This window comes from Mesorhizobium sp. P3_B5 (genome assembly GCF_056402815.1).
The window spans coordinates 506666-562146 of the sequence record NZ_JBFUGR010000001.1 but is presented as its reverse complement, the minus strand read 5'-3'; the positions used below and the strand labels follow the sequence as shown (position 1 = coordinate 562146).

Annotated in this window: 56 protein-coding genes and 1 riboswitch (2 of these 57 running past the window's edge); of the genes, 25 read left to right on the top strand and 31 right to left on the bottom strand. The window is 63.1% G+C overall.

From position 1 onward, the window contains the following. The 8 genes from AC1DVW_RS02735 to AC1DVW_RS02700 form a co-directional block, all read left to right on the top strand. Nucleotides 1-14: the end of an ABC transporter ATP-binding protein gene (locus tag AC1DVW_RS02735; RefSeq protein WP_477320977.1), read on the top strand. Its footprint begins 706 nt before the window's first position; 14 of the gene's 720 nt are visible here — the last part of the coding sequence; its start codon lies beyond the left edge, outside the window; it ends in the stop codon at nt 12-14. Further along, on the top strand, nt 14-721 hold the full coding sequence (locus AC1DVW_RS02730; RefSeq protein WP_477320976.1) for an ABC transporter ATP-binding protein: 708 nt from the start codon (nt 14-16) through the stop codon (nt 719-721). Before AC1DVW_RS02735 ends, AC1DVW_RS02730 begins: the two co-directional genes overlap by 1 nt. After that, nucleotides 718-1581, top strand: a complete 864-nt coding sequence (locus tag AC1DVW_RS02725) for a branched-chain amino acid ABC transporter permease (protein WP_477320975.1) — start codon at nt 718-720, stop codon at nt 1579-1581. Before AC1DVW_RS02730 ends, AC1DVW_RS02725 begins: the two co-directional genes overlap by 4 nt. Nucleotides 1582-1586: 5 nt before the next feature. Then, nucleotides 1587-2675 (top strand): branched-chain amino acid ABC transporter permease, encoded by a 1089-nt coding sequence (locus AC1DVW_RS02720; RefSeq protein ID WP_477320974.1) that lies wholly within the window; start codon nt 1587-1589, stop codon nt 2673-2675. Then, a complete protein-coding gene (locus tag AC1DVW_RS02715) occupies nt 2668-4422 on the top strand; it encodes an FAD-dependent oxidoreductase (RefSeq protein ID WP_477320973.1) in 1755 nt (584 codons plus the stop codon). The genes AC1DVW_RS02720 and AC1DVW_RS02715 overlap by 8 nt, the downstream gene beginning before the upstream one ends. Before the next feature lie 3 nt (nt 4423-4425). After that, entirely contained in the window at nt 4426-5307 is an 882-nt protein-coding gene (locus AC1DVW_RS02710; protein WP_477320972.1) for an intradiol ring-cleavage dioxygenase, read from the top strand. A 302-nt stretch (nt 5308-5609) separates the two neighbouring features. Beyond that, nucleotides 5610-5855: a hypothetical protein gene (locus tag AC1DVW_RS02705; protein WP_477320971.1), complete on the top strand. Its 246-nt coding sequence runs from the start codon at nt 5610-5612 to the stop codon at nt 5853-5855. A 308-nt stretch (nt 5856-6163) separates the two neighbouring features. Then, the gene (locus tag AC1DVW_RS02700; RefSeq protein ID WP_477320970.1) at nt 6164-6397 is read left to right on the top strand and encodes a hypothetical protein; all 234 of its coding nucleotides are present in this window, start codon (nt 6164-6166) and stop codon (nt 6395-6397) included. Between the two features lie 1011 nt (nt 6398-7408). Here AC1DVW_RS02700 and AC1DVW_RS02695 read toward each other — a convergent pair. Then, complete coding sequence (locus AC1DVW_RS02695; RefSeq protein ID WP_477320969.1) at nt 7409-9388, bottom strand: AI-2E family transporter; 1980 nt, start codon at nt 9386-9388, stop codon at nt 7409-7411. Between the two features lie 266 nt (nt 9389-9654). On the opposite strand from AC1DVW_RS02695, the gene AC1DVW_RS02690 reads away from it, so the two are divergent. Both AC1DVW_RS02690 and AC1DVW_RS02685 read left to right on the top strand, forming a co-directional pair. Then, nucleotides 9655-9876, top strand: coding sequence for an alkylphosphonate utilization protein (locus tag AC1DVW_RS02690; protein WP_477320968.1), 222 nt, complete (start codon nt 9655-9657; stop codon nt 9874-9876). A gap of 238 nt (nt 9877-10114) precedes the next feature. Further along, nucleotides 10115-12055: an acyltransferase family protein gene (locus AC1DVW_RS02685; RefSeq protein ID WP_477320967.1), complete on the top strand. Its 1941-nt coding sequence runs from the start codon at nt 10115-10117 to the stop codon at nt 12053-12055. Nucleotides 12056-12245: 190 nt separating this feature from the next. On the opposite strand, the gene AC1DVW_RS02680 is transcribed toward AC1DVW_RS02685, so the two are convergent. Both AC1DVW_RS02680 and AC1DVW_RS02675 read right to left on the bottom strand, forming a co-directional pair. Continuing rightward, nucleotides 12246-13127, bottom strand: a complete 882-nt coding sequence (locus AC1DVW_RS02680; protein WP_477320966.1) for a transglutaminase family protein — start codon at nt 13125-13127, stop codon at nt 12246-12248. A gap of 164 nt (nt 13128-13291) precedes the next feature. Continuing rightward, a complete protein-coding gene (locus AC1DVW_RS02675; protein ID WP_477320965.1) occupies nt 13292-14650 on the bottom strand; it encodes a glycosyl hydrolase in 1359 nt (452 codons plus the stop codon). A gap of 572 nt (nt 14651-15222) precedes the next feature. Here AC1DVW_RS02675 and AC1DVW_RS02670 point away from each other — a divergent pair. After that, complete coding sequence (locus tag AC1DVW_RS02670; protein ID WP_477320964.1) at nt 15223-16134, top strand: YihY/virulence factor BrkB family protein; 912 nt, start codon at nt 15223-15225, stop codon at nt 16132-16134. A gap of 531 nt (nt 16135-16665) precedes the next feature. Here AC1DVW_RS02670 and AC1DVW_RS02665 read toward each other — a convergent pair. Further along, nucleotides 16666-17517 carry an ATP-grasp domain-containing protein gene (locus AC1DVW_RS02665; protein WP_477320963.1) on the bottom strand — a complete coding sequence of 284 codons (852 nt, stop codon included), beginning with the start codon at nt 17515-17517 and terminating at the stop codon, nt 16666-16668. 170 nt (nt 17518-17687) lie between these two features. Here AC1DVW_RS02665 and AC1DVW_RS02660 point away from each other — a divergent pair, with 170 nt between their 5' ends. Together AC1DVW_RS02660 and AC1DVW_RS02655 are read left to right on the top strand one after the other, a co-directional pair. Beyond that, complete coding sequence (locus tag AC1DVW_RS02660; protein ID WP_477320962.1) at nt 17688-19715, top strand: ABC transporter ATP-binding protein/permease; 2028 nt, start codon at nt 17688-17690, stop codon at nt 19713-19715. Between the two features lie 154 nt (nt 19716-19869). Next, entirely contained in the window at nt 19870-20190 is a 321-nt protein-coding gene (locus AC1DVW_RS02655; RefSeq protein ID WP_477242097.1) for a hypothetical protein, read from the top strand. A 60-nt stretch (nt 20191-20250) separates the two neighbouring features. Here the strand turns inward: AC1DVW_RS02655 and AC1DVW_RS02650 are convergent, their stop codons facing one another. After that, nucleotides 20251-20856: a DUF6456 domain-containing protein gene (locus AC1DVW_RS02650; protein WP_477320961.1), complete on the bottom strand. Its 606-nt coding sequence runs from the start codon at nt 20854-20856 to the stop codon at nt 20251-20253. A 147-nt stretch (nt 20857-21003) separates the two neighbouring features. Between AC1DVW_RS02650 and AC1DVW_RS02645 the strand changes: the two genes are divergently transcribed. Beyond that, nucleotides 21004-21291: a DUF982 domain-containing protein gene (locus AC1DVW_RS02645; RefSeq protein WP_477321575.1), complete on the top strand. Its 288-nt coding sequence runs from the start codon at nt 21004-21006 to the stop codon at nt 21289-21291. A 22-nt stretch (nt 21292-21313) separates the two neighbouring features. Here the strand turns inward: AC1DVW_RS02645 and AC1DVW_RS02640 are convergent, their stop codons facing one another. Further along, nucleotides 21314-21979, bottom strand: a complete 666-nt coding sequence (locus tag AC1DVW_RS02640; RefSeq protein WP_477320960.1) for a GcrA cell cycle regulator — start codon at nt 21977-21979, stop codon at nt 21314-21316. A gap of 106 nt (nt 21980-22085) precedes the next feature. Further along, nucleotides 22086-22430, bottom strand: a complete 345-nt coding sequence (locus tag AC1DVW_RS02635) for a hypothetical protein (protein ID WP_477320959.1) — start codon at nt 22428-22430, stop codon at nt 22086-22088. Between the two features lie 81 nt (nt 22431-22511). Between AC1DVW_RS02635 and AC1DVW_RS02630 the strand changes: the two genes are divergently transcribed. After that, nucleotides 22512-23171: a LexA family transcriptional regulator gene (locus tag AC1DVW_RS02630; protein WP_477320958.1), complete on the top strand. Its 660-nt coding sequence runs from the start codon at nt 22512-22514 to the stop codon at nt 23169-23171. 154 nt (nt 23172-23325) lie between these two features. Then, the gene (locus tag AC1DVW_RS02625; protein ID WP_477320957.1) at nt 23326-27768 is read left to right on the top strand and encodes a tetratricopeptide repeat protein; all 4443 of its coding nucleotides are present in this window, start codon (nt 23326-23328) and stop codon (nt 27766-27768) included. Between the two features lie 68 nt (nt 27769-27836). Here the strand turns inward: AC1DVW_RS02625 and AC1DVW_RS02620 are convergent, their stop codons facing one another. From AC1DVW_RS02620 to AC1DVW_RS02605, 4 genes are all read right to left on the bottom strand, one after another. Continuing rightward, entirely contained in the window at nt 27837-28835 is a 999-nt protein-coding gene (locus tag AC1DVW_RS02620) for an ABC transporter substrate-binding protein (protein WP_477320956.1), read from the bottom strand. A 2-nt stretch (nt 28836-28837) separates the two neighbouring features. Next, nucleotides 28838-29569, bottom strand: coding sequence for an ABC transporter ATP-binding protein (locus AC1DVW_RS02615; protein WP_477242083.1), 732 nt, complete (start codon nt 29567-29569; stop codon nt 28838-28840). Further along, nucleotides 29566-30381 carry an ABC transporter permease gene (locus tag AC1DVW_RS02610; protein ID WP_477320955.1) on the bottom strand — a complete coding sequence of 272 codons (816 nt, stop codon included), beginning with the start codon at nt 30379-30381 and terminating at the stop codon, nt 29566-29568. Before AC1DVW_RS02610 ends, AC1DVW_RS02615 begins: the two co-directional genes overlap by 4 nt. Before the next feature lie 46 nt (nt 30382-30427). Next, on the bottom strand, nt 30428-31036 hold the full coding sequence (locus AC1DVW_RS02605) for a YkoF family thiamine/hydroxymethylpyrimidine-binding protein (RefSeq protein WP_477320954.1): 609 nt from the start codon (nt 31034-31036) through the stop codon (nt 30428-30430). Further along, nucleotides 31027-31140, bottom strand: a riboswitch (TPP riboswitch). (Overlaps the previous gene by 10 nt.) A 167-nt stretch (nt 31141-31307) precedes the next feature. Between AC1DVW_RS02605 and AC1DVW_RS02600 the strand changes: the two genes are divergently transcribed. Further along, the gene (locus tag AC1DVW_RS02600; protein WP_477320953.1) at nt 31308-31658 is read left to right on the top strand and encodes a hypothetical protein; all 351 of its coding nucleotides are present in this window, start codon (nt 31308-31310) and stop codon (nt 31656-31658) included. Nucleotides 31659-31805: 147 nt separating this feature from the next. Here AC1DVW_RS02600 and AC1DVW_RS02595 read toward each other — a convergent pair whose 3' ends face one another. The 3 genes from AC1DVW_RS02595 to AC1DVW_RS02585 all read right to left on the bottom strand — a co-directional run bounded on the left by AC1DVW_RS02595 (nt 31806) and on the right by AC1DVW_RS02585 (nt 32754). Beyond that, nucleotides 31806-32054, bottom strand: coding sequence for a DUF2934 domain-containing protein (locus tag AC1DVW_RS02595; RefSeq protein ID WP_477242076.1), 249 nt, complete (start codon nt 32052-32054; stop codon nt 31806-31808). Between the two features lie 107 nt (nt 32055-32161). Then, nucleotides 32162-32368 (bottom strand): hypothetical protein, encoded by a 207-nt coding sequence (locus AC1DVW_RS02590; RefSeq protein WP_477242074.1) that lies wholly within the window; start codon nt 32366-32368, stop codon nt 32162-32164. Between the two features lie 77 nt (nt 32369-32445). After that, on the bottom strand, nt 32446-32754 hold the full coding sequence (locus AC1DVW_RS02585; protein ID WP_477242072.1) for a DUF1236 domain-containing protein: 309 nt from the start codon (nt 32752-32754) through the stop codon (nt 32446-32448). A gap of 213 nt (nt 32755-32967) precedes the next feature. Here AC1DVW_RS02585 and AC1DVW_RS02580 point away from each other — a divergent pair, with 213 nt between their 5' ends. After that, on the top strand, nt 32968-33291 hold the full coding sequence (locus AC1DVW_RS02580; protein ID WP_477242070.1) for a DUF982 domain-containing protein: 324 nt from the start codon (nt 32968-32970) through the stop codon (nt 33289-33291). A 25-nt stretch (nt 33292-33316) separates the two neighbouring features. On the opposite strand, the gene AC1DVW_RS02575 is transcribed toward AC1DVW_RS02580, so the two are convergent. Further along, nucleotides 33317-33619 carry a hypothetical protein gene (locus tag AC1DVW_RS02575; protein WP_477242068.1) on the bottom strand — a complete coding sequence of 101 codons (303 nt, stop codon included), beginning with the start codon at nt 33617-33619 and terminating at the stop codon, nt 33317-33319. Nucleotides 33620-33810: 191 nt separating this feature from the next. On the opposite strand from AC1DVW_RS02575, the gene AC1DVW_RS02570 reads away from it, so the two are divergent. Both AC1DVW_RS02570 and AC1DVW_RS02565 read left to right on the top strand, forming a co-directional pair. After that, nucleotides 33811-34035, top strand: a complete 225-nt coding sequence (locus AC1DVW_RS02570) for a hypothetical protein (RefSeq protein ID WP_477320952.1) — start codon at nt 33811-33813, stop codon at nt 34033-34035. Nucleotides 34036-34130: 95 nt separating this feature from the next. Next, nucleotides 34131-35120, top strand: a complete 990-nt coding sequence (locus AC1DVW_RS02565) for a glycosyltransferase (RefSeq protein ID WP_477320951.1) — start codon at nt 34131-34133, stop codon at nt 35118-35120. Nucleotides 35121-35479: 359 nt separating this feature from the next. Here the strand turns inward: AC1DVW_RS02565 and AC1DVW_RS02560 are convergent, their stop codons facing one another. The 6 genes from AC1DVW_RS02560 to AC1DVW_RS02535 form a co-directional block, all read right to left on the bottom strand. Continuing rightward, nucleotides 35480-35569, bottom strand: a complete 90-nt coding sequence (locus AC1DVW_RS02560; RefSeq protein WP_477242062.1) for a putative RiPP precursor — start codon at nt 35567-35569, stop codon at nt 35480-35482. Between the two features lie 195 nt (nt 35570-35764). Then, nucleotides 35765-35986, bottom strand: a complete 222-nt coding sequence (locus AC1DVW_RS02555; protein WP_477278284.1) for a hypothetical protein — start codon at nt 35984-35986, stop codon at nt 35765-35767. Nucleotides 35987-36728: 742 nt separating this feature from the next. Then, a complete protein-coding gene (locus AC1DVW_RS02550) occupies nt 36729-37136 on the bottom strand; it encodes a hypothetical protein (RefSeq protein ID WP_477320950.1) in 408 nt (135 codons plus the stop codon). Between the two features lie 255 nt (nt 37137-37391). Next, complete coding sequence (locus tag AC1DVW_RS02545) at nt 37392-38204, bottom strand: hypothetical protein (protein WP_477320949.1); 813 nt, start codon at nt 38202-38204, stop codon at nt 37392-37394. Between the two features lie 226 nt (nt 38205-38430). Next, nucleotides 38431-38682: a hypothetical protein gene (locus tag AC1DVW_RS02540; protein WP_477320948.1), complete on the bottom strand. Its 252-nt coding sequence runs from the start codon at nt 38680-38682 to the stop codon at nt 38431-38433. A gap of 116 nt (nt 38683-38798) precedes the next feature. Continuing rightward, nucleotides 38799-38966, bottom strand: a complete 168-nt coding sequence (locus tag AC1DVW_RS02535) for a hypothetical protein (protein ID WP_477320947.1) — start codon at nt 38964-38966, stop codon at nt 38799-38801. Nucleotides 38967-39067: 101 nt separating this feature from the next. Here AC1DVW_RS02535 and dinB point away from each other — a divergent pair, with 101 nt between their 5' ends. Beyond that, a complete protein-coding gene (gene dinB / locus AC1DVW_RS02530) occupies nt 39068-40309 on the top strand; it encodes a DNA polymerase IV (protein ID WP_477320946.1) in 1242 nt (413 codons plus the stop codon). Between the two features lie 378 nt (nt 40310-40687). On the opposite strand, the gene AC1DVW_RS02525 is transcribed toward dinB, so the two are convergent. Further along, nucleotides 40688-41878 (bottom strand): hypothetical protein, encoded by a 1191-nt coding sequence (locus AC1DVW_RS02525; RefSeq protein WP_477320945.1) that lies wholly within the window; start codon nt 41876-41878, stop codon nt 40688-40690. 233 nt (nt 41879-42111) lie between these two features. Between AC1DVW_RS02525 and AC1DVW_RS02520 the strand changes: the two genes are divergently transcribed. After that, nucleotides 42112-43470: a sensor histidine kinase gene (locus AC1DVW_RS02520; protein ID WP_477321573.1), complete on the top strand. Its 1359-nt coding sequence runs from the start codon at nt 42112-42114 to the stop codon at nt 43468-43470. Continuing rightward, complete coding sequence (locus tag AC1DVW_RS02515) at nt 43467-44114, top strand: LuxR C-terminal-related transcriptional regulator (protein ID WP_477242043.1); 648 nt, start codon at nt 43467-43469, stop codon at nt 44112-44114. The genes AC1DVW_RS02520 and AC1DVW_RS02515 overlap by 4 nt, the downstream gene beginning before the upstream one ends. A 92-nt stretch (nt 44115-44206) precedes the next feature. On the opposite strand, the gene AC1DVW_RS02510 is transcribed toward AC1DVW_RS02515, so the two are convergent. The 9 genes from AC1DVW_RS02510 to AC1DVW_RS02470 form a co-directional block, all read right to left on the bottom strand. After that, on the bottom strand, nt 44207-44665 hold the full coding sequence (locus AC1DVW_RS02510) for a hypothetical protein (protein WP_477320944.1): 459 nt from the start codon (nt 44663-44665) through the stop codon (nt 44207-44209). 242 nt (nt 44666-44907) lie between these two features. After that, a complete protein-coding gene (locus tag AC1DVW_RS02505; RefSeq protein ID WP_477320943.1) occupies nt 44908-45837 on the bottom strand; it encodes a sugar-transfer associated ATP-grasp domain-containing protein in 930 nt (309 codons plus the stop codon). Between the two features lie 293 nt (nt 45838-46130). Continuing rightward, on the bottom strand, nt 46131-47765 hold the full coding sequence (locus AC1DVW_RS02500; protein WP_477320942.1) for an outer membrane protein: 1635 nt from the start codon (nt 47763-47765) through the stop codon (nt 46131-46133). Nucleotides 47766-48212: 447 nt separating this feature from the next. Continuing rightward, nucleotides 48213-49094, bottom strand: a complete 882-nt coding sequence (locus AC1DVW_RS02495; RefSeq protein WP_477320941.1) for an EamA family transporter — start codon at nt 49092-49094, stop codon at nt 48213-48215. A 144-nt stretch (nt 49095-49238) separates the two neighbouring features. Continuing rightward, nucleotides 49239-50360, bottom strand: coding sequence for an ABC transporter permease (locus AC1DVW_RS02490; RefSeq protein WP_477320940.1), 1122 nt, complete (start codon nt 50358-50360; stop codon nt 49239-49241). Further along, nucleotides 50357-51106, bottom strand: a complete 750-nt coding sequence (locus tag AC1DVW_RS02485) for an ABC transporter ATP-binding protein (protein WP_477242029.1) — start codon at nt 51104-51106, stop codon at nt 50357-50359. Before AC1DVW_RS02485 ends, AC1DVW_RS02490 begins: the two co-directional genes overlap by 4 nt. Further along, nucleotides 51075-51692 carry a Tgt2/MlaC family protein gene (locus AC1DVW_RS02480; RefSeq protein WP_477320939.1) on the bottom strand — a complete coding sequence of 206 codons (618 nt, stop codon included), beginning with the start codon at nt 51690-51692 and terminating at the stop codon, nt 51075-51077. The genes AC1DVW_RS02485 and AC1DVW_RS02480 overlap by 32 nt, the downstream gene beginning before the upstream one ends. A gap of 6 nt (nt 51693-51698) precedes the next feature. Beyond that, nucleotides 51699-52916: a sulfotransferase family protein gene (locus AC1DVW_RS02475; RefSeq protein ID WP_477320938.1), complete on the bottom strand. Its 1218-nt coding sequence runs from the start codon at nt 52914-52916 to the stop codon at nt 51699-51701. Continuing rightward, nucleotides 52916-53857, bottom strand: coding sequence for a type III polyketide synthase (locus AC1DVW_RS02470; RefSeq protein WP_477320937.1), 942 nt, complete (start codon nt 53855-53857; stop codon nt 52916-52918). Before AC1DVW_RS02470 ends, AC1DVW_RS02475 begins: the two co-directional genes overlap by 1 nt. A gap of 417 nt (nt 53858-54274) precedes the next feature. On the opposite strand from AC1DVW_RS02470, the gene AC1DVW_RS02465 reads away from it, so the two are divergent. Continuing rightward, the gene (locus AC1DVW_RS02465; protein WP_477320936.1) at nt 54275-54979 is read left to right on the top strand and encodes a class I SAM-dependent methyltransferase; all 705 of its coding nucleotides are present in this window, start codon (nt 54275-54277) and stop codon (nt 54977-54979) included. Then, nucleotides 54979-55481: the beginning of an NAD(P)/FAD-dependent oxidoreductase gene (locus tag AC1DVW_RS02460; RefSeq protein WP_477320935.1), read on the top strand. It continues 667 nt past the right edge of the window; the window shows 503 of its 1170 coding nt (coding positions 1-503); it begins with the start codon at nt 54979-54981; its stop codon lies beyond the right edge, outside the window. Before AC1DVW_RS02465 ends, AC1DVW_RS02460 begins: the two co-directional genes overlap by 1 nt.

The window sequence follows — 55481 nt, the reverse complement described above, 5'->3', positions numbered from 1 at the left end:
GGATCGAAATCTGATGGCTTTGCTCGAAACCAAGGCCCTCACCGCACATTACGGCGACTTCCAGGCGCTGTTCGGCGTCGACATCGTGCTGGATCCGGGCGAGACCATCGCCATCATCGGCGCCAACGGCGCCGGCAAGACGACGCTGATGCGTTCGATCGCGGGTATCCTCGCCAACCAACCTGACGCGGTGCGGTTCGACAGCGAGGCGATCGGCGCACTGCCCGCCCCCGACATCGTCGCGCGCGGCATTGCCATGGTGCCGGAGGGGCGAAAACTGTTTCCGTCGCTCAGCGTCGAGGAGAATCTTCTGATCGGCCGCTATGGCCGTGCCGTTGCCGGCCACTGGAGCCTTCAGAGCGTCTACGAATTGTTCCCGGTCCTGAAGGAGCGGCGCAGCAATCCCGGCACCGCGCTGTCTGGCGGCCAACAGCAGATGGTGGCGATCGGCCGGGCGCTGATGTCCAACCCGCGCGTGCTTTTGTGCGACGAGATCAGCCTCGGCCTGGCGCCGGTGGTGATCAAAGATATCTACGCCGCCTTTCCCGGTATCCGCGCGGCCGGCGCCTCGATCATCATGGTCGAGCAGGATATCGGCCAGGCGCTGAAAGTGAGCGACCGCGTCTATTGCATGATGGAAGGCCGCATCACGCTGGCGGGTGCACCCTCGGCGCTGACGCGCGAAGCCATCCACGCAGCGTATTTCGGAGCCGGCGCATGATGTGGCTCGACACAATCATCCAGGGCGTCCTGCTCGGTGGGCTCTATGCGCTGTTCGCGGCGGGCCTCAGCCTCGTCTTCGGCATCATGCGGCTGGTCAATCTGGCGCATGGCGACCTTATCGTGCTTGCCGCCTTCCTGATCCTGGTGCTCGTATCGGCCCTTGGCCTCAATCCGTTCGTCGCCGCCCTCGTGGCGATGCCGTTGATGTTCGTCATCGGCTGGGCGCTGCAGTTCCATCTGCTCAACCGCACGCTCGGCGCCGACATCTTGCCGCCGCTGCTGGTCACCTTCGGCCTGTCGATCGTCATCCAGAACGGCCTGCTCGAAGGCTTTTCCGCCGACAGCCGGCGCATCCCTGTCGGCGGTCTCGACTCCGCCTCGGTGGCGTTCGGGCCGATCAATGTCGGCGTCATGCCACTGCTAACCCTCGCCTCCGCCATCGCGGTGATTGTCGGTCTCAACCAGCTATTCTACCGCACGTCGCTCGGCCGCGCCTTCCGCGCCACTTCGGACGATCCTGTCACCGCCGGGCTGATGGGCATCCAGCCGAAGCGGATCTTCGCCACCGCCACCGGCATCGCCATGGTGGTGGTGACGATTGCCGCGCTCTATCTCGGCACGCGCGCCAATTTCGATCCGACCATCGGCCCGGCGCGGCTGATCTATGCCTTCGAGGCGGTGATCATCGGCGGCCTCGGCTCGCTGTGGGGAACGCTGTTCGGCGGCATCGTCATCGGCATCGCGCAGACCTTTGGCGCGGCGATCAACCCGGAATGGCAGATTCTGGCCGGGCACCTGGCGTTTCTGGTGGTGCTGCTGGTCAGGCCGCGCGGGCTGTTTCCGCGCGCGGTGGATTGAGCGCCATGACCGACACCTCTCTCACAAGCTGGAAAGTCGAAACGCGAACCAAGGCGTCCTCCGCGTTCGCCATCGTCGCCGCGCTCATCATCCTGTTTGCCTTCGCCGCGCCGCTCTTTGCCTCGCGCAGCGTGCTGCAGGACCTGTTCTTCATCCTCACCATGCTGGTGCTGGCGCAGAACTGGAACCTGCTCGCCGGCTATGCCGGGTTGGTCTCCGTCGGACAGCAGGCCTTTGTCGGTTTCGGCGCCTACGCCATGTTCGCCCTCGCCATCCTCGGCGGTATGGACCCGCTGATCGCGATCCTGCTCGCCGGTGTCGCCAGCGCCTTGCTTGCCATTCCCACCGCCTTCTTCCTGTTTCGCCTGCAAGGCGCCTATTTCGCCATCGGCAGCTGGGTCATCGCTGAAGTGGTGCGGTTGGCGCTGGCGCAATGGAAGATGCTGGGCGGCGGCACCGGCACTTCGCTGCCGCGTGAAGCGACCCGCGACATGCCGGCGCTGCAGCTGATCGGCGATCTGTTCGGCGTCAAATCATCCGGCGCCGGCGATATCCTGACCTACTGGCTGGCGCTGCTGCTTGCCATCGCCACGATCGGCCTCGTCTACCGTCTGCTGCGCTCGAAGCAGGGGCTGGGACTCGCCGCCGTGCGCGACAACCAGGAGGCGGCGCGCTCGGTCGGCGTCGACGCACGCCGGATGAAGACGCTGGTCTATCTGGCGGCGGCCTTCGGCACCGGGCTCGCCGGGGCGCTGATCTATGTGCAGAAGGCCCGGATCTCGCCGGACGCCGCCTTCTCCGTCGTCGACTGGACGGCCTATGTCATTTTCATCGTCGTCATCGGCGGCATCGGCACCATCGAAGGGCCGATCGTCGGCGTCATCGTCTTCTACATCCTGCAAAACCTGCTTGCCGATTACGGCTCCTGGTATCTGCTGATCCTCGGGCTGATCGGCATCGCCATCATGCTGTTTGCGCCGCGCGGCCTGTGGGGCCTGTTTGCCGAGCGCACGGGCATCCAGCTTTTTCCTGTCCGCCGCCGGCTGACCGGCGGACCAGTACCATCAAGCAAAAAGGGAGGACCGCATGGCTGACATTTCTACCGACGTGCTGACCATCGGCACCGGGCCCGCGGGCTCGGCAACCGCGGCGCTGCTTTCGACCTATGGCGTCGAGAACATGGTGATCAACCGCTATCGTTGGCTGGCCGCGACGCCGCGCGCGCACATCACCAACCAGCGCACCATGGAGGTGTTGCGCGACCTCGGCACGGAGGTCGAGGCGGAAGCCTATATGCATGCCACCGAACAGGATCTGATGGGCGAGAACGTGTTCTGCACCTCGCTCGCCGGCGAGGAGATCGGCCGCATGCGCAGCTGGGGCAAGCACCCGCTCAGCCGCGCCGAGCATCTGCTCTCGTCGCCCGCGCACATGAACGATTTGCCGCAGACCTTCATGGAGCCGCTGCTGTTCAAGACCGCCTGTTCGCGCGGCACGCAATCGCGGATGTCGATGGAGTATCTCTCGCATGTGCAGGATGCCGACGGCGTCACCACCACCTGTCGGGATCGATTGACGGGGAAGGATATCACCATCCGCTCAAAGTATCTGGTCGGCGCCGATGGCGGCAATTCGCTGGTCGCCGAACATGCCGGCCTGCCGTTCGAAGGCAAGATGGGTGTCGGCGGTTCGATGAACATCCTGTTCAAGGCCGACCTCTCCAGATACGTCGCCCACCGCCCGTCGGTGCTCTACTGGGTGGTGCAGCCGGGCGCCGATGTCGGCGGCATCGGCATGGGCCTGGTGCGCATGATCCGGCCGTGGAACGAGTGGCTGATCGTCTGGGGCTACGACATCAACCAGCCGGCCCCCAAGGTCGACGACGCCTTCGCCAGGAAGGTCGCGCGCGACCTCGTCGGTGATCCCGAACTCGAGATCGACATCCAGTCGGTGTCGACCTGGACCGTCAACAACATGTACGCCACGCAGACCTCCAAGGGTCGCGTCTTCTGCATGGGCGATGCCATCCATCGCCACCCGCCATCCAACGGGCTTGGCTCCAACACCTCGATCCAGGACGGTTTCAATCTCGCCTGGAAGCTCGCCCATGTCATCAAGGGCATAGCCGGCCCGAAACTCCTCGACAGCTATTCGCAGGAGCGTGCGCCGGTGGCCAAGCAGATCGTCACCCGCGCCAACAAGTCGATCGAGGAGTTTGGCCCGATCTTCAAGGCGCTCGGTCTGCTCGATTCCATCGATCCGGTGAAGATGCAGTCAAACATGGATGCCCGCTGCGACGACACGCCGGCGGCCGAAGCGCAGCGCGCCAAGATCCGCGAGACCATCGCCTCCAAGGTCTACGAATTTGACGCCCACGGCGTCGAAATGAACCAGCGCTATATCTCGAACGCCATCGTCACCGACGGCCAGAAGGAACCGGCGTTCACCAAGGATGCAGAGTTGCACCATCAGCCGACGTCATGGCCCGGCGCCCGGTTGCCGCATGTCTGGGTTCACTCCGACAGGGGCGACAAGGTCTCGACGCTCGACCTGACCGGTCATGGCAAGTTCACGGTGCTGACCGGCATTGGCGGCCAAGGCTGGCTCGACGCGGCAAAGGTGGTGGGCAAGGAACTCGGCACCGACATCACTGGCCATCTGATCGGTCCGCGCCAGAACTGGCAGGATTTTTCCGGCGACTGGGCACGCGCCCGCGAGGTGCGCGACAGCGGCGTGCTGCTGGTGCGCCCCGACCAGCATGTCGGCTGGCGCAAGGATGCAATCAGCAGCGACCCGACCGCCGACTTGCGCAAAGCCCTGACGTCAATTCTGGACAGGTGAGACATGGAAGCGCACGAAAAAGGCTTCTTCACCGAAGAGAATTCGGTCGAGGTCGTCACCGGCCGCAACAAGAACGCCAAGGACGCGCGGCTGAAGGCGGTGATGGAGGTCATCACGCGAAAGCTGCACGAGGCGGTCAAGGAGATCGAGCCGACGCAGGACGAATGGTTCGAAGCGATCCAATTCCTGACCCGGACCGGCCAGCTGTGCACCGACTGGCGGCAGGAGTTCATTCTTCTGTCGGATGTGCTCGGCGTTTCGATGCTGGTCGATGCCATCAACAACCGCAAGCCGTCGGGCGCTTCGGAATCGACGGTGCTTGGGCCGTTCCATCTCGCCGACGCGCCGGAACTGCCGATGGGCGCCAATATCTGCCTCGACAGCAAGGGCGAGGAGATGTTCATCCACGGCCGCATCCTCGACACCGAGGGCAGACCGATCGCCAACGCGGTGCTCGATGTCTGGCAGGCCAATGACGAGGGTTTTTACGACGTGCAGCAGAAGGGCATCCAGCCCGATTTCAACCTGCGCGGCGTGTTCCGCACCAGCGCCGACGGCCGCTACTGGTTCCGCGCGGTGAAGCCGAAATTCTACCCGATTCCCGACGACGGCACGGTCGGCAAATTGCTGCATGCGCTCGGACGGCACCCCTACCGCCCTGCGCATCTGCACTACATCCTCAAGGCCGACGGTTTCGAGACGTTGACGACCCACATTTTCGACCCTGACGACCCCTACATCAATTCGGACGCCGTGTTCGGGGTGAAAGAGAGCCTGTTGGCGGAGTTCAAGCGCATCGACGATCCGGCGCGCGCAAGAAAGCTCGAATTCGCCGGCCCGTTCTGGGAGGTCGAGCATGATTTCGTGCTGGCGAGGGCTAGCTGACACTGCAAGACATGCGGGCGGGAGGCAACCCACTGCATGCACCCTCAGGATCCCAAAACATTCCTGCAGCGGCAGGAAACTCTTGTCGCGGCGAAGTCGTTCTTGTCAGCAACGGGCGAGCGCATCGATCCTATCTGCGCAATCATCCCATGGGGATGGATCCACAAAACAAATATATAATTTAAACAAAACTCCTGACTTATTGGTTTTGTATTCCCTACATTGAAACTTTTGCTTTAAATATCCGTTTCTCCTTTCGATCGCAAACTGGACGATCCCAAAGCAAACGAGAGGAACTGACGATGAATATCAAGATGATCTGCCTGGGCGCCGTGGCGCTTTCGATGGTGAGCGGTGCGGCTCTGGCCGGCGCGCTCGACAATCCCTCCACGTTCTCCACCGAGACCAGCATGAAGAGCATGTCGTGGCAAGCGAGCATGACCACCGTGGCGAAGCCCGGAACGTGGAAGGAATGCAGCGACCAGACGATCGACAAGCAGCACAATGATTTCTGCAAGTTGACCATGCAGCTGGGCGGCGCGAATTAAACGCAGCTTGCCTCACGGATTGCGGCACAGAAATGGCGGGCTTGGCTCGCCATTTTCTCGCCGGCAACAACGGCCGCAGACCCAATCTTGTCGGCGTGCTGCCGTTGGCTCGACGACGCAGCCCGCCCTTTTCATGCCAAGCGCCGACCATGGCGATCTCCGGCGCCCATCTATTAACCGGCGCTCATGTGATTTCGTTTTGTCAACACCTTTGATCTCTGCCGACCCTGTACTTATAGGCAACTGAATCTGTTGCGATCATTCGGCTAAAGGTCAGGCTGCGGATAGTCAGCGAGATGGCTAGGGCGATGAAAACCTATCGCGTCGAAGAAATCGAAAACGACATCGTTCTGGCGACGCACCTGATTGAAGCACCGATCCCTTTCGAAGCCGCCGAACGGGCGACAAGAAGAGAAGTCACCTTGAGACGAGGTGAAACGAGCTGGATCAGAGTGACGGAAACCTGGATCAGGGCGGGTCAAACGACATCCAGGGAAAGAGTTTTCGAGTATGTGGCGATCGGCAGGGAACGACCTTCGTGAGGCTCACGCCCAGCGTCGGCTCTCTCGATGCCTCACAAAAAGCCCGCCGGCGCTGACCAGCGGGCGAATGGAGGTTAGAGCCACCAGGATTTAACCTGGCATCAAAGCCACGAGCCGGGACAGGTTTAGTTTCAAGCTGAACACAAAAAGCCGTCCGACCAGCGTGAGCAAGGACGCCCGTCGCGGCGATGACCTCGAACCGCCTGATTGTCATCGTCGGACGACAGCGCTTGATGACCATCGCCCCCGCCTATCACCGCCGCGTGAGGGTGGCCGATTGCGACGGCCATCCCCAAAACTGCTGCCGAAAAAATACACCCAAAAAAAGTCAAGTTGAAAACGCTCTGGCAAAACGCACCAGCCGGCGAAAAACCAGTCGATTCAAGCGCCTAGATGGCGGCTCAAGCGCTGCCGTTGACCCCGACCAGAGGCCATCAAAAACCGCAGAAAACCGCCTTTTCCCAAGCTTTTCATGGTCGCGAGAGTGCCGGCGCGGACCTTAAGCGCGGCCCCCAAAGTGGTTCGAAACAGCTGGTCAAGCGACCCGGCAGGCGGCGTTGACAGCGCCCACCGCCAATGGATATTCGCTCACCCATGGGTCACGCCATAACCGTGGGCTGTTGATAACGGGGCTGAGGGGTTTCGGGAACAACGGCATTGGCGGGGGCGCCGGACGGGCGGGCACTTACAAGTGTACCGCCCGCTCCTGGCAGCCAGCCCGTTCCCCACAGGGGGCGACTCCAAATGCGACTATTTGCGCTGATTATTCCGTTGACGCAGGTATTGCTGCTGTCACCATGGACAGCTTTTGGCGCTTGTCGAGCGTCGGCTTCTTGTAGATTTTCTTCATCATTGTCCCCACGCCCAAATTGATCCTTCGGCAGAAGTCTCCAGGATGGCAGCGTTGTCAAGTTATCGCTAAAATATGAGCTCCGGGTGCGCTGCTGCTCGGCCTGCTGGCCTTGCTGACACGCGGCCCGTGAAGAGACAGAAATCGAACTGGCCGCCAGCTCAGCTGGCGACCGCGAGCGGCACTTTCCTGGCAGCAGGCTGGCGGCGGCGCAAGCGACGCTTGGTGGCGAGCTTGAGCGCCACCGGCGGCTCGTTGGACAAGGCGCCAAGCGCGGCGTCGACCATGTCGTGGGCGACGAAATCGGCATTCAGGTCGCCGGCCAGTTTGGCGGCAGCCTCCTTGTCGTCGTTGCCGGTCTCCGACCAGAACACGATGCCGACCCTGAGTGCCGGCCGGGCGCGCTTCAACCGGCGCACCAGAAAGCGGGCGTGCTTGACGGAGTCGCGGTTGAGGAAGCCGACCACGACGGTGTCGACCGCACCGAGTTCAAGGCCGCGAATGCTTGCCGCTTCAATGTCGGCAAAGCTCGCCTTCGAGGCCGTCGCCCCTTGCACTTCCAGCACCTGCGCCAGCATGGCGGCGGCGGCATCGTCGAGTTCGCCGCGGCCGCCGGCACACAGCACCGAGATGCCGGCGCCGTCAGGCAGTTCGGTGTCGTCCTCGCTTTCTTCCGCTGCCTCTTTTCCCGCGTCGACCTTGGCGCCATCGGCCGGCTCCTCGTCCTCGTCCGCTTCCTCCTGTGCACTGTCGTCGAGGTTCGCCACCAGCGTCAGCGCACTCGCCGCCACCTGCCGCCTTTGCTGGTCGCCCATGACGCCACGCACGCGGTCCTGCTCGCCGAGCAGCAAGGCTGGAATGGCGACCTTGTCGTAGAACTCGACCAGATATTTTTCCTCCAGCATCTCCTCGGCATGGTCGGTGGCCTCGTCGGGATCGCCGGCCAGCAGCCGCTGGTAGAGCCTAGCATGCGGTTCCAGCACCGGCTCGTTGCCGAACAGCACGTCGAGAAATTCGAACTGCGGCACGTGCCGGCCGAGCACGACCAGACAGACGGTGAGCGGGGTCGACAGGACCAGGCCGAGCGGTCCCCACAGCCAGGTCCAGAAGATCGCCGCGACAATGATGGCCAGCGGAGACAGCCCGGTGCGCGAGCCGTAGAGCCAGGGTTCGATGACGTTGCCGGTGACCAGCTCCATGACCACGAACAGCCCGGCGGTCCACAGCACCAGCGACCAGCCGGGCGCCACGGCCAGTGCCAGGAACAGCGGCAGCAGCGCGCCAATGACCGGGCCGATATAGGGAACGAAGCGCAGCGCCAGCGCCAGCAACCCCCATAGCAGCGCATTGGGTATGCCCAGGATCCACAGCCCGATGGCAATGGGGATGGCGTAGACGGTGTTCACGATCAGCTGCATGATCAGATACTGCCCGACCCGCTTGCCGGCATCCTGCAGCGCCTGGGTGGTGCGGTGAAGATCGCCATAGCCGACGAGACGTATGAAGCGATCGCGCAGATCCTCCCGCTCCAAAAGCATGAAGATGACGACGATGACGATCAACCCGGCCGAGGCCAGCGGGCTGATCAGCGGACCGACCAGGTTCTGCAGAACCTGCAGCGGCCGTTCGCGGGCGACGATCTCGACCGGCACCGGCTCGCGCTTCGGCTTGTCGGCGACAGGCGGCGACGGATCCTGCTGGTCGATCTCCTGGCCGACGCGCTCGATCACCCGGCTCAATCTGGCAATGATCCCGCCCTCGACGCCGGTTTGCTTGAGCGAATGGATCTTGGTCAGGATGTTGGTCTGGTAGACCGGAATGTTCTGCGCCAGTTCGCTGACCTGCGTGGCGACAATGAAGGAGAAAAAGGCGAGCGCGGCAAAGGCGCCGAGCACGCTGACGATGACTGCGGGAAGGCGGGGAATGCCGACACGCTTCAGCGCCGACACCACGGGGGCAAGCGCGAAGGTCAACAGCAGCGCGATGGCGATCGGCAAGAACACCTCGCGCCCGAAATAAAGTGCTGCCACCGCCGTCACGATCGTGGCGACGGTAGGCAATGAGGTGCGCGGATGGATGTTGGCGGCGGACAGAATGCCGGCCAGTCCGGGCTGCGTGCCGTTTCGACGATTTGCCGCCACTGAATGTCTCCCCTGCCAACCGCCATGATCGGGTATATTTAGCTGGCGTGCAACTAAGTATGGCTGGCGAATTGAGAGCGCACCTCTGGCTTCGACCCTGTGGGGCGAGGTTCGGATTGCCCCGATTTGTCCTTCACAAATCGAATGGCAATCCGGGTCAGGGGTGAGCCTCCACCAAGCTGCAAGGCTGCTCGGCGCGCTTGACCGTGTCGGCATCGGCGGGATAAGCCCGGCGCTGTTAATGACTGCCCAATGAAAGATCCGACATGACAGACGCGATCGTGAAAGACAGCAATGGCGCGCAGTTGCACGGGGGCGATTCCGTGACCCTGATCAAGGATTTGAAGGTCAAGGGCACGTCGGAGACGATCAAGCGAGGCACGCTGGTGAAAAACATCCGCCTCACCGACAACCCCGGCGAAATCGAGTGCAGCACAAAGCAGGTCAAGGGCCTGGTGCTGAAAACCGAGTTCCTGAAGAAGGCGTGAGTGCGCGAGCGCAAGCTGCCAATCTCCCCTTATGTTGCACCGCGATAAATTTGTTGCATTGCGATATCGGCCTGTAGGGTCGAGTCTTTGCATCGGGCGGGCTGTCAACGGCTACGGCCCCACGCGTCCATTCCGGCGCGCAGGGACGCTGTAGCACGTGTGATCCCGGCGAGATTGTTACGGCGTCTCGCCAGCCGGACCTTCGGTTCGGGATCATGCGACAGAACGAGGTTTCACTGTGCCAGCATCGTTCCGGCCCGATATCGAAGGATTGCGCGCGCTGGCGGTGGCCGGCGTGATCGCCTTCCATTTCGGCCTGACCGGCCTGCCCGGCGGCTTTGTCGGCGTCGACATCTTCTTCGTCATCTCCGGCTATCTGATCACCAAACACCTGCTGGCCGAGATCGGCGAGACCGGGCGGCTGAACCTGTGGCGCTTCTACGCAAGACGGGCCAGGCGGCTGTTGCCGGCGGCGCTGTTCGTCATCCTGGCCACGCTGGTGGCGGGTGCCTTGATCCTGTCGCCGGAGGAACAGGCGCTCTATTCTAAAGGCGCCATGTACGCCTCGGCCTATGCGATCAATCTGTGGCTGATCCGCTGGTCGTTCGACTATTTCGCCGCCGACGCCACCAGCAACCCGTTCATCCATTTCTGGTCGCTGTCGGTCGAGGAACAGTTTTATCTCGCCTGGCCGGCGCTGCTGCTGCTGGCGGCATGGCTCAAGCCCGGCAAACGCGGCGCTATCCTGGCGATCGGCATCACCGGCGCGGTGTCGTTCGCCGTCTGCGCCTGGCTGACCACAGTGGCGCAGCCCTGGGCGTTCTATTTCTCGCCGCTGCGCGCTTGGGAGTTCGCCGCCGGCGGGCTGACGACGCTTGCGCCGCCAAAACTCTGGCAGGAGCGGCCAAAGCTCGGCTCCGCCCTGGCATGGCTCGGCCTGGCGATGATTGCCGGCGCCTATCTCAGTTTTTCCGAAGACGGCCCCTTCCCCGGCTTCCTGGCGCTGCTGCCGGTTGCCGGCACGGTGCTGTTGCTGTTGGCGGGAGCGGCCGGCGTCAGGAATGGCCCCAGTGCCATCCTGGCGCTGCCGCCCTTGCAGTGGGTCGGCAAGCTCTCCTACTCGCTCTATCTCTGGCACTGGCCGGTGATCGTCTATGCCGCGATGCTGGTGCCCGACCTTTCGCCGCTGCAGCGCCTCGGCTGTCTGGCGCTGACGCTGGTGCTGTCGCTGTTCACCTATCATGTCATCGAGAACCCGATCCGCCGCAACCGCTGGCTGATGGCCAATGCGGCGCGGGCGCTGGTGCCGGCCGCAGCGCTGACCGTTGCCGGCGTGGTGGCGGCCTATGCCAATGCGCGGCTCGTCATGCATGATCTCGACCCGCAGCAGCGCAGCATCGCCGCCAGTGCGGCGCGCCCCTCCACCGCCCGCAAGGCCGGCTGCGTTCTCAGCTATGAGACGGTGACGCCAAAACCCTGCATGTTCGGCGAAAAAGCCGCCGGGCACACGATTGCGCTGTTTGGCGACTCGCACGCCGATCACTGGTCGACGCCGCTGATCGAGGCGGCTGAGAAGAACAACACCAAGGTCGTCACCTGGCTCAAATCCTCCTGCCGGGCCTCGCGGATGACGGTCTGGGTGAGCAAGCTGAAACGCGACTACACCGAGTGCGATCAATGGCGCGAGCGATCGATCAAGCAGATCATCGCCGCGCGGCCGAGCCTGGTGGTGATTTCGGAGATCGCGCAGACGAGTTTGCGCAAGATGTCGGCCGGCATGCAGGCGCCCGACAGCCAGGATGCGGACTCGCGCGCCGCGCTGCGCTCGACGCTGCAAGCGTTCAGCCATGCCGGGCTGAAGGTCGCCTTCATCCGCGACGTGCCGTTCAACGATGAGCATGTCGATACCTGCGTGGCGCGTGCGCTGTGGCGGGGGCAAATGCCGTCGCTATGCGACCAGAAGCGGACCGACGCCGCCAATGACGCAGCCGCCGCTGTCGAGCGCGACATCGTGCGCACCATTCCGGGCGCCAGCTACATCGACATGACCAACCAGTTCTGCGACGCCAAGACCTGCCACGTATTCATCGGCGGCCAGCTCGCCTACCGCGACCGCCATCATCTGGCGACGCCGTTCGCGGAATCGCTGGAGCCGGCGGTGGAACGGGCGCTGTTTTAGGGGAGTGAGATGAGAACAGCGGGGGCGCTGGCGGCCTGACCTTTCTCCTCGAGGGAGAGGTCACATTGCTCCGATCCGTCCCCTCCCGGATCGGGCAAATGCGGGTGAGAGGTGATCTCCAGGCTGGAACACCTCTCACCCGGCTCCAGCGTGTCGTCGCCAGGCTCGAAGAAACCCACGCCGAGGGCGCCTATGGTGCGGTTTCCTTCGTCACCTTCACCTCGACGGTCATGCCCAGAAAACTCGAGGCACTGCCGGAGTAGCTTCCAGAAAGCGGTATGGCCTGTTGCGGATGCCTGGCGACCGCCACCCTGATCAAATCGCGGTTGCCGACAATGCCATTTGTGGGATCGAACTCGACCCAGCCGGCGCCGGGCAGGTAGACCTGGCACCAGGCATGCGTCGAGCCGCCGCCACGCACATCCGCACTGTCGCGGCTCGGCACATAGACGTAGCCGGTCACGAAGCGGGCAGCAAAGCCCAGCGAGCGAACCGCTTCCATCATGAAAAGCGCAAAGTCCCGGCAAGTGCCTTTGCGCAGATGCAAGGTCATCAGCGGCGGCTGCGTCCCGGTTTCGAACCGACGGGAATAGACGAAGCTCTCGTGGATGGCGTAGCAGAGCGTCATCAGCAATTTGCCGGTCTCGGTGTGTCCCGCGGCACTGACGAACTGTCGCGCCCATTTGCCGATCTCGTCGCCGTCGTCGGGATGATGGCGCTCTATGGTCTGCGCGAGGTCGGCCGCCTCGTCGGGATCGTAAGAGAATGGATAATTCAGCGCGGCCTCATCGATGCGGAAATCCGGCGCATGCTGCGGCGTGTGATCGAGCCGGATGTCGGTCGCGAAACGGAGTTCACTGGCCGAACCCTCGAAATCGATCACCGCAACGCAATTGCCAAAAACGTCATGGATCCAGCCAACCGCCTTTGGCTCGGGGTCCACGGACAAAGCATGGTCCAGCAACCGCTGATCGAAACTGTCGCGCGGCCTGAACATCACCCGGTGCTCGCCAAAGCTCACGGGCTGGCGATAGCGATAGACGGTCGTGTGCTTGACTGAGAAGATGGGCATCGGCATCCGTCGGCGAATTCACCTGCGGCGCAATCATATAATGTTTTCCTCATACTTCCGATGGGTCCTGGTCGGAGCCGGTCCGACCTGTTTCCGCTGCGGCGACCCCTTCCGGCAGGGTCGCGAAAGGGCGACGCCGGCGCCTTGCCGTAGAGACGGCTCCATCATTGCATGCTGGGTGAAAGCGCGATGACAATCGGATGGTCGCTGAGCGTAATTTCGAGCGAACGCAAATTGCTCAGCGTTTGGACAGGCTCAACGCCAATTGTTGGATCGTAGGTTCTTACCGACGCGTGCGTGTCGCCAAAATGGACCGTCACACGGTCTTGACCGCTCAATCGTTCGTCCCACACGACAAGTTGGAACGTGCCGTCGCTGCGCTGCAGGAGCAGATCATGAACGGTCTCGGGTTGGTCTGCGATCGTGAAGTCGAGCTGGCCGGGTTTGGCTAGGATACCTTTGTCCGCCAAAATCGTCGTAAGGTTGTGAAGGTAGATCGCCGCCTTGCGCGGTGAATAATCCGCCTTGTAGAAGCCGAAAGATTGGTTGCCGCCTTCGTCGGTACGGTCCCGCAATAGATAGACCGATGTATGGGCGTAGCCGCGCTTGAACTGCGCGAGGTACAAGCTCATCAAATACAAGCCGTGCATTTGTTCCGTGACCGCACCTCCGATCGTGGTCCCGGTCTCGGTCGTGACACGCGGCAGCGTATCGAGTTGCTCCTGGGTGTAACCCCGAAACCCTCTCGCCCAGGTGACGCCGAAATTGCCGAATAGCCCGTCCACCCTGGATGCGGCGGTTGGATCGGCAGCGCGCCACGTCTTGTTGTCGGCCGGATACGGCGAATGTGAGTGATAGATGTAGTTGTGCACATTAGCGTAGTCGGCATACTTCGTGCCGTCTGGCATCAGGGTTCCGGCGCCGGGCGGGATCGTAAGGAACTGAAGGCCGACATTGTCTTTCTGCGCGCCGGGTTCCGAGATCGACCAGACAGGATACTTGGCAAGCACCGGATCGCTTTTGACAGCCTGGTAGAGATCGCGCTGAAGCTTTGCGACGGCCATCCACGAGCGCTCGCTACCGCCGCCCTTCTCGCCCTGATAGGTGACACCCCAGTTGTTCGGCTCGTTGTTGCCCTCGAACGCGAGCAGCGCGCCGGCTTCAGCAAGCGCCTTACCTGTTTCGACCAGCTTCTTCACATCAGTCCCACCACTGACCAATCCCCAATTCAGGCGCACGCCGGTTTCGCGATGCAGATCGAGAAAGGTTTGGATGGTTGTAGGACCGTTGTCGCTCAGGCCTTCTATTCCCGCCCTTACCCATCGAAAGCCGCAATAGCGGACCATTTCGATCGTCCTGGCCAACGGCTGGCCTCGATCGGGGAATGTGGAAACGACGCCGATGCTGTTGAGAAAGTCGTTCGTCGCAATGGCGGTTTGGGGCGCCGCAAGCGAATGGCCAAGGGGCACCACAGCCAGCGCCAACCACGCGAGGGAGCAAAACATTTTGGAAGGGGTGATCATCGCCTGGGAGCCTCACTAAACCACACCTCACCATGGCGCATGAGCCAGTGCTCGCGAAAGCTCACCTTCTGGCTGAGCGATACACGGTGGTGTGTGCTTGACTGAAAAGATGGTGGCTTCCGCGGCGCCCGCTTGCGCAGGTCTCACCGCTTACCGACCATTAGCGGGGGACAACCGTCCGAACGGGGTTATGTTACAGAGTTGCTAATATTAGGGTCAGCCTTGGCCGGCTTGCCCCCGAAAGAGACCCCCAAGCCGGTCAGGCCCGATGGCCCGTCGAACATACCCCAACAGGCTGTCGGGCCGCTGCCGTCCAGCGACCTCCTGTTGTCTTGCCTTCGCCAAGATGAGGTCGCGCCATGACGCCGCATCTCAGTTTTGAGAGGGGCTGCGAAACTCTTGCCGCTCTCGCCAACGGAACATCAGAAGTGCTGGCGCATTGCTAGTGAACGCCAATGTGGCGCACTGCCCACGGTCCCAAGATGCGACGCGCGATCACAGATGTATGGGAGTTGGTGCGAGAAAGCGTAGTTGGCTTTGTCAACGACAATGCTCTTAGTCATGGCGCAGCAATGGCTTTTTACGCCACCACCTCGTTGGCGCCAATTCTGCTCATCGTGGTCGCAATCGCGGGTCTCGCTTTCGGTCATGAAGCTGCGCAACTGGCTTTGTCTGCCCAGATTTCAGGTCTGATGGGTCCAGAAAGCGCAGGTCTTCTTCAGACCGCGCTAGAGAGCGCATCCGGCAAATCATCCGGCACCTGGGCGGCGGTCATTGGCTTCGTCACCCTGTTGGTGACCGCATCTGGTGTCTTTGGCGAAATTCAGCAGTCGTTGAACGCGATATGGAAGGTCCAACCGCAGGGCAGTTCGTTGTCACGTCTGGTGCGCGCTCGTGCGGCAAGTCTGGGACTGGTCGGGGCACTTGGTTTCATGTTGCTCGTCTCTCTCGTCGCCAGCGCGGCGATCTCGGCACTGGGCAACATCATCAACGCTCAGTTGCCGTTCGGCACAATCGTCCTCAGCGTGATCAATGCGGTGGTTTCGTTTGTCCTGATCTCGGCGATGTTCGCCTCCATCTATAAGATCTTGCCTGATCGAACCCTGGAATGGCGCGATGTCGGGATAGGGGCCGTTGTGACCGCTGCGCTGTTCACGTTCGGGAAATCGCTTGTCGGTTGGTATATCGGCTCCAGCGCGATCGCGTCTTCATACGGGGCTGCCGGTGGGCTGCTCGTCATACTGCTCTGGGTCTACTACTCGTCGGAGATTTTTCTTCTCGGTGCGGAATTCACCCGCGCCTATGCCGTTCGACACGGCAGCAGGTCCGATCTTGACGCGCTGGTTCACAGTGCCTCGCCTGCACAACTCGTCGTGCCATATCGCGCTGAGCAGTCGAGTTCGGCTGGCGTTGTCGCGCTGTTAGCGGTGGCATGCGCGAGCGCAACGCTGACCAACCTGTTGCTCGGTCTTCGCCGCCCGTGATGGAGGCGGGAGGGAAACTCGATCCTGAAATCGACAGCGCTTTCCGGCAAGGTTGCGGCTAGACCACGATAAACCGCTTCCCTGAAGAGAGAAGCCCGCCGCACTCACGAACGACGGGCTTCGGCCTGCGCCACTGGAAAGCGCGGCCCGCAGCGCTCCCACTCACTGCTCACAGCGTAAACGAATAACCTCGGCGCGGGTTTCAAGAAAAAGCCGGCAGCACGAGCCAGTCGGTTCTGTGGAAGTTGCTAGTTCTTTGAAGGCGGCGAAGCGATGAATGCGACGACTTTTCCAAGCAGCTCGCGCTTCACCAGCGTCGGTCGTTTATATGTCTTCTTCATAAGGATTCCCCAATTGCCCGATTGTTTGGACATGCCTTTGCTCAACAGCGGCTGTCAAGCCAGCGCTCATGCAAAAAGCCGGTTTGCCAGCGGCTTAGGACGCGCGTTTCGTTTCAATTCAAGCTGCCGGGAGATGACGTATGGGGTGCGTGGGAAGGGGTAGCGTCGGAAGCCGGAGACTGGGATCCCCTCACTCCCCCCTCCCCATCATCCCTTCAAACCCATCCGCCAGATTCGCCGCCGCCGCCACCAGCATCGAGCGCACGCTTTTCGGGCGGCCGGGGGTCGGGTTGGCGTCGAGCAGCACCGGCTGGCCCTGGTGGAGGACGAAATCGAATTTGCCGTAGTCGAAGCCGAGTTTTTGGCGCAGAAGGCGCAATTCGTCGGGCACTGGCACCGGCTCGCGCCTGATCGTCTCGGAGGCTTTCACCACGGCGTTGGGCGAGACATAGCGGGCGCAGCGTTCGCGCGTCCCGCAGAATACCCAGATGCGGGTGCCGAAACCATCGGCGACGATTTCCGGCATGAATTTATCCACGACCAGATCGGGCCGCTCGAGCAGCCCTAAGGGCAAGTCGCCGCGTGTGGCGAAAACCTCGTAGCGGGGCATTTCGCGCGCGCCGGGAAAGGGCAGTTCGCCGCCGTGACGCGCGGCGCGTAGATTGAAGCGCGCCTCGGGCAGGCCGTGGTGGTTGAGGTTGCTCTTGACGATCACCGGCCCACTCCAGCCATCGCCGTCGCGCAACAGCGCCTGGCTGATGCGGCGCTTGGAAATGTCTGAGACCGCAAGGTTCAGGCAGAACGGAAAGCGGCCGGCATAGTCGACATAGGCTTGCGGCACGATGGTGGCGTCGACATGCAGGATCGCGAGGTCGGCAGTGGGCGGTTGCGTCAGGCCGCTGAGCAGGCTGACCCGGTGGCCGCGCCGCTTGAGCTCGGCCATGATGTCGAACAGCATATAGGGACTGTCGCGCCGGCGCAGCGGGCGCCACGGCGTCTGGAATCGGTCATATTCATGCGTGACCACAGCGATGTGCGCCACGTGTGCTCCCCCAAGCGGCGGCGCGCATATTCAAACGGTTCTTGTGAGATCGCAAGGATGGGTGCTGAGGGAGACATAGCGCACGCAGTGATCGCGGTTGCCGCGAAACGCCCAGATGTTCTCGAGCGGACATCATGAAACCTTTTGATTTTTAAGCCGTTATGGGCCTTATGTCGGGGGCTAAAACCAAGCCGAAATCGGTCGACGGCGCCAAACCAGGGGGCGCCGAAAAGTCGCGGCAGGAAAAGGCATCGGCTGTAGAAGCCGCGCCTGAGGTGGACGGCCAGCCCGCGCCGCCGCCGGAGGCCGTCGAGCCCGATCCGGATTTGACGCCCGAGCAGGCCGAGCAGGCGCGCAAGAAATACCTGCTGCGGCGTTTCTGGATCAGCGCGCGTGGTTACTGGAGCCGGCGCGGCGACCAGCTCGCCTGGCCATTCACGATCGGGGTGCTGCTGCTGATCTGCATCAACATCGGCTTCCAGTATGGCATCAATGTCTGGCACCGCTCGATGTTCGATGCCCTCGAGCAGCGCAACGCCCGCAGCGTCTATTTCCTCAGTGCCGTATTCGTGCCGCTCGTGCTCAGCAGCGGCAGCCTCGTCGTCGCGCAGGTCTACCTGCGCATGACGATCCAGCGCCGCTGGCGTTCCTGGCTGACCACCGCGGTCATAGCGCGCTGGCTGGCAAACGGCCGCTACTACCAGCTGAACCTCGTCAGCGGCGACCACCAGAACCCCGAGGCCCGCATGACCGAGGATCTGCGCATCGCCACCGAGTCGCCAGTCGATTTCATCGCCGGCGTGCTCAACGCGTTCCTGTCGGCCTCGACCTTCATCGTCGTGCTGTGGACTATCGGCGGCGCGCTCACCCTGCCGATCGGCGGCGAGAGCATCACCATTCCCGGCTTCCTGGTCATCACCGCGATGATCTATGCCGCCATCACCTCGACCTCGATGGTGGTCATCGGCCGCAATTTCGTCCAGCTCTCCGAACGAAAGAACCAGGCGGAGGCCGAACTGCGCTACACGCTGACGCGCGTGCGCGAAAACGGCGAGAGCATCGCCTTGCTGGGCGGCGAGGAAGAGGAGCGCAGCGGCATCGACCGGAATTTCGGCCATGTGCTGAGGCAATGGGCGCTGCTGACCGGCCAGCACATGCGCACGGCGGCGGTGTCGCAGGGATCGAGCCTGTTTGCGCCGGTCGTGCCGATCCTGCTTTGCGCGCCCAAATTCCTCGAAGGCTCGATGACGCTTGGCGAGGTGATGCAGGCAGCGTCTGCCTTTGGCATCGTGCAAGGCGCGTTCGGATGGCTGGTCGACAACTATCCCCGTCTCGCCGACTGGAACGCGTCGGCGCGACGCATCGCTTCGCTGATGATGTCGCTCGACGGGCTGGAGCGCGCGGAACAGAGCGATGCGCTCGGACGCATCAACCGAGGCGAAACCGACGACGGCGCCATCCTCAGCCTCGATAATCTCTCGGTCACGCTCGACGACGGCACCTCCGTGGTCAAGGAAACCGAGGTCGCGATCGAGCCGGGCGAGCGGGTGCTGGTGGCCGGCGAATCCGGCTCGGGGAAGTCGACGCTGGTGCGGGCCGTCGCGGGTCTGTGGCCGTGGGGCGGCGGCAGCGTCAATTTCCACGCCGACAGGCGGCTGTTCATGCTGCCGCAGCGCCCATACATTCCCTCAGGCACGCTTCGCCGCGCCGTCGCCTATCCCGCAGCCGCCGACAACTGGACGCCGAATGAGATCAATGCCGCCCTCGACAAGGTGGGCCTCGCCTATCTGAAAGCCAGGCTCGAAGAAGACGCGCCATGGGACCAGACCTTGTCGGGCGGGGAGAAGCAGAGGCTCGCCTTCGCGCGTCTGCTGCTGCACACCCCCGATATCGTCGTGCTGGATGAAGCAACCTCGGCACTCGACGAGAAGAGCCAGGACAAGATGATGGAGACTGTCATCCACGAATTGCCTGATGTCACCATCATCAGCGTGGCGCATCGCGCCGAGCTGGAAGCCTTCCATAGCCGCAAGATCACGCTGGAGCGGCGAAAGGGCGGCGCTAAGCTGGTCAGCGATATCGAGCTTGTCCCGCGCAAGGGCAAACGGAACCTGCTCACGCGCGCCTTGTGGGGCTCCGGCGCGCCGAAAGGCAGCATGACCTCAAGCAAAGCGACGCTGCCCCACACAAAAGATTGAAGTATGCCCGGTCGTTCGCCGCCGTCTCACGGCCCGCTGGAGCAGGCAGCCCCCAGTACGGCTCTCACCCTAAGGTCCATCACATCTCACAAATCTGTGGAACGCGTCCGCGCCTCAGGGGTTATGTTAGGTCAACCTTGAAAAGGAGGTAGCGATGAGAAAGCTCCTGCTTGCCTCGGTTATCGCCATTGCTTCGGCGGCGGCGATGATCGCCCCCGCCAATGCACGCGACCGTGTCGTGATCGGATTCGGCATCGGCGGCTTCGGGGACAACTACTACCGCAATGACTGTTACGCCTATGGCGACTGCTACGGCGATCGCTATGTCTATCGCCCCTATTACCAGTATGATGCCTACGACAATGGCTACAGGCCGCGCTATCATCACCGGCACCACCGTTGCCACATCAAGTACATCAAGCACTGGCGCCATCACCACAAGGTCGTGGAGGTGGTCCGCGTGTGCAGGTATTGACGAACTGATCCGGCCGGCTTCGGCCGGCCGGATCGGGTTGGTCGGTCATTTTGGGCCCGGTCACCGCGGCTTGCGCATCAGCATCATGCCGTAGTGCACGGCCAATATGTCGAGGCCGATCTTGAGCAGCTTGGTCACCACGTCGCGCGGCTCGCCGGTCTGTTCGGCCAGGCTTTTCACCGAGTCTCCGGCGAAGCAGATTTTCTGCACCACGCCCTCCACCTCCCAATGGCCGAGCGCACGGGTGGCATCGGCATAGGAGCGGCCGGCGGAAAGAATGCGGTCGGCAACGCCGCCACCGAAGCGGCCGCCGTCGACCCGCTCAGTCCAGGTCATCGGCTTGACGCCATCCTGCTGACTGCTGCGAAAATCCTCGCGGTAGCGTATGCCCGCCTCGCGCTGCTGGCGCGACAGCGAGGTGATGCCGGTCAGCGGGTCGACATTGCGCACGCGCACGATGCCGCCGGTCGAGGTGTAGCCGTCATTCGACACCTCATACACGCGCCGCGCCTCCTCAGTGCCCGCCGCGAGCCGCTTGCGGCCGAAGGCGTCGTCCTTCAGCGCGAAATCATGGCCGATCTCCTTGCGGATGCGCACCTGCTCGGCCTCGCCCTTGGGCAGTTTCGCCAGCTTGGGCTTGGCTTTCTGCGCGGTTTTGCGGCTCATTGCGTGGTCCTTGTGGGTTGGTTGCCTTGAGAAGCTTGGGTTCTGTGAGGCGGCGCTCGCGCGGCTCGATGCAACCGCCCGGCCTTGCCGCGCGTTGTGGGGCGACAGCAAATGAAATCGACAGCGAGGTGTAACCCCGTGGGTACGATGCGAACCGGACGTCCGATCACAGTGAGCTTTGACGGCGAGACCTGGGTGATCGACAGCGTCAACGATGCCGCCGACTTTCTGCAGCGCTGGCCGGTCGACCGGCGCGGCCATGTCTACCGCAGCGCGCTCAACGCCTGCAGTGCGGCGATCACGGCGCAAATCTCCACAGTCGACGCGCTGAAGGCGTTCACCGGCTTTGCCCGGGTGACCGGCATTCTCGTCGCCAATGACGACCCGGCTATGGTGTTCGAGCCCAGGAGCGTTCAAAGCCGGGTGCCGAAATAGCGTCGACAGCGCTGGCGCCCCCTCATACCGCCTCCGCGACGGGTCGGCAAAAGCGTGCCTGGTGATAGGCGCAGTAACTCTTCAGTGCTCGGGTGCGCAGGCCGCAGCACAGCATGTCCGATCCCGGCCGGCTGCCGGGCGCGTCGTTTTCCGGGTCTTCCTCCAGCGTCAAATCGAGCGGCGCGCGGCAGCGGCCGAACAGGCAGTCGATGAAGCGCATCGCAGCAACATGCGGCTGGCGCCTGACGACGAGCAGACGCGGCGCCGGTCGCTTGAGAGCCTCGGGCACCGCGCCTGGCTCGCCCAGAAACAGGCGCGGCGGCAGCCAGGCCGGCGGTAGCAACTTGGCTTGCCCCGTCGGCTTTGTCTGCAGACGGGCCAGCCTTGCCGACGCCTCTGGTGATTCATGCCTCGGAGTCTGTTTCGACGGCCCGATCTGCTTTCTGGATTTTCCCGCCTGGGCAGGCCTTGCGTTTTTCCTGGGACGACCGCCGGACCTACCGCCCTTGGGGTTGGCAAAGCCGATCGTCTTCAGTGCCGGGTTGCGGTGGACGATACCGATGATGGCGTTGCGCGAAACCGGGTTGCCGCGCAACGCGGAAAGCCGAGTGGCGATCTTCGAGGCCGACAGGCCGTCCTTCAGCCAGATGGCGATCTCGTGCAGTTCGGTGTCGGTGTAGCTGCTCATGGTCGATACCCATTGGCTGCGCGGCCGCCGGCGGCGCTGGAAACAGTGTCGGGTTCAGTGGAAGCCATGGTCAGCCTCCGATGGGTACCGGTCGGAGGCGCGGCTTCTATCCGCCAAGGCGCAGCATGGCTGCTTCGGCGGCTTGCCGGGTGACGCCGGAAACCGCCCTGCCCGTCAGCCGGTCGAACAGGATGACGGTGCCGTCCTCGGTGCGGATGCAGGAGGTGCCCTGCCTGCTTGCTGCCGCGCCCTCTGGCAGGCCGGTCTCGTCAGGAAGCGTGGCCGGAGCCGCGGGGGAAACGGCTCCGGCCGTTCCGGTCGCCTGGGCAGGATCGACCGGATCCGGGACAAGTGCCCCGGGTCTCGTCCAGGCCGGGGAGGAGGACAGCCCGGACGAATGGGTTGAAACGAAGCGCGCGTTCATGCCGGAAGTGATTTTTGGTTCGTTCATGGTTTGTTCGTACAATACGTACGAAAATTACGCAAGAAAAATCGTACACCTTGGACGATAAATTTCAGGCAAAATGTACGAATGCAGGAACCGAAGCACAGATTGCAGCAGGCGCGGGCCGAGGCGGGCTATGCCTCGCCGAGCGATGCCGCGCGGGTGCTGCGCGACATCAACAAGAACACGCTGATCAGCCACGAGAACGGCAACCGACCGCTGTCGCGCAAGGCGGCGGAGAAATACGGCCGCCTGTTCGGCGTCGATCCCGGCTGGCTGCTGTTCAATGGCGATCATGCGGACCGCGGCCACCCTTTCGGCTTCGACGAGGCAGGCACGCCGATCGTCATGCCGATGCCCGCCACCGTCGACGTGCCGATCGTCTCGTGGATCAGCGCCGGCGAGCTCGGCAGCCAGGACACGGTGGTCAACCTCAGCGACTATCCGACCATCCCCACTGCCGACCTCGAGCAAGGCGAATGGATCGCGCTGCGCGTCGACGGCCCGTCGATGAACAAGATCTCGCCGCCGGATTCGATCATCTTCGTCAATTTGCGGGACAAGCGGCTGGTGACCAATGGCTGTTATGTGATCGCCGACGAAAGCGGCCAGGCCACCTACAAGCGCTACCGTCCCAACGAGAACCCGCCGTTCCAGCCGGCTTCCTATATGAAGATCCCGCCGCCGGAACTGGAAGGCGCCATCACCATCATCGGCCGGGTGAAGCGCTCGATGATCGATATGTAGGGGTGGCTCGCCGCGGGCGGAAATGATCCGCCTGGCTCGAGCCCTGACCTGGTCCTGGTCCAACCAGTGCAATTTCTGCTTGCATTCCGGAACAAAAACAGAACTATAGAGTAGCTGCGGTCGCAGCCGCAGTTACTTCGGGGGGAGAACAGCAATGTCACGCCGGACAGGCGCAGGTGCGCGCCCATTTGTTGTATGGCTGCTGCGCGGGCCGTTGCGGCTGGCGTTGGTCGGGCTGGCGGTGCTTGGCGGTTCGGCGCTCGCGGCAGATAAGGACTATGCCACCTGCTTTAACGAGGGCAAGGTCGATGCCAACCAGCAGATTGCCGCCTGCACCCCGATCGCCGAGGACGCAACCGAGATTCCCGATCTGCGCGTGCCGGCCTATTTTGTGCGTGGTCTCGCCTACGCCCAAAAGAATGATCTCGACCATGTCATCGCCGATATGAGCGAGGTGATCGCGCTCGATCCGACCTATATGCCCGCCTTTACCAATCGTGCCATAGACTGGGAGAGCAAAGGGGATTTCGATCGAGCCGTCGCCGACTACACCAGCGCAATCGCGCTCACGCCGGACGACGCCAGCCTCTATGTCAATCGCGCAAGGGCGCTCGGCAAGAAAGGCGAGCACGATCGTGCCATTGTCGACTGCGATAAGGCGATCGACATCGACCCCGCCAACGAGATGGCTTACGGCGTGCGGGGCATTGCCTGGAGCGACAAGGGCGACAACGCCAAGGCTGAGGCCGACTTCGACAAGGCCGCCAGTGTGCGCAAAGATCCCGCCACTCCCTACTACGACCGCGCTCTGTCTTGGGCGAGCAAGGGCAAGCGCAAGCACGCGGAGGCCGATTGCAATCATATTGCGAGTATCGATGCGGAAAAGGGGAATGCGTGTACGCGCCAGATCACCGAGGCACTCGGCGAGCCTGGCTCGGATGCTGCCCAAACCCACAATTTCCGCGGGGTGGCGTGGCAGGGCAAAGATGATCATGATCGCGCCATTGCCGAGTTCGACGAGGCGATCAGACTGGATCCGGCAAATTCCACCTTCTACTTCAACCGCGCCAAGAGCTGGGGCTTGAAGAAAGACTATGCCCGCGCTCTTGCCGATCTGGATGAAGCAGTCCGCCGCGACCCAGCCAACGCCCAGGCTTACCGAGTACGCGGCATAACCATGGCCCGGATTGGCAATTCAAAGGAGGCGTTCGCCGACCTCGACAAGGCGATTGCGATCAGCCCCGATGATCCGAAATCGTACTTCATCCGGGCACTTGTCTGGGAGACGAGCGATGCCGACAAAGCAATCACCGATCTGGACAAGGCCATCGCGCTCGATCCGGCCAACGCCGATTACCGGAAGGAAAGGCTAAGCGTTCAACTCGGCAAGCGCAGGGCGAGCCCGCAATCCGCCGACAAGGCGCCGGACCCGGCGCCCAGCCAGGCCGCGAGAGCCGCGGCTCCGGCTGCGCCTGAGACGGCCAAGCCTGCCACGCCTCCCGTAGACGAGCCGCTGCAACTATACCCCAAGGAGGATCATTCCGAGCTCGTTGCCTGGAACCTGAAACAAGGGTTGGAGCAGCAGGTGCAAGGCTACGTCGCCGGCGCGATAGACTCGTTCAGCGCTGCGATCGAACTCGATCCCTACAACGCCGAGGCCTTTTACAACCGGTCGCTTGCCGAGGCGTCTCAGGGGAATTACGCCGTTGCCGCCACCGACTGCCGGCGCGCTATTGTGCTCGACCCGAAGCGGGCGGGCTCCTGCAACGAACACACGCCGGGCGAACCGGCCCAATCTGCTGCCGGAGAGAAAAGGGATCCGGCAGCCGCAAAAATCCTGATCGATCGCGCCAATGTGCGGCTGGAAAAACATGGTGTCGAGGGTGCGCTGCTCGATCTCGCCAAGGCCATCAGCCTCGACCCCGACAATGCCGACGCCTATCTTGTGCGCAGCCGCACGCGATCGCTGAAAGGCGACGAGGCCGGGGCAGCGGCGGATTGCCGGCGCGCCATCGAGCTCGATCCGAAGCGAGCGGGCGGCTGCGGGGAGCGGGTTGCCGGCAACGACAGACGGCCGGCCTCGCCGCCAGACAAACAACAGGCAAAGCCGTCGGCTGCCGTTCCGAAGTTGACGGCGACGGAAGACACGCTGGTGGCAAAAGCCCTGGAGGCGAAAGACCCGCGCGCGCTGGAAGCGATCCTGGGCGGCGATGCCTTCCTGGACATGGGCAAGTACGACAAGGCGATCGGCGCGTATGACCAGGCGATCGCGCTCGATCCCAACAACCGCTTCGCCTATTTCGGCCGTGGCAAGGCGTGGGCTGCCAAACGCGACTACAGCCAGGCCATCGCCGACTACGACAAGGCGATCCAGTTCGCCCCCGATTTTGCGGCGGCCTATTCTCGCCGCGGGCTCGCCAAGATCACCTCGAGCGACGCCGATGGCGCTCTTGCCGACTGCGACCGCGCCGCGACGCTCGACCCGAAGGCGCGCGACGCATTTTACTGCAAGGGCATGGCCTGGCATGCCAAGGGCAACGCCGGGCGCGCGATCGCCGCCTATTCAGCGGCGATCGCGATCGATGCGAAGGATGACGCAAGCTACTATGGGCGCGGTATGGCGCGGGCCGACCGGCAGGACTATGAGGGCGCCATCGCCGACTTCGACCAGGCGATCAAGCTCGACCGGGGCAATGCCGATTATGCCGTCGGCCGCAAGGCGGCGGAGGCGATGAGGGGCGAAGGCGACACTGCGGCCCCCACCGAACCCGCGGCCACGCAGGACGACGCCAGCAACGCGCAGCCCGACAGCCAGCTTTCCGCCTCCAAGTTGGCAGCGTTGATCCAGGCCACCGATCCGGGCGTTCTGGTCGCGGTCCATAACGGCGATAGCCTGCTGCACGAGGGCAAGTACGACGAGGCCATCAGTGCCTATGCAGAGGCCATCGCGCTCGACCCCGACAGCCCCCTTGCCTATTTTGGTCGCGGCAAGGCCTGGGACGCCAAACACGCCTACGCCCGCGCCATTGCCGATTACGACAAGGTCATCGCAATCATCCCGGATATGGCTTCGCCATATATTCGCCGGGGCCTGGCCAAGGCCGCGGCAGGCGATGCGGAAGGTGGCTTGGCCGACTGCAGCCGGGCCACTGAGCTTGACCCCAAGGCGCGCGACGCATTCTTCTGCACTGGCGCGGCCTGGCACGCCAAGGGCGACATCAGGCGCGCGGTCGAAGCCTATTCGGTGGCAATCGGGATCGATCCGAACGATGCCGCCAGCTACTATGGGCGCGGCATGGCGCGGGCCGACGGCAAGGACTATTCGAATGCCATCGCCGACTTCAACCAGGCCATAAAGCTCAACCCTGGCAATCCTGACTATGCGGTTGCGCGCAAGGCGACGGTTGCCGCGCAAGCAAAAGGCGGTGCCGGATCTGACGCGGTCGGCTCGGACCCGAAAAACCTCAAGGCTTTCATCGATCGCGGCGATGCCTTCTACAAGAAAGGCAAATACGATCGCGCCATCGCCGAATACAGCCGCGCGATCGCGCTCGATCCGCGAAAGGCCTCAGCCTATGTCGGGCGGGGCATGTCGCTTGTCGAGAAAGGCAAATATGACGCGGCCATCGACGACTACGACAAGGTCATCGAACTCTATCCCGCCTATCTCGATGCCTACCTCGGCCGCGGCGTCGCGTGGACCAAAAAGAACGAACCGGATCGCGCCATCGAAGATTACAGTCGCGCGATCGAACTCGACGGCAGCTACGCGCCTGTCTATTTCGGGCGGGGCAACGCCTGGTTCGAGAAGGGCGACTATGACAAGGCCATTGCAGACTACGACCAGGCACTAAAGCTCGATTCGAAGCTGACTCTCGCCCGCAAAGGCCGCAAGCTGGCCGTGGCGGCAAAAGAGAATGCGGATGCCTCGAAGAAGTCGAGCCAGATCGGCGATGCGGCGATCAAGCCAAGCAGCGCTTCGCCAGCCGCCGTGGCGTTCAACAAGGGTTGGACGCTGCACGAAAAGGAAGACTATGACGGCGCCATAGCCCAGTACAGCAAAGCGATTGTTCTATATCCCGCATTCCACGATGCGTATCTCGCCCGTGCCCTCGCCTGGGAGGCCAAAAGCGACTACGTCCATGCGGTCGCCGACTACACTCAGGCAATCGCGCTCAATCCGAATTTTGCTGAGACTTACTACGACCGCGGCCAGAACCGCAGTTTGCAAGGTGACGATGAAGGGGCGCTTGCGGACTACGGCAAGGCCATCAGTCTCAACACCACGGACGCAAGGGTCTATTCCGAACGCGGCCTTATATTGATGGGCAAACATGAGGATGATGCGGCGTTGCGCGATTTTGAAAAGGCACTCAGCCTCGATCGCAGGAACCCGTTTGGCTATTTGGGCCGGGGCATTATCCGGACCAGCAAAGCCGATTATGACGGAGCCATCGCCGATCTCAGCCAGGCCATAAAGCTCCAGCCGGATTTCGCCATGGCATACACAGCCCGAAGCAAGGCTTGGGACGCCAAGGGCAATCGCAAACGCGCCGAGGCCGACCGCAAGAAAGCGCGCATCCTCGGGGCAGAGTGAGGCGGAAGCTTCTCTGTCGCGTTTCGGCGACATCTCCCTCGAAGGGGAGACCGGCGGCTTCCATGCCGCTACCCCAGACACGCGTTGCTGAAATACCCCTCGAAATCCGGGCGTTCTTTCAGCGCCTTGCCGTCGGCGTCGCGCAGGATGCCGGCGGTGAAGAGATAGGCTCCCATCGCCTCGATCTTGGCCTTGTCGATGGTGCCGATGACACCGCTCTGGCTGCGGAGGAAATGGCCGTCGACCAGCATCTTCAGCGAAGCGTGGATCAGCGCCGGATCGGTCAGGGCGTCCTTGTTGGACGCTATCAGTAGGTCGCCGGCTTCCTGCGGGTGGTCGACGGCGAACTGATACCCGCGCAGCGTTGCCTCGATGAAGGCAGAAGCCGCCTTCGGGTTCGCAGAAAGAAATGCATCGCTGGAGGCGATGAAGGTGGTGTGCTCGTCGGGCACGCCGTAATCGGCATAGCGGAAGGTGCGCTGCTTGACGCCTTGCAACGCGGCCTGGACGCCTTCCCAGGTCGAGACCTCCAGCGTGAAATCGACCGAGCCGTTGGCCAGCGCCTCATAGGCGGAGGTGCCGAGCGTCACCGTCTCGAAATTGCCCTTGCCGCCGTCATGGCGGATCATGGTCGAGATCAGCGTGTTTTCCCAGGCGCTGCCGAAGCCGCCATAGGTCAGGCCGTCGAGGTTTTTCGGGCTCTTGATGTCGCTGCGCGCGGCGTTGAACACAAGCCGGCCGGTCTCGGCCTGGACCACGGCATAGACCGCCTTGAGATCGGCGCCGGCGGCGCGCTGGGTGAAGAAGCCGGCACCGGCGATGCCGAAATCGGCGATGTGGTTGGCGACCAGCGTGCCAGCGCCGGTATCGCCATAGGGCAGGATTTCAGCCTGCAGCCCGGCCTCGGCATAAAAACCTTTGTCGCGGGCGACGAACAGGCCGATGTGGTTGGTGTTGACGGTCCAGTCGAGCGCGACGGTGACTTTTTGCGGCGCCGCGAAAGCGCGTAAGGGCAGTCCGGCGACGAGCGTCAGCAGCAGGGCCTGGCGGCGTGTCAGTGAAATCATGGTCATTCTCCTTGTGCAGGGTTGAGAAGCGTGTCGAGGATTTCGGCTTCGAGGGCAGCAGTGTCCGCGCCAGAGCCGCGCGGCGGCACCTTGATTTCGCGCACGATGCGGGCCGGGCGGGCCGACAGCACATAGATGCGGTCGGACAGGAACACCGCCTCGCGCACGTCATGAGTGATCAGCAGCGCCGTCCAGCGGTGGCGCCGCCACATGGCCTCCAGCCAGCGCTGCATGGCCGCGCGGGTCAGCGCGTCAAGCGCGCCGAACGGCTCGTCGAGCAAAAGCATGTCGCGCTCCTGCACCACGGTGCGCAAAAGGGCGGCGCGCTGGCGCATGCCGCCGGACAGTTCGGAGGGATAATGCCGCTCGAAGCCGGCGAGGCCGAATTCGGCAAACAGCGGTGCGACGCGGGCGCGGGCGGCCTTGCGCCCGACGCCCTGCACCTCAAGGCCGAGCGTGGTGTTGTCGAGGATGCGCCGCCATGGCATCAGCGCGTCGCGCTGCGGCATGAAGGCAAAATGGCGGCCATGGTCGTCGAGCGGCGCGCCGTCGAAGATCATCTCGCCCTCGCCTTTCAGCGCACCGGTCAGCAGCTGAAAGATCGTCGATTTTCCGGCGCCGGACGGCCCGAGAATGGAGACGAATTCGCCGGCGCCGACGCTGAGCGAAATGTCGGCGAGCACATCGAGGTCGCCGAAGCGCTTCTTGACGTGGCGCAATTCGAGCCGGGTCATAGTCCTGCCCCGGCGCGTTCCTGTCCAGCCCGCTCCCACGGCATGACCAGCCGCTGGATCAACACCGTTGCGCCGAACAGGAGCAGCGTCAGCGCCGCGCTGACGGCGACGGCGGCCAGCACCAGATCGGGGCGGAAATTGTTCTTGGCGTTGAGCATGTAGATGCCCAACCCTTTTGCCGCGCCGGCATATTCGGCGAAGATGGCGCCGACCACAGCATAGGTGATGGAGATGCGCAGACCGGCGAAGAAATAGGGCAGCGCCGAGGGCAGCCGTGCCGAGAGGAAGACGCGCCAGCGCCCTGCCCCCATGGCGCGCAGCATCTGGCCGATCTCTTTCTCGGTGGCGTCATAGCCCTCAACCAACGCCACCAGCATCGGAAAGAAGGTGACCAGCGCGACCAGCACGATCTTGGGCATCAGGCCGAAGCCGAACCACAGCACCACCAGCGGCGCGATGGCGATGAGCGGCAAGGTCTGACTGACGATGAGCAGCGGAAACAGCGCGCGGCGCAGCGGTGGCGAGAAATCGACCAGCACCGACAGCACGAAGGCGGCGCTGAGCGAACAGGCAAAGCCGGCTGACGTGGCGCGGATGGTGGGGACGGCATTTTCCACCAGCGCGTCGCGGTTCAGCAGCGCCTGTTCCAGCACACGCGACGGCGCCGGCAATATCGTCGGTTTGATGCCGGAGAACCGGGCATACAATTCCCACGCCAGCAGCAAAAGGCCGACCGAGGCGATTGCTGGCGCTGCCTTTGCGATGGCGGCGATGAAGCCCGCGAGCGGGCGCGAAGGGGCGGATGGGACCACTGAAATAACCTTTGACGGACGGGCGCGACAGGAGCGCGCAAAAAGCTCAGACAGCGGACGGGCTGTTGGCCGATATCGTGACGTCGAGGGTTACGTGGCCGGCGCCCGGCCCGAAGCGGCAGAAGGCCTCGTTCAGCGCCGCAAACACCGGGCCGGCATCGCCGCGCAATTTGGTGCAGAAGTTCTTGGAGCGGTCGTAGACGCCGGACTGTTTGAGGAAGTCGATGCAGCCGTAGATCTCGTCCATGTGATCGTCGGTGCCCATGACATAGAGCGAGAATTGCGCCGCTGTCGGCTGGCCGGTGGCGCCGGCCTGGCGCACCGCGGCAATAGCGGCGTCCTTGCGGGGGCCGAGTGGTCCGACAGGCCCACTGAGTGCATCGGTGCGGCAGATCGGATCATCCGGCTCGCCAGGGCAGCCGCGCGAGATCGCCGCCGACAGCACGCAGTGCTTGCCGCTTGCCGCTGCCGCCACGAACAGGTCGCGCATCGCCGGAAACAATACTTCGGGCGGCCCGACCAGCAAGGTCGAGATGTCGTCGGTCTCGATCCTGAGCCTGTCGCGCCAGGGATCGAGCGCACCGAGCGCGCCAAGGATGACGCCGACGAAATCGTCGGTCATGGGATACAGGGAAATCTGTGCGCCAGAAAACATAGCCCGCCTCGCTCCGCTGGTATTACCCAGATCAGCTTCTAGGGTCTGTGGGCTTGCCGCCCCCGTCTCAGCCCCGACCGTACGGAGCACCCCTGTGGATTGGCGCGTTAAAGCACTGTTCGAAGGATTGCGGAAGGGGTTTTTTCGACGCGTGGCGGGAAAGCGTTGCGCCAGCTCGCCGCCACAACGTGTCAAAGGAGCCGATTTCGTACAAAATGTATTGACCGTCATTCGTACATAAAGTACTATTGCCAACCCATGGGAGATCCGGATGAGCACCGCAAACCACGCCGGCTTCGCCGATCTCTCCCGCCCGCTCATCTCGACAGCATCGATCGAACATCGCGAGCGTCTCGCCGGAGCCTGGCGTATGGCCAGCCAGGACATCGCGGACGACATCCGCTTCATCCGCCAGTACCTGAAAGTCATTGCCGAGAAAGAGCAGCGGCTGTCGTCAGGCACCCTCGTGCACAGCCGCGCCTATGTCGAGGCCTGCGCCGGCTGGTTGCCGCAGACCATGGCGCGTTATTTGCGCAATCTGCGCCAGATCACCGAATGCGAGTTGGCGATGACGGCGGCCGGCATCCGCTTTGCGCTCTCCAGCTATGCCTGGGACGCGTGAGGGGCGCCCTTCCGGCCCGCTAATCTCGCCGAGCCCGTCCCGCGGTCGTCGACTGTCTCCCTACGACGCCTTCGCGGCTGCTCGGCGCGCGGGCGCGGCTCCAAGCCGAGGCAGAACGCGCCTCACCGCATCATGGGTGAGAGGCGGTTAGCCCTTGCCTGATTTGGGTTTGGCCGCCTTGGCGGCGGCTGCCGGCTTCGGCGCCGCTTTGGGCTTGCTGACTTTGGCGGCAGCAGGCTTCTTTGCGGCCGGCTTGGCTTTCGGCTTGGCAGCCGCGCCGTCTATTTCGGCCGTGGCCTGGTCCCAATGCTGCTGATGCGCGCCTTCGGGCCGGCCCGCCTTTTCCCAGATCGCGTGCGCCCGTTGGCGAATGCGTTCATGCCTGTCGTCCGTCACTCCTGCCTCCATCGGTTCGATTCGAATCCCGTGAGCAGGCACTGTTTTAGCTGAAATTTCGAGCGCCGTCTTTGGTGTCAACGCGAAGGCATCATATCCATCGGCAGTCAGGTCCTGTCGGACAACACCGCAACGCCAAGGAGCGCCGCCTTCTTGGTGATCAGGGCTTCCAGATCCGCATCCGAGCGCTCGGTTCCGGTGCGCTCCCGCACCATTGCAATCACTGTCCTCATCGACAACAGCGCACTGCTCCGCTCGGCGAGCAGTTTGTCGACGGATTTGGCCACATCGGGCGACTCGGCATGCCGCAACATGAGGGGCTCCTTCCATATCCCCAGCTGGCACTGCCCTGCCTGCCGCCCCCGTTCGGGGACGACAGGGAAGGCAAGCGTCAGTCGATGACCTCTACGATCTTGTGGGTGGCAGGGTCGACCAGAACGGTATGGTCGCCGACGACAGCGTATCTGTACTGAACGTCGGGAACCTCGATCGGCTGAAGTTCGACGGTGTCAGGCAGAGTGGAGCCGACATTCAGTTCGACGCCGAGGAGATTGATCGAAGCCAATGGGTGCTTGTGCACATATTCGCGAATGACCGTCTGCTGTTGGGGCGAAACGACCACCACGTCTTCGGCCGCGGCAACGCCAATGCCAGCCAGTAGAGCCAGGCCGGCAGCGGCAGGAATCAGAAGGTTTTTCATCGTTCTCTCCTGTTGTTTGCAAGCTTCGCCCTGCCCCGCCTGATGCGAGGACTTTCATGGTTCGAGGTGGCGAGCTCTATAGGGAGCAAACGTCGGGGGAAGCCTGTTGTTCCCTGAGAAATGGCTAATTGATCGGGGACCCATTGATCCGGGGAACCGCATGGCGCCGTTGCGCATTGAAGGCGCTGCAACGCTTTCCGGGAGGTCTTCGACATGGATGAAATGCTGTTTCACGCGCCTGTGGCCATCGCTGTGGGGGCTGGCTTCAAACGCGACATCGCCTCACTGGCGCAGATGCAGAATTTCCTGAAGGAATGGCCGCCGGCGCGGCGCGGTGCGATCCATGCCACTGCGCTGAAGGCATGCGACGCGGCGCGCGCCGGTCATCTCAGCGCCGACCAGGCGCGCCGGGCGTTCATCGGCTTTGCCGAAGCCGCCGGCATTCTGTGGACCGGCGTCGACCCGGTGACGGCGCTTCGCGAGGCAAAGTTAGCCAGGAACGCGCGCGGTGGAACCAGCAACAGCCAGGAGAATTGACGCCCGCCCGACCTCGGGGCAGCGCTTACTGCTTCGGAGGCTGCGCCGGCACCTCGCCGGGTTTGATCACCGGCGTCTTGCCTTCGTCGGGCGGCGTGATGACGCCCTGGTCGCCGGTGGGCGGCGGCTGCAACACGCCATCGCAAGGATCGAGTGTCTCGGATAGGCTTTCGTTGTTGGACTTCGTCTGCCCGTTCCCGTCTTGCGGCTGAGCCTGGCAAGGGGTGGATGGGGCAGGCGCTTGACCAGTCTGACCGTTTGTCTCCGCGGCCGCCGGGCTTGCCAGCGTCGCCATCAGCAAACAGGGCAAGAGAGCGAGTGTCTTCATGTCCGGCTCCTTTCAAGCTCAAGTCATGTCCTTGCAAAGCAGATTGGCGCCTATTGGTTCCCCGCGTGCGGGACGCGACTCGCGTCGAACGGAACCGGCGGCATAGTCATGAGTTCAACATCGGAGACTTGTTTCAAAGACAGGGAAGCCAACGATGGAACCGCGCGGAAAGCCACGAAGCAACGACGAGGTTGAAGCTCCGACACGGGAGCAGCAAGGAGTGGGACGCCATCAAAGGCGCGAAAATCCTGCCTGACAGTGCGGAGGAAGACGGCATCGAGAAGGGCCGCGAATTGCCTGACGAGGACGACGACAATGCCTATCAGGACAGCGATGACGCCCTGCCCGACGACGCCGAGGAAGCCGCTATCAAGCGCGATCCTGCCAGGCGTGGCGGTCCTTTCGACGAAGTCTAAGCGGAAGTAGTGGTTCTGACAATTTTACGCGTAGAGGCTGCAAAAGTCTTCGCAGTCGGCTATGGCTGCGGCTTCAGGGCCGGGGCCAATAGGACATGGTGCGCGAAAGCTACTCGATCATCGTCGAGATGGAGAATGCCAAGGCGATCGACTGGCACGAGATCGGCGTCGGTTTCGCGGCACTTGCCCGCGAGATCAGGGCTGCAGCCGATCTCGGATATGCGGCAAAGCCGCAAGTCATCTTCGTCCATTCCGGAGAAGCCTTGGACACACCGCTTTTGCAGGATGAGATTGCCGCCAGAGTGCCGGAGCTAGGCATGGCCGCGACGCTGGCCTTCGCCGCCTTGCCCGACGGGCGCTATTACGAGCTGAAGAACCGCGGCATTGCCGAGGCGACGGGCGAGATCGTCATTCTTTGCGATTCCGACTGTGTCGTCGAGCCGGGCTGGCTGCCGGCTTTGCTGAAGCCGTTCGAAAATGCGCGCACGGTGGTGGTGAACGGCTACACCTATCTTGGCTATGATGACTTTGCCTCGCGGACCTTCGCGCTGCTGTGGTTCTTTCCGCTTCGCGACCATGACCAGCGCTTTGCCGCCAAGCGCGCGCTGAACGCCAACAACTGCGCGTTCAGGCGAAGCTGGCTAGCCGGTCATCCGTTTCCGCAAAGCAACGGCTTCAAGGTCTCCTGCACGCTGCTGACCAGGCAATTGCAGGCGGAGGGCCATGAGCTGGTAAGGGTCGAAGCGGTGTCCAGCCATTATCCACCGCGCGGACTGGGGTTCTTTCTGTGGCGCGCACTGGTCACCGGCCGCGACGCCGACCGCAAATATGCGATCCTGACCACCGCCTCACGTCCCCGGCGCGTGCTCAAGGCGCTGCGGCGCTGGGCCTCCACATCCTGGCGCGTGAGCTTGCGCATCGCCACTCAAGCACGCCAGACGGGCATGCCGGTCTGGCAGGTGCCTTTGGCCGTTGCCGCCGGCCTGGCTTTCAACAGCCTGGTGTTCGTCGGCCAGTTCGGCCTGGCGACCGGCCTGATGAGGGACGATGTCGAGCGGGTTCCGGCCTTTGTCGGACACAGCTGACTACAAGCTGAAACCGACAAACAATCCCCACTGACTGGGTCAGCGGAGGTGAACATTCGGCGCGTCTTGCCTGCGTGTGTTGCGCCTCGTCGGCGCGACCGCGAATATTCGCGACCGCCAGATGTGGCTCAACCAATTCGTCTTGCGCATCAATCCTGGTGCATAGAACCAAAAAAGCGCGATGCGCCTATTGGGGGATAGGTGAAGATAGCGCGATTACGGTTGAAAGCTTCTCGCGCTTGATCAGCACAGGCTTTTCGTAGGTTTTCTTCATTGCAATCATTGCTGCCCTCGTTTTCAACAATGCAACATCTCGCTGCGGCGACCGCAGATATTCGCGACCGCCAGACGCCGTGCGCTTATTGAGGGGGAGGTGAAACCTGCTGCGCGATTACGGTCGACAGCTTCTCGCGCTTGGTCAGTACAGGCTTTTCGTAGGTTTTCTTCATTGCAACCATCCTGCCCTCGTTTTCAACAATGCAACATCTCGCTGCGATAAGCGCATTGTCAACCCACGGGGCAGAGATCAGCGACACGTTGGAGCGCCCCTGTGTCCAAATGGACGCAGGGGCGCTCCAACGGTGCCTGGCTAACCGACGCTCGCGGGTCATGCGCTCGTATTTTTCAGTTGTGGTGACCGGCTATCAATTCGACGTGGGCTCGCCCAGCGCTTCGGTCACGAAGGACGCGGCGATCAGATCGTCGGTGTCCAGGCCTAGGGAGCCGTCGTTGCTCCCCATGATGGCAGCGACCTTGTGGAAGGTTTTCATTTCATGCTCGGTAATCTGGGCGTTTCGCATCCTGACTTTCAGATCGGCGACACGCATCCCCAAGGCAGGGGATGTTCCGATTTCTCGTTTCGACATGGTATGTTGCTCCTGCCCCAACCCGCTCTTGTTTTGCCGCCCCACCCGCTTCGCATGCCCGTGCCTGCCTATAAATGAGGCATCGCGAATAGGCCCGAACGTGGGTTGCGATGGATGGTTCCAGCGCCAGACGATCACGAAATAATACAGATGACGCCCAGCAGCGACGCAGTAATAAACTGCGCGACAACCATCGGCTGCAAGGCACTTTCAGATCAGCTCAGTTGTTCGAGAAGTACACTGCCCCAGGCTCCAGCAAGGTACCTGCGGTTGCTGAACCAAGGCGGTCAAGTCCTATGCGCATTTGTGTCGGAGCGGGCGCGGGTGCGAATCGAGGCGATCAGATCGTCGACACGCTGCACTGACGGGGCCGGTGGCCGGCGAACCGATCGCGCCTCCAGGTGATTGTCGTAAATCCGCCGCAACACATCGCGGGCGACCTTGGCGCGCTCCCATGTGCGGCCGAGAAGGGCGCAGCCTCCCAGGCTGGCTGGCGCGTCGGCAACGTCATCCCACACCGTCCAGGTACCGGACGGCTCCGGGCGACAGCGAAATCTCGGTTGGCGATCTTCCATAAGGAGAAACGGCCGGCACGCCCGTTGGTTCGGTCCGGCATGGCGACGTGGTTAACGCTGTTCACGCGATCGGTGCGGCCGCCACGAGCAAGGATTGGCCCGCGCCTCCGAGGGAAGCGCGGGGTTGACAGTTCCGGCCACGCGTCGTGGCGTGGCGGGCAGTGGCCTCAGTGCGAGGCCGCCCGCACTCCCGAGGCCGAGCGCTCCGCCTCGGACGAGAAGACCACGACGGCGAAGATCAGCACGGCAGCGGCGACGATGAGCGAGCCGCCTGCGACGATCGGCTCAAGCGCCGGATTGCCCTGCAGCATCAGGTACAGAGCCGGCAACATCACCACGATGCCAAGCGTGTAGAGGCCGTAGTGGATCATGGCGAGCTTGCGCTCGGCCTTTGCCGGATTGAGCGCGTAGTAGCCGCCGAAGATGGCACTGGTTACCCATCCCAGCAGGTTGATGTGCGCGTGCGCCGGGAAGGCGCCGTGATCGCCCGAGATCGCCATCTGCAGACCGGCGGCGATGCCCAGAATGAGAAACACGATGGCCGTTTTGAAGAAGAGTTCGGAAACCTTAGGCATTTCTTGTCCTCCCAATGCCGTTAAAACCCCGACATCGGGAAGCCTATATCAGCAAATGCAGATACTCCATGCCGTACCGAGGGTTAGCAGCGCCTTTCCCCTTAATGATCGCATGCAGGAACATTGACGCCGGAGGAACAACGCGCCCCACTGCCAGCCGGGGGAGATTGGCAGTACCAACATGCCGTCAAAAAAAGCCGCCGGGCGAACCCGGCGGCTTGATCGTCGACTGAGTCGTTTCAACCGCGATCGGCTTTACGGCGCCGGAGCCAGCTTGGCGGCCATCTGGTCGATCTTGTCGGCCAGCACGCCGTTAGCCCAGTCCGTCACCTCGGTGTCGACGGGCTTGTTGGCCATGTCGGCAAGGGCTGTGTCGAGCGACGGGATGTCGGCAGCAGCTGCGTCGGCTTCATCCTGCGCCGTTTGTGCCGCCGCTTCGGCATCGGCGATTGCTTGCTCCTGATCTGCGATCTGCGCTTCCAGATCCGCGATCTGTGCGTCCTTGTCGGGCGTAATAGCTGGGTCAAGCGCATTCGCTAAAGCGAGCTTCGCGTTCAGATCGGCTATCTTGGCATTGGCCTCAGTCGCCGCCGCAGCCGCCGCCGCAGCCGCCGCATCTGCCGCGGTCTGAGCGTTCTTGGCTACTGCCGACTGTGTCACGAAAGCCTGCACGCCAGCGAACTTCTTGCTCTTGGAATTCATATAGGCGTTGATGTTGCGTTGCAGCGAGTGCAACCGGCCGAGCTTGGCGTTGATATTCTTTTCCTTGGGCACAGAGGCGGTCTGCTCAGTGTCGTCGACGCTTGCAACAGCCTCGGCTTTGGCCACCTGCCCCTTGGCTGACGCCGACTTGCCGTGCGAACCGCTGTTGCCGGATTTGCCGCCGGCGTTGCCGTTTCCACCGCCATTACCATTGCCGTTGCCGCCGCCGTGACCGTTGCCGCCGCCGTGGCCACCACCGTTGCCGCCAGCACCAGCCAGGGCCGGAGATGCCAGCAGCGCGAACGCTGCGAGCGCTGCAAAAAGGGTCTTTCGGGATGTCATGATATCTCCTCCGGGAATCGCCACCGCCGCCAACCGATATGCAGAGGAATATGAGAAATCGCTAATGCCATAGGTAAACTTTAGATAAATGTGGTTTCAATGCGCGAGCGAAGTGGCCGGCGGCGGACGATCCGAATCGAAAAACCGTCGTAACCCTTTGAAATTCCTGGGTGATATGAATAGCCGGGAGGGGTTTGGGCCATTTGGAACGCAAAGGTCCTACACCGATCAGACTATGGTCCTAGCGGCCTCAGTTTGGCCGCGACCAGGGCGCCCACGAAATGTCGGCCCCGGCCTGTTCGTCGAACAACACCGCGCAGCCGCACTCCAGCGCCACTGCCGACAGCGCATTCGCTGCCGCTTCATCCGAGGAGACGAAATCCCCGGTCAGCACCCGCAATTCTTCCACCGCCCTGGCCATCGACACAACCCGCCCGGCAGAGCGGTCGCTTGTGCAGGCTGCGACGACGCAAACAAGATCGATCATTTCAAAGTGGCCCATGTCAGGCCTCCCGCAAAACAGCGTCCCGTCGGCACTATCAACGCGGCTGCGATCGACAATGTTCCCGCAGGAGGGATCCGTGCGAGCCTGTCGGAGTGGACATGCGGCACCCGCGTTCAGGCTTTGTGGTGGTCTTCCAGGGCATTGCGCAGAGCGACGATCTCGTTGCGCGGCGGTTCGCACGGCATCTGCACACCCGGAAGGATGAGGTGAACGCCGACCTCGTCGCCTTTCATCAAGGGCTGATTGCCCGGCGCCGCGCCAGTCAAGGTGCGGCGCCGCATCTCCGCTTGACATAGGGCACGATTTGTTCTGTATTTGTTCTGCAAAACACCCCTCAAAATAGACGCGGCTAATGCTGCAGCGCCGCAAGGAAACGGTCGGGATGGAACCCACCATTCTCCATGCGGATCTCGACGCCTTCTATGCCTCGGTCGAGCAACTGCTCGACCCCTCGCTCAGGGGCAAGCCGATCGCCGTCGGCGGCGGCGTTGTGCTCGCCGCCTCCTACGAGGCCAGGGTTTTTGGCGTGCGCGGCGGCATGCCTGGACGGCGCGCCCGGCAGCTCTGCCCGCAGTTGATCTTCGTTGGCGGCCATTTCAGCGACTACCAGCGGCTCGGCGACGCGGCAATAAAAGTGCTCGACGATTTTACGCCGCTGGTCGAGCGCATTTCCATCGACGAGGCCTTTGCCGATGTCGCCGGCTGCACGCATCTGTTCGGCTCGCCGGCCGAGATCGCCGCCACGATACGCCACCGGGTGCGGCAAGAACTCGGCCTGCCGATCTCGATCGGCGTGGCCCGCACCAAGCACCTGGCCAAGATCGCTTCGCAAGTGGCAAAACCTGACGGGCTGGTGGTGGTCGATCCCGCCGGCGAACTTGCCTTCCTGCATGATTTGCCGGTCGGTCTGATGTGGGGCGTCGGCCCGGCCACCAAAGCGCGGCTGGCCGAGATCGGCGTCGAGACCATTGGCCAATTGGCGAAGACGCACAGCGGCGCGCTGGAGCGACTGCTCGGGCCTGCCGCCGGCGAAAAGCTTGCCGCGCTGGCGTGGAACCGCGACCCGCGAAAACTGGTGACGCATCGGCGGGCGCATTCGGCCGGGGCGCAATCGGCGCTCGGCAGGAAACCGGCCGAGGCCGATGTGTTCGTCCCTGTTCTGCTGCATCTGGCCGACCGAGTCGCCAGCCGGCTCAGAGCCAAAGCGCGGCCCGGTCGCACGGTGACGGTGCGAGTCCGCTTTGCCGACCTCAGCGCCGTGACCCGCTCGGTGACCCTCGATCAGCCGATTTCGGCAACGCTGATGCTGGCCGAGATCGCCGAGGAGCTGGTGCGCGGCGTGCTTGCCGCCTACCCCGGGGAAAAGACCATTTCACTGCTGGCGATCTCGGTATCGCATCTGGAGGAGAGTGCCGAGCTGCAGCTCGAACTGCCGCTCGGCCTTGCCGACGACAAGCAGAGACCCGGCACCAAAAAGGGCCTGGCGCGCTTTGGCGCCGACCGCGCCGTCGACAAGATCCGCCTGCGCTTTGGCAAACAGGCGGTCGGTTACGGCACGGTGGCGCTGGAAGCGGCGCGTTCCGTGCCCGATGCTTTCAGGGAACTAGCCGAGAAGGAACTGTGATAGGGGCATGCCGGACTTGGTCGCCGGCGCGGTGAGGTTGACTGCACCGAGCCATCTGGCATTATCGTGTTGCGTTGGAGGGTGGGAACCCATGAAGAAGACCTATTCAAAACCCGTGCTTGTCAAAAAAGGCAAGCTTTCGCAGGTTACGGCGGAAAACGGGACGAATTCGCAGCGCTAAACGGCGGCGAACAGCTGTTTTGAGTCGGCTTGCGAGTGGTGTCTCGCGAAACGCTTCTAGGCACGAGCGGTGTGATAGCGCCGCACGCCATTGGAGAATAGGAAAATGAAGAAGGCCTATTCAAAGCCGGTGCTGGTCAAAAAGGGCAAGCTCTCGCAGGTCACGGCGAACGGCAACAACTCGATCAACGTGTAAGCTCAGCGGGCAACCACCAGGTCGTCGAGCACGAGTTGCCAATAGTGCTTGGTGGAAAGACGCACGCGTGTCACTTGCGCGAGCATCGGGGCATAGTGAACGGGCGTCAGCGCCGACAAAATGACGGCATCGCTGGCAATCAGCCGGTCGCCAAGCCAGCTCTCCACCAAGGCAACCTCCCCTTCGGACTTTAACCACGCCGCGGTCAGAAGCACGGAGTGAAAGCCGAAAGGCTTTTCGCTGCCGAACTCGGCCGGGTGGCCGCTGCTGGTGTAGCAAGAGTAGTCTCCGGAGACATTGCCGTTGACATAGCCCTCGGCCTCCTTGAGGTAATCACGCGAAATCGCATTCAGGTTGAACCAGTCGAACCCGGCATAGCCGGACGGCACCTTGCGGAACTCGCGCGGGGTGACATCGTCGAAGCCGATCGTCTGCAAGGGCGCTGTGTTGTCGAAGGCGGGGGTTTCGGGTGAGAGCAGGCCGAGATCGGTCGGATAGGGTGACAGGGCCAGCCTGCGCGCAAAACCGCGACCGGCGACGTCGATGGTGTCGGCGTCATCGGGGAGATCGAAGCGGAAGTCGGCTGCATCGGCAAGCGGATGCACGGCCAGCACCTGCCCGTTCTTCTCCACCGACACGGTCGCCGCTGCCGCCACGCGCCCGCTGAGGCGCCGTATCGGGAAAAGACCGACCGGCCGCAGCATCGCTTCGCTGACCATTCCCGTGGGCGAGCCCGGCAGCGGCTGAAAGTGCTGCGACTGGACCTCGTTGGCGCTGCTGGCGCGCCAGCCGGGCGGCACCGAAACCGTGAACCGGTAAATGCCGGGCAAATGGATGGGCGCCTTGCGATGTTTCCTCGACACAGGAAAATTGGCGAAGCCGCTGCGGTTGGTCCGAGCCTGAGACGCAAAGCGGCCACTGCCGTCGTGCAGCCTGACCATGACGCCGGCCATGGGCCGGTCGCCGAGCCCGTAGCTGCCATCGCGATCGACATCGAAATAGACGAAGGACGAGTGGTTAAGGTTGCCGCGACTGCTCGACCAATCCTGGCGCACGGCGTAGTCGTTCGCCGGATTCTCACGATACCGGGCCTTGCGACGGCGACGCATCTGCCGCCAGAACCAGGCGAGAAGCGCCAAAATGGCGGCGAGCCCGACGACGACCGTTGTTTCGACCAGATAGGGGTCACGCACCGTTGTCGGCCTCTTTGCAAATCTCGCGCAACGAGCCTTGGCATATATCGATTCAGACTGTTTGTAGAGCCGTCGTCGCGCTTCGGCGGCCGAGGGGCGCGATGGCGCCGGACTAAAGTCCAGCCCGGCCAAGACAAAGGCAGATGTCACAAACGCCGTTCTGCCTCTATAACAAGCACAGATGAGGATGGATCGCACGATTGCTTGAGGATTTCTTACGGCGTTGGAGCAAGCTGTCGCTTGCGTTGCAGTTCCTCGTTGCCGGCGGCGTTGGCCTGCTGGCGGTGATGCTGGTGGTCGGCCTGTGGGTGACATCGCAGATCCGGCAAGGCGTCACCCGCAACTCCGCCGCCACCACGGCGCTCTATGTCGACAGCGTGATTGCGCCACTGCTGCCGGACATGCGCAAGAGCCGCGAGCTCAGCGACAGCGTCAAGCGGGCGCTCGACGAGACGCTCGACCAGGGCGCGCTCGGCAAGCGGCTGGCCTCGTTCAAGCTGTGGCGGCGCGATGGCACCATACTCTACGCCAAGGATACGACGCTGATCGGCAAGGTGTACGAGCCGAATGCCAACCTGGTCGCCGCCTTTGGCGGCAATGTCGTGGCTCAGTACAACAATCTCGACGACGATGCCGAAAGCCGGGACGAGCAAAGAACGGCGACTGGACCGCTGCTCGAAATCTACAATCCGGTGCGCGAACCGTGGTCGGGCGAAGTCGTCGCCGTCTCGGAGATCTACGAGGTCGCTGAGGACTTCGAAACGACGCTGAATGTTGCCCTGTGGCAAAGCTGGCTGGTGGTGGCCGGCGCCACGGCGGCGGCGCTTGCGCTCTTGTCCGGCATCGTCTTTCGCGGCAGCCGCACCATCGAGACGCAGCGCACGGCGCTCGAAGCAAAGGTCGCAGAACTGCAGGCACTGCTGTCGCAGAACTCGACGCTGCGCCAACGCGTGCAGCACGCCTCGCGCCGTGCCACGGCCATCAACGAGCGCTATCTGAGGCGCATCGGCGCCGATCTCCATGACGGGCCGGCCCAGCTCGTGGCGCTGGCGGCGCTGCGCGTGGGCAGCCCCTTGCTGCTCGACCCCGCCGCCTCGGCCGAACAGCGCCAGGCCGAGGTTGCCGGCATCCACAACACGCTTGGCGAGGCGATGAGCGAGATACGCGGCATCTGCAACGGGCTGGTGCTGCCGCAGATTGAGTCCGCGGCCGTACCGGACATATTGCGGCTGGCCGTCGCCGAGCACGAACGGCGGACCGGGACCTCGGTTTCGCTGACGCTTCCTTCCCGCTTGCCTGAACTCGGCCCGTCGGAGAAGATCAGCATCTATCGTTTCGTCCAGGAGGGGTTGAACAACGCCTTCCGCCATGGAAAAGGCAGGAACCAGGCGGTGAAAGCCGGGATCAAAGCCGGCAAGCTTTTCGTTGAAGTGCTGGATGGCGGGCCGGGCTTCGATCCGGCAAGGACCGAAGGTCTTGGGCTCGCCGGCCTGAGGGAGCGGATCGAAAGCATTGGCGGGCATTTCGAAACACTGTCAGGGCCGCAAGGCACACGATTGGTAATCACACTGTCCGTCGAGGAGCAACCGTGACCGGTGTCATCCGCATAGCCATCGTCGACGATCATCCGATGTTTCGCGAGGGCGTCGCGCGCAGCCTTGGCGAAATCGGCGGCTTTGAACTGGTTGGCGAAGGCGCCAGCGCCGAGGATGCCGAAAGGCTGGTCCAGGCCGTGGCACCCGATATCCTGCTGCTCGACATCAGCATGCCGGGCGGCGGCCTTGTCGCCGCAGCGAACATCCTGGCGCGGTCCTCCGGCCAGAAGATCGTGATGCTGACCGTGTCGGAGGCCAATGCCGACATTGCCCAGGCGCTCAATGCCGGCGTGCGCGGCTATGTTCTGAAAGGCGTCGGCTCGAAAATGCTGGCCGAAATCCTGCATAACGTCGCCGCAGGCGAAAGCTACGTTTCGCCGACGCTGTCGGCCCGGCTGTTGTCCGGCCTGCTGCAGCCGGCCAGCAGCAAACCCGATCCGATCCGCCAGCTCACCAGCCGCGAGGCGGAGATCCTGCGCCTGGTAGCGGAAGGCTTGAGCAACAAGGAAGTCGCGACGCGCTTGGCGCTGCAGGAAAAGACGATCAAGCACCACATGACGCGGGTGTTGGCCAAGCTCAATGTCCGCAACCGGACCGAAGCGGCACTTCTGATGCATGAGGCGCGGGACCGCACCGGCTGAGGGCCGGGTTTCGAGCCGGGGACCACGACAAGGCACCCGCGCGGCTGAGACGAGACGCGAGCGACTGTTGAATTGCCGCACTCTGCGTGGCCTCACAATCCTTTCAGGCGGGCCAAATCGGCGGCGGTCGCCGCGCGCTCGACGATCCTGCGGCCAAGCGCATCCTTCATTTCAAAACGCCCGTTGGCGACCTCTTCCCTGAAGCCGTTGGGATGGACGACCTTGATGGCATTGCCGATGACGCTGACGGTGTCGCCTGTCACCGCATTCACGTGGCTGCTGGTTCCGGTGCTGCCGCTGTTGCCTTTGCCATTACCGCCGCTGTTGCCGTTGCCGTTGCCGCCACCATTGCCACCGCCGTTACCGCCACCATTGCCGCCGCCATTGCCGCCGCCGTTACCGCCACCATTGTTGGCGTGGGCGACAGCGAGCACAATCTTGGCAACGCCAGCATCGTCGAACGTGACATGGTAGGGCGCGAACGTGAGCGCCAACGCCGTCGAGGCCCGCAGGACGAACCGGCAAAGTCGAGGCAATGACGGCGCCATCATTCCTTATCTTCCTGCCAGACCAGGGCGTAACCGCCGGTGGGGAATCGTCACCATTGTCGTCAGCGACATCGTGGTCCTCATCGTCGTCGATGCCATCATGACCCTCGCCGGAGCGGCCACCATCGCTATTGTACCACCTTCGCTCTCGGCGTGGGTGCAGGTGGAGACTACCTTTGCGACGCCGTCGCCGTCAAAGGCGAAATAGTAGGGTGCGACGGAGCATTCACCGGATCGCGAGGGCCTCACATGCGCATCTCTGCCCAGAAGGCCCGCTGCTCGGCCGTCTGTTTCAGGCTGCCGTGGCATTGATGGATGTCCAGGCCGGGGCTGGTGTTGGCCTCGACGATGACGATGCCGGCAGCCGTCAGGGCGACGTCCCAACCGACGAGGCCGGGAAACGGCAACAGGCCGGCAAGCTGCAGCATCGCCGATTTCACGAAACCCCAATTGGGTATGGTGGCGCCGCGAATCTGGATGCCGCTTTCGGGGTGTGTTTCCACGCAATCGCGCCGCCCAGCCTGCGCATTGTAGGACAGGCCGGCGGCCAGAGCGCCATTGTCGACGTCGACCAAAGCAGCGATCCCGCCCCAGCCCGATTTCCAGTTGTCGGTGGGATAGGTTGCCGGCCGGCCCATTTTCATCGTCGCCGCGAGAACGACCGGGCGATGGTCCGAAAAATGCGTGCCGGTCAGCACGCGAAGGGTGTTCAATGTGTTGGGAAAGAAAGCTTCGCTCCACGGTCCCTGCGCGATGATGTCCGAGACCAGATAGCCAGTGCGGTTCTGCCCGAAAAATCCGGCCAGCCATTGCCGCGGCTCGAAGCTTTTGCCGTTGGCAAGAATGCCGTCCGGCGTCTGGACCAGCCTCATGGCGCCAAATCCCTGGCCCTGGCCGGACGGTTTCAGGAACAATTCGCCCTTGCGCGCCAGCAGCACGAGGAGCGCATCCAGCTCCAGGATCTCGCCATTGCCGTCGAGGCTGACGAGCTTTCGGCCGGCAAGATAATGGGTGACCGGCGGCGCGACCGACGGCATGACGCAGTCGAGCCACACCTTCTGATCCAGCTTGCTGAAAAGCACCTGTGCGAGACGGGAATTGTAGGTTTCCCGCCGTCGCCTCTGCAAAGTGAAGTTGATGTAGTCGTGCTCGCGATAGGCTCGGTCGTCCAGCATCGCCAATGACCTGGATGGATGACCTCTCAACAGGCCGCGAAGCCGCCAGCCAGGCGTCGGCGCAGCTTCGGAAAATTCCTTCTGAAGATAGGCTTTGTAAGCCCCCCATCGACGCGCGATCGACATTGTCCCCCCTTTTAGCCCATTGGGAGCCGATCTGGCAGGTATAGCGATTTTCGCAGGCAATTCACGCGCCATCGGCCGCCGGTTCGTCGACGGCAGCCGGCGCTTCTGTCGCAAGGCATAGGCCTTGCGTGCCGGACGTGCGACCCCCCTACCGCTCCGAAGTGTCGTCAGAACTGGTAGATGGCCGTGAGGCGAACGGTCTGGTTGGAGAGTTCGACCTTGTTGCCGGGGCTGACGAAGGAGTTGGTCGTGATGTTGCCGATGGTGCCGCCGAAGCCGGCGCCGCCGACAGCGATGTCGACCGACTTGTACTTGTCGTAGAGGTATTCGGTGCGCAGCCGCAGATGCTCGCTGACTTTGAGCTCGGCACCGCCGCCGATCGAAAGTCCATAGACGGTCTTCGACAGGCCCGCCCTGGTGACGGTTGCGGCGCCGGCCAGCGGCGCACTCGGCGATGAGGCGACAACACCGAAGATGCTGGCGCCGTAGACGTCCGAGCTCTTGCCGACGGCGAGGCCGCCGGAGACGAAGCCAAGCAGCGCCGGGGTGATCTCGTAACCCGCCGTCATGCGGACATGGCCGAGCGACTTGACGTCGGAGAAGAACAGCCTGCTGCCAATGCATTCGAAGTGGCCGACACCGAGCTGGACGAAATTGATCGGCGGTGTCAGGCAGTCCGGGCCGCCGATGGTCCGCTCGCGGCTGAAGGCGTTGTTGAGCTCAAGGTCGCCCTCGACGCCGAGGACGACATGCCCCCATTGATGCGCATAGCCGGCAACGAGGTGGCCGCCCGTCGAATCGCCCTCGTATTCGTTGGAAGGCTTCACATCGAGGAAGCCAAGGGTCACGTTGTTTTGCATATGCAGTTGATTGACGGCGTTGGGAAAACCGACCTTGTGGCGGCTCATCGACAGGCCGCCGCCGAAATAGACGCCCGACCAGTCGCTCTGCAGATAGGCAGGCGCTTCGGCCGGCTGGTCCTCGGAGAATTGGTAGATCGCGGAAAGCCGGACCGTGTGGCTCGAATAGTCGACGCGGTTGCCCGGGCTGGTGAAGGAGTTGGTCGTCAGCTCGCCGATCGTGCCGCCGAAGCCGGCGCCGCCGACGGCGATGTCGTGGCCCGGATACCGATCGTAGAGATATTCGCCGCGCAGCATGAACCCGTGGCCGACTTTGACCTGCAGGCCGCCGCCGACCGTGAAGCCGTAGATGGTCTCAGCCATGCCGGACCGCTGTACGGTGGCGGCACCCACCAGTGGCGCACTCGGCGAACTGACGATGAAGCCGCCGGCGCTGGCGCCGATCACCTCGGGGCTCTTGCCAATGGCAAGGCCGCCGGTCGCGAAGGCAAGAAGCGTCGGCGTCAATTCGACGCCGACCACGCCGCGCACATGGCCCAAAGTCTCGACGTCATCGAAGAAGGTGCTGAGGCCCACGCAGCCGAAATGGCCCGTCGTCGGCACCGGCACGTTGCCGCAAGCCGGGATGCCGGGCGTGCGACCGTCGGAGAAGGATGACCCGAACTCATAATCGGCCTCGCCGCCGAACACGTAACGGTCCTTCTGGAACAGATAACCGGCCAGCAAATGGCCGCCGATCGTGTTGCCCTGGTGTTCGAGATTGGGGACCTGCTGGAAGTCGATGATGCCCGGGGCGGTGGTGTCGGTCATCGTAAGCCTGTCGATGCCGTTCGGAAAGTCCACCTTGTGCTTGCGGAAGGACACGCCGCCGCCGACATAGACGCCCGACCAGTCGCCGGCCACTGCAGGATATGACGCAGACGCCAGCAGCGCAGCGGCCAATGCTACTCCAACAAATCCAGAATATCTCATGATGTCCCCCGACAATGCCGCTTGGTAGCATGCGCGCATTTGAGTCCGGTATGACGAAAATGCAACACGGGGCCGCAAAAACCCTTAGCGAACCTTGGATTCCTTTTACAAGATTGGAAAAGTTGCTCTGTTTGCCAATCGCAATATCAAGATAAGCTTAAAAATAGTCGAACTATTTCGCTATGTATTTGGCCAACTGTATTTGATCATCAAAGTAAAGAAGCATCCGCTTATTTAGAATTCTTGCATGTAAAGGGCGTGGCAGTTCATTGCAGTCACGCGGCGCCCGTGCTGCCGCCCTGCATGGCCAGGCTTGCTTAAACAGGCCGTGGCAAAGGCCGCGCCGTCGAAATCACGACGCCGGGAGAAGTCCGGTCAAGACATGCAGTCCCTCGCGCCGAGGGCGCCGGCAAGCGCCTATTCGGGTGACGGCACCGGTGGCCTCGTCGTTATCGCCGCGCCGAAGGCAGCGACAACCACGGCGGCAATGCCTGCGCATTGCAGCCCGGTCAGCACCTCGTGCAGGAACACGAACCCGGCCAGCGCGCCCAGCGCCGGCTCCAGGCAGGTCAGCGTGCCATAGAGCCTGGCCGGCATGCGGGTCAGCGCCACCATCTCCAGCCAGAACGGCAGCGCGCTGGAGAACAGCCCGACGACGAGCGCGCCGACCAGGATCGACGGCGCGACCAGCGCCGGCCCCGCCTCGACCACGCCGAATGGCAGCGCGAGTGCGGCGGCGATGGCGATGCCGTAGGCCGTGGTCTGGCCGCCGAGTTCGGCGCCCGCCTTTTGCGCGAAGACGATGTAGAGCGCCCAGCTGCCGCCGGCGGCGAGCGCCAGCATGACGCCGGTCGGGTCGAGCGCCTGGCGCGAATGGATTAAGGGCGACAAAAGCACGATGCCGGCGACAGCCAGCGCCACCCAGGCAAAGTCGCTGCCGCGCCGCGACGACAGCGTCGCCACCAGCAGCGGGCCGGTAAATTCGAGCGCTACGGCGATGCCGAGCGGGATGGTGCGCAGCGCGGCATAGAACAGAAGGTTCAGCACCGCGAGGTTCGCCCCGTAGGCGATCAGCCAGGGCAGCACGGCGCGCGACGGCCTGACACGCCAGGGCCGCAGCACGGCCGCCAGCATCAAGGCGCCGACGACCAGCCTGAGCGCCGTGGTGCCATTGGCGCCAACCAGCGGAAACAGGCCCTTGGCGAAGGTGGCGCCGATCTGGATCGACACCATGGCGCCCAGCAGCGCACCAATGGGCAACGCGCCTGCTTCGGGTCTGGCAATCGGCGTCGACGTCACTTTGGTCTGGTCCTCCCCTGGCGACTGAGCGTGGCAGCTATGGCTCTATCCGGCGCTTCTGTCGTGAGGCACGGCCGGCTGGTTGGGTGGGGCAAGAGGTGTCGTGCGAAGGTCCGCCACGCAACTCATGTCGACCGCCCGGCGTCAGATTCTGCGGAGTGCCTCGGCGGGGAGAAGGCGCGTGGCGCGCCAAGCCGGATAAAGCGCGCCGAGCGGGCCAGCGATGAAGACGAAGATCAGCGCCTGCGCGATCGACCAGCCTGACAGGTAAGGCACGATCAGGCCCGCCGCGAACTTTGTCTTCGCCGCCATTTCCATTGTAAGGGCGCCGAGAATGATCCCTATGATCCCGCCGGCTGCGCTCATGAACAGGCCTTCGATGAGAATGAGCCGAAGAATCCGCCGCGGTGACCAGCCAAGCGCCGCGAGAACTCCGATCTCGAACGTCCGTTCGTTCACGGCCATCAGAAGTGTATTGGCAACGGCGACAGAGGCCATCGCCATGACAACCAGTGAAATCGTCTGGGCAATCGCCCGAAGCAGATCGAAGATGCGGATGCTGTTGGCAAACTGCTCGGTGTCGCCGACCTCGAACCCCGGTGCGGCTGCGTTGAGCTGGGTTCGCGCAACAGTAATGTCGTTCTTGTCGAGCGGGCGCTTCAACCTCACCTCGTACAAGGTAAACACGTCCTCGCGCGACAGGAGTTGCTGCAGCCCTTCGAGCGGAACGATCGCGCTGTTCTGGTTCAGCATGGACGAGAAGGACGCGATGCCGACAACCGTATAGGGCTGGAACTGCAGCTCGACCGTATCACCGACCCGCTTGTCCAAGGCGCTGGCGATCGACTCGCCAAGGATCACCGGCCACTGGTCGCCCGGTGCAGGGATTCGCCCCGCCACGAGGTGCATGTCCTTCCACAGGAAGCTGTCGCTCGGCCAGCCGGCCATGACGATATTTGCGGCGTCGTCAGCGGTGGTGATGTTCAGGAGAACGCCCGATACAGCCTCGACGTTTGGCACCGCGGAAAGCCCGGTGCCCAACGACCTGGGCACGGTGCTGCTCACCAGGTTGAACGCGCTGCGCTGGCTTACCACCAGGTCGGCACCGTTCTCATCGATTCCCGACGCAAACGAGTGCTGGACGCCAGCGGTCAGGCCGGTAAGTGCCACAAACCCCGCGACCGCCAGAGCAATGCCGAGAACCGTAAGCAGGGTGCGAAGCGGACGTGCAATGAGGCCGCGCAAGGGAAGGGTCAACTCTGTCATGGGTTGGCGGATCGCGGCACCGGCGCCGTTCGGCTGTCCGAACGGATGCGGCCGTCGGAGATCTCGACGCGCCGCCCGCACAGTGCGGCCACGTCCTCGTCATGCGTCACCACGATCACCGCGGTACCGAACTCGCGATGCACGTTGCCAATGATGCTCATCACCGATTGACTCGTCTGCACGTCTAGGCTTCCTGTCGGCTCGTCCGCAACGAGGAGCTTCGGACGGTTGGCGAGCGCGCGGGCAATGGCAAGACGCTGGCGTTCGCCGCCCGAAAGCTCAGCCGGTCGGAGCGTGGCGCGCTCGGCAAGACCGAAATGTGCCAGAAGTTCGAGCGCACGAACACGACGCTGCCGCGCTCCGCCGAGGTTTCCCAACAGCGCCACCTCGATGTTCTCGCGCGCCGACAAGGACTGGAGCAGGAAGAAGTTCTGGAAAACGATGCCGATCCTGCTGGCCCGGACGGCTGCCCATGCAGCCCTGCCGTTGACGGCCCGTCCTTCGAACCGAACTTCGCCGCGCGTCGGCCGGTCGAGCCCACAGACCAGGTTCAGGATCGTAGACTTGCCGCTCCCGCTGCGGCCGACAATGGCGACGGTCTCGTCACTCCCGATTGTGAGCGACACATCATCGACGGCGACAATGCGGCCGCCGTCAAAGTCGCGGCCGACATTGCTCAATTCGACGAGGGCGGACATGAGCACGAGCGAGAAGTCATACCCGGCCTTTCCTGAGATCGGCGACAAGTGCTGGGATCGAGCCGCCATTGCCGGCGAGCAGCTGGGCAACGCGGTCCCGCTGCTGCACGGTCACCGAGCCGCCGTCGACAAAGACATCGCCGATGCACAGATGTCCGCGGCAGTGGCGCACACGCCAGTCCACGGAGGTTGGGCCGTGGAGCGGCCGGCGGAATTCGCTGCGCACCAGGATGTCGCCGTTGGCCAGAGCCTTTGTGCCGAGCACGGTGAAAGTCTTGTCCTGCGTCCGCTCCAGCTTGTCGGCCAGCCTGTGTGCAATGGCATAAAGAAGCGCATCGACCACCGAGGCGCGGTCGTCCGCACTCGCGCGGCGCCAATACGTTCCCAGCACGGCCTGGGCGATTCCCCTACCGTCGAACGCCGCGGAGATCGAGCGGAGCTGCCCTTCGGCGGATCCACCATGCCCAAGCACAATCGCCGCCTGGCGCACAGTCTCAACCAACCTGACTGCTTCGCTCTGCTCATCGGCGGATGCCGACAGCGGTGCGGCGCAGGTCGCGATCAACAGGGGGACGAGCAACAGCCGGGCCAAGGCTGCCCAGCTTGCGTGCGACCATTGGGCTGTCGTCATCATCCCATGTCATCCAATGCGCGGTTGGCTGTCAACATTGAGCGTCCCGGGGGCCTGGGCCGGCGCATGCCCGAAAGCGGCTGCCAGGGGAGCGAGGCGAGCTACGCGCGCTTTCTGCCGTTCCGTCAGGTCGGGATGGTGGCTACGCACCTGCCTGCCGAACGTCGCGGCGACCTGCAGCATCCGCTCCTCGCAGCCGCGAGAAAATGGCAGGCCGAGTTCGCCGTAGATACGCTTCATCTCGCCCACAGGGTCGGCAGTGAGATCCTGCAGACGCACTTCCGCGAGGTCGGCGGCTGGAATCTGGGCCCTGTCCGCCAGATAGTGCATCTCCGTCGCAAGGTATTCGCGAGCGATGATCTCCTCCTGCTCGTCCTCGGGCAGTGGCGGCTGCAGGGCAAATGCACGCTGCAATTCGTGCGCCAGAAGGAGGTTGGACCGGAACACCACTTCCGGCGAACGGGAGATGTGGACAAACTTGGCGCCCGGGAACAGCTCCTGGAGGTAGCGGACGCGCGCCGTATGGCTCGGCGACTTGAGCAGAAGCCGCCGCCCGCCGGCAACCAGAGTGAGCTTCTGGACGAAGGCCAACTGATTTGAGCGCCAGCGGCTCAACTCGTCCGCCGAGAGCCCGTCGAGATCGTGGAAACGATTGAAGAAGGCTTGCCGGTGGGGAAGCACGGCGCGTCCAGCAAGGATGGACATTCCGCCCAGATTGTTCAGCGCGAAGTCGTCCTCGGCCGGCAGCTTGGCGCCCATGGGCACGACTGCGTCGAGGCGCGTCAACGGCAGCAAGGGGACGAAAAGGTAGCGCAGCAGTGCCCAGCCAAGGACGAATGTCTGAGGGGCCAGGACCTGCGGCCAGCTTGGCGATCTCAGGTTCGGATCGGCTGCCAGCAGGTTCTGCAAGAACGTCGTCCCGGATCGGAAGTAGCCGAGGACGAACACAGGGGCTTTGTCCCGCTCCATCCGGGGAGGTCGCAGCCGCAGCCATGCCCAAAGGATCACGCGCTCCGGCAGGGAGGCGGCCGTGTTGATCCCCGAAAGCAGGAGCAGGAGCACCAGGCGCGGCCAGTAAGCGGGAGGGATCTCGCCTTCCGCGCGCCATAGGATGCGCACTACGGCGTCAAGAGGTGCCACGCTCATAAAGTGCGGATACGGCAAGTACGGCACCAACCAGCGGCCTGCGAAAGCTCGGATGCGGTGCCGGATGGTGTTCGATGGCATCAGGCAGTCCGGAACATCATGGTCTCTGTGGTCAAGCCCGGCCCAAACGCCATGCCGCAGCCGAGCAGGCCCGGCGGCTCCTTCAGCATTTCGGCCATCACGAACATCACGGTTGCCGATGACATGTTGCCGTATCGCCGGAGCACTTCGCGCGATACGTCGAGTGCGGTCGGCTCCAGTTTGAGTGCCCGCTCGACCGCGTCGAGCACGGAACGGCCGCCGGGATGCACCGCCCACAAATCGATCTCGCTCGCAGGCCTGCCGCCGAGGATGGCCGGATGGTCGTTGCGCAGTGTCTCACGCACTGCGCCGGGAACCTGGCCGGACAGCACCATGTCAAAGCCGTCGTCGCGGATGTGCCAGCTCATCAGCTCCTTGCGCTCCACTGCAACTATGGCGTGGAAGCTTTCGAGCAGGATGCCGTGCGGTCCGGCCGTTACCAGCGCGGCCGCGCAACCGTCGCCCCACAGGCAGAACGAGATCAGCTTCTCAAGTTCGGTGGCTTCCCTGAAATGCAGCGTGCACAATTCGATGTTGACGATCAGCACGCGGGCTTTCGGGTCGGAGCGCACGATATGGCGTGACAGCTTCAAGGCGTTGATGGCGGCATAGCATCCCATGAAGCCGACTATGGTCCGCTCCACCGACGTTGGCAGGCCGCATCGCTGCACCAGCTCGAGGTCGATGCCAGGCGCCGAAAAGCCGGTGCAGCTCGTCACGATCAAATGCGTGATCAGCGAGCGGTCGTCGTCGGCCAGAAGCTTGTCCACGGCCTGTTGCGCGAGCTCCGGGGCGGCGGCTTCGTACATCTTCATACGGATTGCCGTGCTGGCGAACGAGCCCCTGACCGAGGTGCCGTCGCGATCGATTGCCCCACCGCGCGGATCGTCGGCAGGCGCAAAGCAGGAATAGCGATGCTCGATCCCGGCGAGAGCGACCATTCGCTCGAAGAGTGGAAGGCGCTGGGCATCGTCTTCAAGCAGCAAAGCTCCATAGCGGAGGTAGAACTGATGCACGTCGTGTTCTGGAACTGACGTGGCAATGCGGTTCAGATACGCTTGAGGTGACAAAATTGCTCCGACAATGAGCCCAATCGGGTCTCACAAGAGGTCTAGGAATCTGGAAGCGTTCCTAAGGCAAACGCCGGCAAGAAGTATTTTATTGCGCGGAGCCGATATTTCTCATTGGCAAGCTGTGATACCAGCCTCCGATCCTGTATGAAAGGGACCGACGTTCGGCTTCGCCATCCGGATTAAAGTCACATGCGCGTTCTGCCATGAACAGCGTGCGGCCATGAAGGTACGACCGAATTCTATTTGACGGATTGCCGGCTGAAGCCCTAGATTCCGATCCATCGCATGACCGACATAAATATCCGGCATCTGGAGCCAGAGCTCCTCGACGGCCTTCCGGCCGATGATCCTCGTGCGATCGCATCCCGTCGCGATCTCGTTCGCATCAATGCATTGATGTTCCAGGCCAGGTTCATGGCATCGCTCTTGCGGGCGAACGTGCAAACGCCGCCGCTGCGCATCCTCGAAATCGGCGCCGGGGACGGGAAGTTCATGCTGGCGGTGGCGCGGCTGATGGCGCGGCGGTGGCCAAACGTCGAGCTCGTCATGGTCGACAGGATCGGCCTGATCGGCAAGGATGTGTGCAACGCCTTCGCCAAATTTGGTTGGCGGGCGCAACCCGTAACCGCCGATATATTCGAGTGGACTGGGGACAGGCCCTTCGACCTTGTCTGCGCCAACCTTATCCTCCATCACTTCGACGACACGCGCCTGCAGGATCTGTTTTCCCGGATCATGGCGCTGGCCCCGATGCTCGTCGCGACGGAGCCGCTGAGGGCCAAGGTGCCGCTTGTCGCAACGCGGTTGCTGCCATTGATCGGCGCCTGCGCAGTGACACTGAACGACGCGGCGCAAAGTGTCCGCGCCGGTTTTCGCGGCACGGAACTTTCCCAATTGTGGCATCAGTCAGGGGGAACGCCGGTGATGGAGGGCCGCAAAGGCCTGTTCACTCAAGCTTTTGTCGGCGCCCGTATGCCCGGCACCAGCTGATGCACGACGCAATTGTCATCGGTGCCGGCCCTGCCGGCAGTTCTACCGCCATTGCGCTGGCCCAACATGGCTGGTCGGTGGCAATGGTGGAGAAAGTGGTGTTCCCGCGCCGAAAGGTCTGCGGCGAATTCATGTCGGGGACCAGCCTGGCCTTGCTCGACCGATTGGGCGTCGGCGACGTCTGGCGCGCGGAAGCCGGCCCCGAAATCCGTCGCGTCGGTTTTTTTTCGGGCGATGTTTCGGCGCAAGCGCCTATGCCGATCGCCAGGACTGGTCTCGGCCGCGCGCTCGGCCGCGACCGTTTGGATTACATCCTGTTGCAGGCCGCCGAACGTGCGGGTGTCGAAATTCTCCAGCCTTGCAAGGCCGTCGCCATTGATCGGCGCGATGATTTGCAATTTGTGACCGTGGAGGCGGGCCAGCACCAAAAGGTGTTGAGCGCACCTGTCATCATTGCCGCGCACGGATCCTGGGAACCCGGGAAACTCCCAAGCCAGCTTGA

What these genes read in the sequence shown, in the direction of transcription:
- AC1DVW_RS02490 (WP_477320940.1), bottom strand. Translation starts at nt 50,360, where the DNA reads ATGACAGAGTTGACCCTTCCCTTGCGCGGCCTCATTGCACGTCCGCTT.
- AC1DVW_RS02555 (WP_477278284.1), bottom strand. Translation starts at nt 35,986, where the DNA reads ATGTCGAAACGAGAAATCGGAACATCCCCTGCCTTGGGGATGCGTGTC.
- AC1DVW_RS02470 (WP_477320937.1), bottom strand. Translation starts at nt 53,857, where the DNA reads ATGGTCGCTCTCGCCGGGATCGAGCATCGCTATTCCTGCTTTGCGCCT.
- AC1DVW_RS02710 (WP_477320972.1), top strand. Translation starts at nt 4,426, where the DNA reads ATGGAAGCGCACGAAAAAGGCTTCTTCACCGAAGAGAATTCGGTCGAG.
- AC1DVW_RS02630 (WP_477320958.1), top strand. Translation starts at nt 22,512, where the DNA reads ATGCAGGAACCGAAGCACAGATTGCAGCAGGCGCGGGCCGAGGCGGGC.
- AC1DVW_RS02615 (WP_477242083.1), bottom strand. Translation starts at nt 29,569, where the DNA reads ATGACCCGGCTCGAATTGCGCCACGTCAAGAAGCGCTTCGGCGACCTC.
- AC1DVW_RS02715 (WP_477320973.1), top strand. Translation starts at nt 2,668, where the DNA reads ATGGCTGACATTTCTACCGACGTGCTGACCATCGGCACCGGGCCCGCG.
- AC1DVW_RS02600 (WP_477320953.1), top strand. Translation starts at nt 31,308, where the DNA reads ATGAGCACCGCAAACCACGCCGGCTTCGCCGATCTCTCCCGCCCGCTC.
- AC1DVW_RS02580 (WP_477242070.1), top strand. Translation starts at nt 32,968, where the DNA reads ATGGATGAAATGCTGTTTCACGCGCCTGTGGCCATCGCTGTGGGGGCT.
- AC1DVW_RS02505 (WP_477320943.1), bottom strand. Translation starts at nt 45,837, where the DNA reads ATGCTGGACGACCGAGCCTATCGCGAGCACGACTACATCAACTTCACT.
- AC1DVW_RS02585 (WP_477242072.1), bottom strand. Translation starts at nt 32,754, where the DNA reads ATGAAAAACCTTCTGATTCCTGCCGCTGCCGGCCTGGCTCTACTGGCT.
- AC1DVW_RS02625 (WP_477320957.1), top strand. Translation starts at nt 23,326, where the DNA reads ATGTCACGCCGGACAGGCGCAGGTGCGCGCCCATTTGTTGTATGGCTG.
- AC1DVW_RS02575 (WP_477242068.1), bottom strand. Translation starts at nt 33,619, where the DNA reads ATGAAGACACTCGCTCTCTTGCCCTGTTTGCTGATGGCGACGCTGGCA.
- AC1DVW_RS02535 (WP_477320947.1), bottom strand. Translation starts at nt 38,966, where the DNA reads ATGCGGCGCCGCACCTTGACTGGCGCGGCGCCGGGCAATCAGCCCTTG.
- AC1DVW_RS02650 (WP_477320961.1), bottom strand. Translation starts at nt 20,856, where the DNA reads ATGAGCCGCAAAACCGCGCAGAAAGCCAAGCCCAAGCTGGCGAAACTG.
- AC1DVW_RS02620 (WP_477320956.1), bottom strand. Translation starts at nt 28,835, where the DNA reads ATGATTTCACTGACACGCCGCCAGGCCCTGCTGCTGACGCTCGTCGCC.
- AC1DVW_RS02705 (WP_477320971.1), top strand. Translation starts at nt 5,610, where the DNA reads ATGAATATCAAGATGATCTGCCTGGGCGCCGTGGCGCTTTCGATGGTG.
- AC1DVW_RS02730 (WP_477320976.1), top strand. Translation starts at nt 14, where the DNA reads ATGGCTTTGCTCGAAACCAAGGCCCTCACCGCACATTACGGCGACTTC.
- AC1DVW_RS02700 (WP_477320970.1), top strand. Translation starts at nt 6,164, where the DNA reads ATGAAAACCTATCGCGTCGAAGAAATCGAAAACGACATCGTTCTGGCG.
- AC1DVW_RS02480 (WP_477320939.1), bottom strand. Translation starts at nt 51,692, where the DNA reads ATGATGACGACAGCCCAATGGTCGCACGCAAGCTGGGCAGCCTTGGCC.
- AC1DVW_RS02675 (WP_477320965.1), bottom strand. Translation starts at nt 14,650, where the DNA reads ATGATCACCCCTTCCAAAATGTTTTGCTCCCTCGCGTGGTTGGCGCTG.
- AC1DVW_RS02540 (WP_477320948.1), bottom strand. Translation starts at nt 38,682, where the DNA reads ATGGGCCACTTTGAAATGATCGATCTTGTTTGCGTCGTCGCAGCCTGC.
- AC1DVW_RS02605 (WP_477320954.1), bottom strand. Translation starts at nt 31,036, where the DNA reads ATGTTTTCTGGCGCACAGATTTCCCTGTATCCCATGACCGACGATTTC.
- AC1DVW_RS02655 (WP_477242097.1), top strand. Translation starts at nt 19,870, where the DNA reads ATGAGAAAGCTCCTGCTTGCCTCGGTTATCGCCATTGCTTCGGCGGCG.
- AC1DVW_RS02590 (WP_477242074.1), bottom strand. Translation starts at nt 32,368, where the DNA reads ATGTTGCGGCATGCCGAGTCGCCCGATGTGGCCAAATCCGTCGACAAA.
- AC1DVW_RS02510 (WP_477320944.1), bottom strand. Translation starts at nt 44,665, where the DNA reads ATGATGGCGCCGTCATTGCCTCGACTTTGCCGGTTCGTCCTGCGGGCC.
- AC1DVW_RS02640 (WP_477320960.1), bottom strand. Translation starts at nt 21,979, where the DNA reads ATGAGCAGCTACACCGACACCGAACTGCACGAGATCGCCATCTGGCTG.
- AC1DVW_RS02465 (WP_477320936.1), top strand. Translation starts at nt 54,275, where the DNA reads ATGACCGACATAAATATCCGGCATCTGGAGCCAGAGCTCCTCGACGGC.
- AC1DVW_RS02565 (WP_477320951.1), top strand. Translation starts at nt 34,131, where the DNA reads ATGGTGCGCGAAAGCTACTCGATCATCGTCGAGATGGAGAATGCCAAG.
- AC1DVW_RS02560 (WP_477242062.1), bottom strand. Translation starts at nt 35,569, where the DNA reads ATGAAGAAAACCTACGAAAAGCCTGTACTGACCAAGCGCGAGAAGCTG.
- AC1DVW_RS02725 (WP_477320975.1), top strand. Translation starts at nt 718, where the DNA reads ATGATGTGGCTCGACACAATCATCCAGGGCGTCCTGCTCGGTGGGCTC.
- AC1DVW_RS02475 (WP_477320938.1), bottom strand. Translation starts at nt 52,916, where the DNA reads ATGCCATCGAACACCATCCGGCACCGCATCCGAGCTTTCGCAGGCCGC.
- AC1DVW_RS02680 (WP_477320966.1), bottom strand. Translation starts at nt 13,127, where the DNA reads ATGCCCATCTTCTCAGTCAAGCACACGACCGTCTATCGCTATCGCCAG.
- AC1DVW_RS02720 (WP_477320974.1), top strand. Translation starts at nt 1,587, where the DNA reads ATGACCGACACCTCTCTCACAAGCTGGAAAGTCGAAACGCGAACCAAG.
- AC1DVW_RS02645 (WP_477321575.1), top strand. Translation starts at nt 21,004, where the DNA reads ATGCGAACCGGACGTCCGATCACAGTGAGCTTTGACGGCGAGACCTGG.
- AC1DVW_RS02660 (WP_477320962.1), top strand. Translation starts at nt 17,688, where the DNA reads ATGTCGGGGGCTAAAACCAAGCCGAAATCGGTCGACGGCGCCAAACCA.
- AC1DVW_RS02550 (WP_477320950.1), bottom strand. Translation starts at nt 37,136, where the DNA reads ATGCCTAAGGTTTCCGAACTCTTCTTCAAAACGGCCATCGTGTTTCTC.
- dinB (WP_477320946.1), top strand. Translation starts at nt 39,068, where the DNA reads ATGGAACCCACCATTCTCCATGCGGATCTCGACGCCTTCTATGCCTCG.
- AC1DVW_RS02670 (WP_477320964.1), top strand. Translation starts at nt 15,223, where the DNA reads ATGGCTTTTTACGCCACCACCTCGTTGGCGCCAATTCTGCTCATCGTG.
- AC1DVW_RS02690 (WP_477320968.1), top strand. Translation starts at nt 9,655, where the DNA reads ATGACAGACGCGATCGTGAAAGACAGCAATGGCGCGCAGTTGCACGGG.
- AC1DVW_RS02635 (WP_477320959.1), bottom strand. Translation starts at nt 22,430, where the DNA reads ATGAACGAACCAAAAATCACTTCCGGCATGAACGCGCGCTTCGTTTCA.